Here is a 53,930-nt window from a genome sequence, read left to right as displayed (position 1 = left end):
CCAGCACCACGCCCGGCAGCACCGCGTGGCTCACCGCGTCGCCCATCAACGACCAGCCCTTGAGCACCAGAAAGCACGAGAGCAGCGCGCAGGGCACGGCGATAAGCCCGCCGATCACGAAGGCATCGCGCATGAAGTCGAGCTGGAACGGAAGCAACCAGTCGTTCATAGCGCCGCCCTCGCGCGGGCCCGTGCCGCCAGCCAGCCATGCTTGGGCGCGAAGACGAAGACCAGCAGGAAGATCAACGTCTGCAACGTGATGATCACGCCGCCCGTGGCCCCGTCGAGAAAGAAGGAGGCATAGGCGCCGACGAAGCTGGTGACGCTCCCCAGCGCGACGGCGATGACGATCAGCCGCGGAAAGCGATCGGTGAGCAGGTAGGCCGTGGCACCGGGCGTCACCACCATGGCGATGACGAGGAACGCGCCCACGGTCTGCAGCGCCGCCACGCAGGCGGCCGAGAGCAGCACGAAGAACACGAAGCGCAGCATGCCGGGGCGCAGGCCCACGGAGCGCGCATTCGTCTCGTCGAAGAAGGCGACCATCAGGTCCTTCCATTTCAGGAGCAGCACCACGAGGCAGACCGCGCCGATGATGGCGAGCTGGAGCGTGTCCTCGGGCGTGATGGCGAGGATGTTGCCGAGAATGATGGTCTGCACGTCCACCGGCGTCGGCGAGACCGAGACCATGAACAGCCCCAGCCCGAAGAAGCCGGTGAAGATCAGGCCGATCACCGTGTCTTCCTTGAGGCCGGTGCGCTGGTTCAGGAACAGCATCGCCGCCGCCGCCAGCCCGCCCGAGAGGAACGCGCCCAGCGCGAAGGGCAGGCCCAGCATGTAGGCCCCCGCGACGCCCGGCACGATCGAATGCGAGAGCGCGTCGCCAATCAGCGACCAGCCCTTGAGCATCAGATAGGCCGAGAGAAAGGCGCAGACCGCGCCGACAAGCGCCGAGACCCACATCGCGTTGAGCATGTAGCCATAGGTGAAGGGGAGGGTGAGCGTTTCGATCATCGCTCGCCCCCGTTGCTGCCGCCGGTCTGCTGGCGGTCGTCGTAGAACACCAGCGGGCGTTCATCATCCGAGAGGATGCGCAGCTTGCGGGCATCCTCGTCCTGATGCAGCTCGGCGCCGCCGAGCACGAAATGCCGCAGCACGCCGCCGAAGGCGCGCTCGAGATTGGGCCGGGTGAACACCTCGCGCGTCGGGCCATGTGCCAGAACCGTGCCCTTCACGAGCACGGTGCGGTCGCAGAATTCCGGTACGCTGCCGAGGTTGTGGGTTGAGACCAGCATCACCCGGCCCTCGTCGCGCAGTTCGCGCAGCAGGCGGATGATCGCCTCCTCGGTCTGCACGTCGACGCCGGTGAAGGGCTCGTCGAGCAGGATCACCCGCCCGTCCTGCGCCAGCGCGCGGGCGAGGAAGACCCGCTTGCGCTGGCCGCCCGACAGCTCGCCGATCTGGCGGCGCCGGAAATCGGTCATGCCGACCCGCTCCAGCGCCAAGGCGACGGCCGCGTGGTCGGCCGCGCGTGGCCTGCGCAGGAAGCCCATGCGCCCGTAGCGGCCCATCATCACCACGTCCTCGACCAGCACCGGGAAGGACCAGTCGACCTCTTCGGCCTGCGGCACATAGGCGACGAGGCCGGATTTGAGCGCCTGTTTCACCGGTTGCCCGAGGATCGAGATCGAGCCCCGCGCCAGCGGCAGGAAGCCCATGATCGCCTTGAACAGGGTGGACTTACCCGCGCCGTTGACCCCGACCAGCGCCGAGATCGTGCCGACGGGCAGCGCGAAGCTGGCCTCGCGCAGCGCCGTGACGCCGTTGCGGTAGGAGACGGTGACACCCTCGGCGGAAATGCCGGCGCCCGCGCCCTGCGCGTGCTCGGGATAGGCGCGGGCATCCATCATTCGCCTCCGTTCAGACCGTCGGCGATGGTTTCGGTGGTGACGCGCAGCAGGTCGAGATAGCTCGGCACCGGGCCGTCCGGCTCGGACAGCGAATCGACGTAGAGCTCGCCGCCATAGATCGCGCCTGTTTCACGTGCGACCTGCTTGGCCGGGTCGGTGTTGACGGTGCTTTCGCAGAACACCGCCGGGATCTCGTGTTCGCGCACCCCGTCGATGACCCGGCGCACCTGCTGCGGCGTGCCGGTGGCGTCGGCGTTGATCGGCCACAGATACAGCTCGTTCAGCCCGAGGTCGCGGGCGAGATAGCTGAACGCCCCCTCGCAGGAGACCAGCCAGCGCTTTTCCTCGGGGACCTTCTCGATCTCGGCGCGCAGCGGCTCGATCATCGCGGCGATCTCGGCCTTGTAGGCCTCGGCGTTGGCGGCATAGGTCCCGGCGTTCTCGGGATCGGCCTCGCTCATGGCGTCGCGGATGTTGTCGACATAGATCGCGGCGCTGTCGGGGCTCATCCAGGCATGCGGGTTGGGCTTGCCCTCATATTCGCCGCCCGAGATCGAGATCGGCTCGATGCCCTCGGAGATCACGGCGGCGGGCCGGTCGCCCGCATTGTCGAGAAACTGCTCGAACCACAGTTCGAGGTTCAGCCCGTTCCACAGCACGAGATCGGCATCGCGTACGCCGAGGATGTCGCGCGGCGTGGGCTGGTAGTTGTGGATCTCCGCGCCCGGCTTGGTGATCGACACCACCTCGGCCGCGTCGCCCGCGACGTTGCGGGCCATGTCGGCGATCACGGTGAAGCTGGTCGCCACCTTGAGCTTGTCCTGCGCGGTGGCGGGCAGGGCCAGCACCGAGAGGCCGAGGGCGAGAAGGGGCAGGGGGCGCATGTAGGTCTCCGGATTGACTAGAACTCTGCCACCGAGAAGATGCGAACCATTCGCAAGAAGTCAACTGGATTGCGAATAATTCTCAACTAACCCGACAGGGCCTTGCTGTGAGGTTGCGTTGCATCGGGGCGCGGCTGCCGCTAGGCACGGGCATGCGAGATCTCATCACGCCCTATGATCCGAACTGGTCCGCCGCGTTCGACGCCGAGGCTCGGGCGGTTCAGGCGGTGCTGGCTGAAATGGCCATCGCCCTGCACCATATCGGCAGCACGGCCATACCCGGAATTCCTGCGAAACCGGTGATCGACATGCTGGGCGTGGTGCCGGAACTCGGACAGCTGGATCGGCGAACGGCCGAGCTGCGCGCGCTGGGCTACGTGGCGATGGGTGCCTACGGCATCGAGGGCCGCCGCTACTTTCTCAAGAAGGATGCAGCCGGTCGGCACACCCATCATCTGCACGTCTACCCGGAAGGTTCGGTCCATATCGAGCGGCATCTCGCGTTCCGCGCTTACCTGCGGCAGCACCCGGAGCGGGCCGCCGCCTATGGCGCGCTCAAGCTACGGCTGACGAATGGCGGGGCGCGATCCCGCGAAGCCTATCAGGACGGCAAGGCCCCGTTCATCATGCAGACCGAAAGGAAGGCGCTGGACTGGTGCCGCCGCCTCTCGAAGGCCGCCGGATAGCCGGGGCCGCATGAAGAAAGGGGCCGCGCGGTGGCGGCCCCTTGGCGTCTCTCGATCGAGAAGAACTCAGCGCCGACGGTCGCGGCGCGAGGACATCGGCTGGAAGGCGACGCCGACATGCGCTTCGCAATAGGGTTTGCCCTGCTGGGTCGGCAGGCCGCAGAACCAGAAATTGTCGGTCGCGGGGTCGCCCACCGGCCATTTGCAGGTCTTCTCGGTCAGCTCCATCAGCGTCAGCTTCTTGGCGCCCTTCTCCACCTCGGAGACCTTGGCGAGCGCCTCGGGGCTGATCTCGTTGGCCGAGGGCTGCGGCGGCAGCGGTTGACCCGCGGGGATGATGGCGCGGCGCGCGGCGCTCATCGGGATCGGCGCGTCGTCCTCTTCTTCCTTCGCGGGCTCAGGCGCGGCGGCCTGCGGCGCGGGCTCGGGGCGCGACGGGGCCGCCGGCTGGGCCGGGGCCGCCGGGGCGGCCTGCGGGGCCGTCGGGGTAGGCTGCGGCGCCACGCCGGTGCGGTTCGACAGGCCCAGGCGGTGCACCTTGCCGATCACGGCGTTGCGCGTCACGCCCCCGAGTTCCTTGGCGATCTGGCTCGCCGACTGGCCCTCGTTCCACATTTTCTTGAGCGTCTCGACGCGCTCGTCGGTCCAGGACATGCAATGCCTCCGATCGGTTGGGCGGTGGCCCGCCGTTTCAGTTGCGACGTGCCGATTTACACAGCCACGCGCCGCAGTTCAACCCGGCGCGCGCAGCCCGGCGGCCGGCATCGCCCGCGTTGCGGCCTTGCCACCGCGCATGTGACGGCTACAACCCGGGCCCTAGGAGGTGCGCAAATGAGCATCGATACAGACCAGGGCATCCGCCGCTTCGGCCGGTTCAACAGGCTGGGCACCGCCACGCTCGCGATCCGCGAGATCCGCCGCTTCCTCAATGTCTGGGCGCAGACGGTGATGGCGCCGCTGATCAACGCGGCGCTGTTCCTGCTGATCTTCACCATCGCCATCGGGCCGCGACGCGGCGACGTGATGGGGGTGGAGTTCCTGCACTTCCTCGCGCCGGGCCTGTTGATGATGACGGTGATCCAGCAGGCCTTCGCCAACACCTCGTCCTCCCTCGCCTCGGCCAAGGTGCAGGGCAACATCGTCGACACGCTGATGGCGCCGCTCTCCTCGGCCGAGGTGCTGGCAGGCTATGTTGCGGGGTCGGTGGCGCGCGGCCTGATCGTCGCCACGGTGATCGCCACAGGCGTCTGGCTGTTTCTCGGGGTCGGTCTCGCGCATCCGATCTGGGCCCTCGCCTTCTGGGTGCTGGGGTCGATCTTCATGGGCGCGCTGGGCCTGATCGCCGGGATCTACGCGCAGAAATTCGATCAGCTGGCGGCGATCACCAATTTCCTCGTGACCCCGCTCGCCTTCCTGTCCGGCACCTTCTACTCGATCGACGCATTGCCGGGATTCCTGCAGACGCTGAGCCACGCCAACCCGTTCTTCTACCTGATCGACGGGGCGCGCTACGGCATGATCGGCGTCTCCGACAGCTCGCCGGTTCTCGGCCTCGGCATCGCGGTGGTCTCCTGCATGGTGGTTCTCGGCTTGGCCTGGGCCTGGCTCGAGAAAGGCTACAGGCTCAAGCCGTGAAGCTGCGCGACGCCGTCCCGGCCGATTTCGAGCGCCTCGCCGTCGGTCTGCCGCCGCAGGGGCTGAAGCTGCCGGAGGCCGGGCTGGTCACCGTGACCACCGCGATGCTGATCGCCCGGCGCTGCGAGGATCTGCGGGCGGCGCAGGGCTGGGGCACCTGCCTGATCACCGAAGGCGACCTCATGGTCGGCTTCGTGGTTTCGAAGCTGCCCGACCCGGCGGGCCATGCCGAGTTCGGCTACGCGGTGTCTCCGGCCCAGCGCGGGCGCGGCATCGCCGGCGCGGCGGTCGGCGCCTTCATCGAGCGCGCGTCGGACGAGGGGCTCGCGGCGCTTTTCGCCGAGACCGACCCGGGCAATGCCGGCTCGATCCGGGTGCTGGAGCGCAACCTGTTCACCCCCGTGCCCTCGCCGCGTCCCGAGCGGTTGCGCTGGCGGCGCTACCTGCGGCGGTAGAGCGCCAGCGTCAGCGGCGCCAGCAGCGCGGTCAGGATCGCCGGGCCGAGCAGCGCGAGGCCGATCTCCCCCAGCGTCGCCGTGCCCGCCATCAGCGCCCGCATCGCCGTGGTCATCAGCGAGACCGGGTTCACCGCCACGAAGGCCTGCAACCAGCCCGGCATGGTCACGGGATCGACCATGATGTTCGAGGCGAAGGTCACCGGAAACAGAACCGCGAAGCCCAGCGTCATCACCGTCATCGGCGTGCGCACCACGAGCCCCAGCACGATGAAGATCCAGCCCCAGCCGAAGCCGATCGCCAAGAGCAGCGCGAATGAGGCGAGGATGCCCGTCAGCCCCGCCTCGGGGCGGTAGCCCAATGCCAGGCCGATGCCGAGGATGATCGCGCCCGCGATGGAGTGGCGCAGCATGTCGCCCACCATCAGCCCGGCAAAGGGGGCCAGCGACCAGATCGGCAGGCTCCGGAACCGGTCGAACAGCCCCTTGGAAAGATCCGTGGACAGCCCCATCCCGGAATAGACGGTGTTGAACACGGTGGTCTGCACGAGGATGCCGGGAATGAACCATTGCAGATAGGCGGTGGACGACCCGGCCAGCGCGCCGCCGAAGATGAAGGTGAAAAGCAGCGTGAACATGATCGGCGTCATGACGAGGTCGAACAGCTGCTCGGGCACGTGGCGGAACTTGAGCACCGCGCGCCATGCGAAGGTCAGCGCGCTCGAGGCGGGCGAGGGGGCGGCGGGGCGCGGGCCGCGGGGCAGGGGGATGCTCATGCGGCCTCCTTTCCGGTCAGGGCGAAGAACACCTCGTCGAGGCTCGGCGCGCCGAGCGAGAATTCCGCGAGCCTGATCCCCGCCTCCGCCAGCCGCGCCAGATGCGCCGCCGCCTCGGCGTCGTCGGTGACCGGCACCGAGAGCCGCGCCCCCTCGGGGTCGGCCTGCGCCGCCTCGCCGAGAATGCCCAGCGCGATCGCGCGGTTGCCCGGGTCGAGCGGCGTGACATGCAGCACGCCCGAGCCGGTCTGCGCCTTCAACTCGCGGCTGGTGCCCTCGGCGATCTTGCGGCCATGGTCGATCACCGCGATGCGGCCCGCGAGCTGGTCGGCCTCTTCGAGGTACTGGGTGGTGAGCAGGATCGTCACCCCTTCGGCCGAGAGGCCCCGGATCAGCCGCCAGACCCCGGCGCGGGCCGAAGGGTCGAGCCCGGTGGTCGGCTCGTCGAGAAACAGCACGCCCGGGGTCACGATCAGCGAGGCGGCGATGTCGAGGCGGCGGCGCATCCCGCCCGAGTAGTCCTTGACCTGTTTCCGGGCCGCCTCCGCGAGATCGAACGCGGCCAGAAGCTCGCCGGCCCGCGCCTTGGCCGCGCGCCAGCCGAACCCCCAGAGCCGGGCCAGCATCACCAGATTCTCGCGCCCCGTCAGATCCTCGTCGAGCGAGGCGAACTGGCCTGTCATGGCGATCGCGGCGCGGACCTTCTCGGGATGCTCCGAGAGATCGTGTCCCATCACCTGCGCGGAGCCCGCATCGGGCCGGGTCAGCGTGGCGAGCATCCGCAGCAGCGTGGTCTTGCCGGCACCATTGGGACCGAGAATGGCGAAGATCATGCCGCGCGGCACATCGAGATCGATGCCGTCCACCGCTCTGAGATCGCCGAAGCTGCGCCGCAGCCCGCGCGCGCGGATCGCGAGATCCTCCTGCATGCGATACCTCCCTCGTCTTTCGGGGAAGGCTAGCATGCGCAGGCCCGCGCGGCGCCGTTTTCCTCTTTCCGTCCCGGTATTCCTCGCCTAACGTCGCGCGCATGACGCAGATCGCCGCCTTTGCCGCCGCCCGACGCCGACGCTGAAGCTCACCCGCTTCGCGACGCGGCTCATTTTGCGTCCCGCTTCCCCCACGACAATTGACTTGCCCCTGCCGCTGCGGCACCAACGGGGCCTCTTGAAGGACCATTGCCATGATCCCCTCGATCCTGCCGACCTACAACCGCGCGCCCCTGTCCTTCGTGAAGGGCGAGGGGGTCTGGCTGCAGACCGAGGACGGGCGGCGATATCTCGATCTCGGGGCCGGCATCGCCGTCAACGCGCTGGGCCATGCGAACCCCGATCTCGTGGACGCGCTGACCACCCAGGCGAACGCGCTGTGGCACGTCTCGAACCTCTACCAGATTCCGGCGCAGCAGCGGCTCGCCGACGCGCTCGTCGAGAACAGCTTTGCCGACACCTGCTTCTTCACCAATTCGGGCACCGAGGCGATGGAGCTCGCGGTGAAGATGGCGCGCAAGTACTGGCACGAGAAGGGCGAGCCGCAGCGCACGCGCATCCTCACCTTCGAAGGCGCGTTCCATGGCCGCTCCTCGGCGGCGATCGCCGCCGTCGGCACCGAGAAGATGACCAAGGGCTTCGGGCCGCTGCTGCCCGGTTTCACCCAGCTGCCATGGGGCGATCACGAGGCGCTGCGCGAGGCCGCGGCGCAGGCGGATGTCGGCGCGATCCTGATCGAGCCGGTGCAGGGCGAGGGCGGCATCCGGCCGGTGCCCGACCAGTGCCTGAAGGGGCTGCGCGACCTGTGCGACGACATCGGCGCGTTGCTGATCTTCGACGAGGTGCAGTGCGGCATGGGCCGGACCGGCCGCCTCTTCGCCCATGAATGGGCCGGCGTGACCCCGGACATCATGATGGTCGCTAAGGGCATCGGCGGCGGCTTCCCGCTGGGGGCGGTGCTGGCCACCGAAGCGGCGGCCTCGGCGATGACCGCTGGCACACACGGCTCGACCTATGGCGGCAACCCCTTGGCCTGCGCGGTCGGCGCGAAGGTGATGGAGATCGTTGCCGATCAGGGGTTTCTCGAAGGGGTGCGGGCACGGGCCGGGCGGCTGCGCCAAGGCCTCGAGGGCCTCGTGGCGGCGCACCCGGAGGTGTTCGAAAGCGTGCGCGGCACCGGGCTGATGCTCGGTCTGAAATGCAAGGCGGCCCCCGCCGATCTGGTGCAGGCGGGCTATGCCGAGGGCGTGCTCACAGTGCCCGCCGCCGACAGCGTGGTGCGGCTGCTGCCGCCGCTGAACATCACCGAGGCCGAGGTCGACGAGGCCTTGGCGCGGCTCGACCGGGCGGCGGGGCGGATCGGGTCCGATGCCGGCTGACTACCGCTTCAGGCCGCTGGTCGCCTCGGACCGGCGGCTGTTCGACCGCTGGCTGGCGGAGCCGCATATCGACGGCTGGTGGGGCGACGCCGCCACCGAATGGGCCGAGATCGAGCGCGACTGGGCCGAGGGCAACACCGGCACCGACATGCGCATCGTCGAGCACCGGGCGCATCCCTTTGCCTATGTCCAGGATTACGACGTCCATTTCTACGACATGCCGCATTACGCGCATTTGCAAAGGCGCGCGCGCGGCATGGACGCCTTCCTCGGCGATCCGGCCTATCTCGGGCGCGGCCATGGCGCGGCCTTCCTGCGCGCCCGCGCGCTGCAACTGATCGCGGCAGGCGCGCCCTTGGTCGCGGTCGATCCCGCGCCCGACAACACCCGCGCCATCGCGGCCTATCTGCGCGCCGGTTTCGCCGGCGACACGATCCTGCCCTGCGAGGACGGCACGCCGATCCGGCTGATGCTGCTCGAGCCGGCATGATTTCATCTTTCTTCAAATACGCCGGGGGGAGTCGCGCAAGCGACGGGGGGCAGCGCCCCCCCCTCCGCCATCCGACCCGGGAGACCGACATGACCCATTTCCTCGACATCCTGCCCACCCCCACGGACGATCTGCGCGCGATGATCGACCATGCCCGCGCCATGAAGGATGCGCGCAGTGGCCGCCCCAAGGGCATGTGCGACGACGAGAAGCCGCTCGACGGGCGCATGGTGGCGCTGATCTTCGAAAAGCCCTCGACCCGCACCCGGGTGAGCTTCGATGTCGGCGTGCGCCAGATGGGCGGCCAGACCATGGTGCTGTCCGGCGCCGACATGCAGCTCGGCCACGGCGAAACCATCGCCGACACGGCCCGGGTGCTGTCGCGCTATGTCGACCTGATCATGATCCGGACCTTCGAGGAACAGACCCTGCTGGAGATGGCCGAGAACGCCACCGTGCCGGTGATCAACGGCCTGACCAACCGCACACATCCGTGCCAGATCATGGCAGATATCATGACCTTCGAAGAGCATCGCGGCCCGATCAAGGGGCGCCGGGTGGTCTGGTCGGGCGACGGCAACAACGTCTTCGCGAGCTTCGCCCATGCGAGCGCCCGGTTCGGCTTCGATCTCGTCTTCACCGGCCCGAAGCCGCTCGACCCCGATCCCGAGATCCTCGCGGCGTGCCGGGAGGCGGGCGCCAATATCGAGATCGTTCGCGACCCGATGGCGGCGGTCGAGGGCGCGGATCTCGTGGTCACCGACACCTGGGTGTCGATGCACGATCCGCAATCGGCGAAAGAGCGGCGGCACAACCAGCTGCGCGGCTACCAGGTCAATGCCGAGCTGATGAGCCGGGCCAAGCCCGACGCATTGTTCATGCATTGCCTTCCCGCGCATCGCGACGACGAAGCGACGAGCGAGGTGATGGACGGGCCGCATTCGGTGATCTTCGACGAGGCCGAGAACCGGCTGCACGCGCAGAAGGCGGTGATGCGCTGGTGCCTGGGCGCGTGACGCCCGAATTTCGCCTGGAGCCGCTCAAGGTCGAGGACGCCGAGGCGCTGGCGGCATTCGAGATGGCCAGCAGCGACTGGTTCGAGCGCGAAGTGCCGCCGCGCCCGGCAGGCTATTTCGATCCCGAGACGCTGCGCGGGTTCCTGCGCGAGCTGCTGGAGGGACCGGAGGCCGGGCGGGACCGGTTCTATCTGGTGCGCAGTCTCGGGGGCGAGATCATGGGGCGGGTCAATCTCACCGGACTCACCGAGACGCCCGAGGGGCCATGCGCCGAGGTCGGCTACCGGATCGGCCCCGATCATGCGCGGCGGGGTCTCGCCAAGGCGGCACTGGCGGCGGCGATCGCGCTGGCGCGGGATGCGGGGATCGCGCGCCTAGAAGCGAAGGTGGCCACCCGCAACGCCGCCTCGATCCGGGTGCTCGAGGCCAACGGCTTCACGCTCACCGGACGCGACCTGCCGCCGGCCGAGCTGCGCGGCGTGCCGCTGCAGCTGCTGCACTACGCCCGCGCCATCTGAGTGCCCCGGGAACGCGGCTCGGCGGCTCGCGTTGGCCCCCGACGCCCTGACCGGAGACCGCCCCATGCCCCGCCCCGACGCCATCGCCTTCGACGCGGTGGAAACCCTGTTTTCCCTCGAAAGCCTGCGGCCGCGTATCGAGGCGGCGGGGCTTCCCGGCCATGCCTTGGAGACGTGGTTCGCGCAGATGCTGCGCGATGCCTTCGCACTCTGCGCGCTCGACATCTACAAGCCGTTTCGCGAGCTCGCGGAAGCCACGCTCGACGCGATGATGAAAGCGCAAGGCATCGAGGAGCGCGGCCCCAGGATCGAGGCGATCCTTTCGGGCTTTACCGAACTCGACGCGGAACCCGACGTGCTGCCCGCGATGCAGCGGTTGAAGCGCGACGGGTTGCCGGTCGCCATCCTCACCAATGGCAGCGAAAAGGTCACCCGCGCGCTGGTCGAGCGCAACGGGTTGTCGGATTTCGTGGACCGGGTGATCTCGGTCGACGAGCCTGGCCGCTGGAAGCCCGCCACGCGGGTCTATCACCACGCCGCCGCCCGGATCGGCGTTGCGCCCGAGCGGCTCGCCCTTGTCGCGGCGCATGGCTGGGACGTGCAGGGCGCGCGGAGCGCCGGGCTGATCACCGGCTACGTCACCCGGAACGGCCGGCCGCGCAGCGCCGTGATGGCGCCCGCCGATGCCGAGGGCGAGACGCTGATGCAGGTGGTCGACCGGCTGATCGGCGCGCGCTGAGGCATCACATTTCCCGCAGAATCTCGCGCAGCCCGTCCTCGGTGACCAGCCGCGCCGCCACCTTGGCCGGGACCCAGCGCCGGTCGCGCCGCTTCACCTCGGGATAGTCGTCGAGCACGGTCTTGGCCTTCACCTCGAAGACGCGGGTGACGCAGATCTCCTCGTCGCCATGCTTCGACAGCTTGACCGCGACGAAGGTGCCGACCGGCTTGCGCTTGACCTTGCCCTCGCGCACCCCGGCTTCCTCCCACGCCTCGACGAGGGCGGCGTCGCTGTCGCGCATGCCCTCGATCGGCCAGCCCTTGGGCAGGATCCAGCGCCCCTCGGAGGAGGTGACGAGAAGCACCTCGCGGCCCTTTTTGCCCTTGCGGTGGCACAGGGCAGCGAGCTGCCGGTGGATCGGGGTGGTGTAACTGCCGGACATCTCGCCCGGAAGGTCCTTGGGGGTCATAAGGCTGCCTCGGATAACGCGTACCGTTCTTGTTCTTGTGCCGGGTAACATAACATCATGAACAGGTAATGCAATCTGACCCATTCAGCTTCCTTGGCGACCTGAAGCACATCGGCCGATTGCCGCTACGTCCCGCGTGGCTTGGCGCGCAGGGTCGGCGCCGCCTCGGTCGGGTCCTCGGGCCATGGGTGACGCGGGTAGCGGCCGCGCATGTCCTTGCGCACATCCGCATAGGAGCTGGCCCAGAAACCGGGCAGGTCGTCGGTCACCTGCACCGGCCGACCGGCAGGCGACAGCAGCGTCATCTTCAGCGGCGTGCCACCGATCATGGGGTGCCGTGCGACGCCGAAGACCTCCTGTAGCTTGAGCGAGACCTCGGGCTGCGCGTCACCGTAATCGATCGGCACCTGCCGCCCCAGCGGCGTGGTGTAGGCGGGCGGTGCTTCGCGGTCGAGAAGCTGGGTCTGGTTCCAGTCGAGCATCGCCTGCCATGGGCCCAACAGGTCGAAACCCTTCCAGTCGCCGGCGGTCTTCACGCCGCCCAGATAGGGCAGAAGCCACTCTTCCAGCCGCTCCATCAGCGCCGCGTCCGACAGGTCCGGCAGGTCGGCACCGCCCGCGCTCACCAGCCGCACCCTCGCGCGGAACCGCTCCGCGGCGGGGGAGGGGCGCAGGCCGAGCTGGCGCACCCCGTCGAGCATGGCGCGCGCGACCGCATCCTCGGGCGCATCGCGCCAGATCCGGTCCGAGAGCGCGATCGCGCCGAGCCGTTCCTGCAGCCGGGTCGTGACGCGGTTCTCGCGCCTCGACCACTCGCATATGGCGACCTCCTCGATCCGGTCTGCGAAGACCTCGCGCAGTTCCGCTTCCTCGATCCGGGCGGCGAGGCGGATGCGGGCCTCGGGCACATCGTCCGAGAGATCCGTCGCCACGATCAGCCGCGCCCCCGCGAGGGCGTCCGAGCCCGGCATCACCGCGCCGCGCCCGCCGGACAACAGCCATCGCGGATCGTCGCCGGGCCGCCTCAGCCCGATCCGGTCGGGATAGGCGAGCGCCGCCATCGCGCCCGGCGACATCTCCGGCCCCTGGGCGCGGCCGCGCGACAGCCGCCTTGCCTCGTCACGGATTCGCGACAGCGCGCCCATGTCGGGCGGGGCGGGCAAATCGCGCCGTCCGGCGATAGCGGCGAGGCGCAGGGACAGGTCGGCGCCGGCACCGCGCAGCGGGTCGCGCTCACCCATCAGAGCGGCCAGCGGCGCGGCCTGCGCTCCGGCGGTCTCCAGCATGTGACCGAGCCGCGGATGCAGCGGCAGCGCGGCGAGGCGGCGACCATGCGCGGTGATCGTGCCCATGCCGTCGAGCGCGCCCAGATCGCGCAGCAGCGCCTGCGCCTCGGCGAGGGCCGGGGCAGGCGGCGGCGTCAGGAAGGGCAGGGACCGGGCGCCCCACAGCGCCAGCTCGAGCGCCAGCGGCGCAAGATCGGCGCTGGCGATCTCCGGGTCGGGAAAGGCCGCGAGCGCGCCCTCCTCGCCGCGGGTCCAGAGCCGGTATGCCACGCCGGGCGCGACCCGGCCCGCGCGTCCCGCCCGCTGCGCTGCCTCGGCCCGGGTGACCCTCTCGGTGACCAGCCGCGACATGCCGGAGCCCGGGTCGAACCGGGCCCGGCGGGCGCGGCCCGCATCGACGACGACGCGAATGTCGGGGATCGTCAGCGAGGTCTCGGCGATGGCGGTGGCTAGCACCACCCGGCGGCCCGAACCGGGTTCGAGTGCCGCCGCCTGCTGCGCCGGCGGCAGCGCGCCGTAGAGCGGCAGCACCTCGCAGTCGCGAAGCCGTCCCTCCAGCAGGCCCTGCACACGCCGGATCTCGCCCTCGCCGGGCAGGAAGACGAGGATCGAACCCGTCGCCTCGGCCGCCGCACGCTCCACCAGCGCCGCCAGTTCCGGCTCCAACCGGGCGCGGGGCCCAAGTGGCCGCTCGAGCCAGCGGGTTTCGACCGGAAAGCTGCGCCCTTCGGAGATCACCACCGGCGCGCCCATCAGATCCGCCACGGGCTGAGCGTCGAGGGTCGCCGACATCGCGACGAGCACCAGGTCCTCGTGAAGGGCGCCGCGGATCTCGAGGCATAGGGCGAGACCGAGATCGGCGTTGAGCGAGCGTTCGTGGAACTCGTCGAAGATCACCGCCCCGACGCCCGACAATTCGGGGTCGGACTGGATCATCCGCGTCAGGATGCCTTCGGTTACGACCTCGATCCGCGTCGCCTTGGAGACCTTGGCCTCGCCCCGGATGCGGAAGCCTATCGTTTCACCGACCCGTTCCCCCAGCGTCGCGGCCATTCGCATGGCCGCCGCGCGCGCGGCGAGGCGACGCGGCTCCAGCATGACGATGCGGCCGGGGATGCGACCCAGCATCGCCAAGGGCACCCGCGTCGTCTTGCCGGCTCCGGGCGGGGCCATCAGCACCGCCTGTCCTCTGCTCTCCAGCGCGGCGAGCAGCTCGGGCAGGGCATCGTCGATCGGCAGTCGGGTCATGTCGCGCCTCGGTCTGGCCGGGTAGGGGGCGCTGCCCCCGCCGCCCGCTGGGCGGCTCCCCCGGCGTATTTCAGGAACAAAGTCGAAGGCATGCGAAAAGGCCCGGCACCTCGCGGGAGGGCCGGGCCTTGGTCTTCGCGATCCGAAGGGATCAGGCGGTGGCCGAAGCGGCCTTCGCGAGCTCTTTCTTGACCTTCAGCGCGGCCGCCGACAGGTCCTCTTCCTTCGCCTTGGCGAGGAAGGCGTCGAGGCCGCCGCGGTGATCGACCGAACGCAGCGCGTGCGACGAGACGCGGAACTTGAAGCCGCGGCCCAGCGTATCGGACAGCAGCGTCACATCCTGCAGGTTGGGCAGGAAGCGGCGACGGGTCTTGTTGTTGGCGTGGCTGACATTGTTGCCAGTCATCGGGCCTTTTCCGGTCAGTTCGCAGCGGCGCGACATGGTCTCATCCTTCGTGTCTCGGGGCCTGGCAGAAATCCGAGCCCGAAGGCACGGATACGGCGTCGGCAACGGGGCCGGGCCATGAATTCGGTCAGGGGGCCTTACGGGGATTCCATGGCCGCGTCAAGCGTCCCGCAGCGCCCGAACCAGCGGATCGAGCGCCGCGCGCGCCGCGGCGCCGGGCGCGGTGCGACCGGCCTCGACCTCGGCGCGCAGGCGCTCCAGTCGTGCGGCGAGTTCGCTGTCCGAGGCGAGCAGGGCCTCGAGGCCGGCGCGCAGCTCGTCCTCGAACCACTGGCCCGCCTGCGCGGCGCGCACCCGCGCCGTCACGCCGCTGTCGCGCCGCCAAGCGGCAAGCCGTTCCACCTCGGCCCAGGCCTCGGCGAGCCCCTCGCCGGTGAGTGCCGAAACGGTGCGCGCGGCCGGGATGCCCTCGGGGTCGGTGTCGCGCCGGCGCATCAGCCGCAGCGCGCCCGCGTAATCGGCGCGGGTGCGCTGCGCCTGCGCCGCGAGATCGCCATCGGCCTTGTTGACGAGCACGAGGTCGGCGATCTCCATGATGCCGCGTTTCACCCCCTGCAATTCGTCGCCGCCGGCGGGGGCCAGCAGCAGCAGGAACACGTCGGTCATCCGCGACACCAGCGTCTCGGACTGGCCCACGCCCACCGTCTCGACGATCACCACGTCGAAGCCCGCCGCCTCGCACAGCAGCATCGCCTCGCGGGTCCGCCGCGCCACGCCGCCCAGCTGGGCGGCGGCGGGGGAGGGGCGGATGAAGGCGCGGGCCTCGCGGCTCAACCGCTCCATCCGGGTCTTGTCGCCCAGGATCGAGCCGCCCGAGCGGGCCGAGGAGGGATCGACCGCGAGCACCGCCACGCGGTGGCCATCTTCCACGAGCCGTAGTCCCAACGCCTCGATGAAGCTCGACTTGCCGACGCCGGGCGTGCCCGAGAGCCCGACGCGCAGCGCCGTGCGGTCGGGATCGGCGAGGCGGTCCAGCAATGCCTCGGCCGCGGCGCGGTGATCGGCGCGGGTGCTTTCCACCAGCGTGATCGCCCGCGCCAGCGCCCGCCGCTCACCCGCGACGAGACGCGCTGCCAGATCCTCGATCTCGATGCTCATGGCCCCTTGTCGCGACGAGGGCGCCGCCTGTCCAGTCTCAGCGGCAGATCGCCTCAGCCTGATCGGCAAAAGCCTTGTAACGGCGCCAGAACGCCTCCTGGCCATCCTGCTGCCGGGTGTCCTGCGCCTTTTGCGGGTCCTTGAAGAACTTGGCCGCCCGGCGCTGCTCGCTTCCCGTAAGCGTCGCGTTCGCGGCACCCTGCACGCAGGAGCACAGCGCCGGGTTGGCGCCGGGCCGGTCGCTCGCCTCGCAGGCGCGGCTGATCGCGCCGGTGGGGCGCCCGCCGCCGCAGGCCGTCAGCGCCGTAAGCGCGATGATGGATATGATGATGCGCATGCCCGTATTCCCCGTCTGACCGGCCCGGGTTGACCCGGATCGCGGTGCTGCTCTGCCGGGCGCCAAGATGCCGCACTCCGCAGCCTTGCGCAATTCGACCGCGCAGCGCCGCCGCCGCGGCTCCCTCACGATGGCGTGAGCGCATGCGCGCGCAGCCGCCGCGCCGCCCCATTGACCGAAAGCTCGAACCCCTTCATATGCGGGCCATGACCGAGCTTTCGCACATCCGCAACTTCTCCATCGTGGCTCATATCGACCACGGTAAATCGACGCTTGCCGACCGGCTGATCCAGTCGACCGGGACGGTGCAAGACCGCGAGATGAAGGCCCAGCTGCTCGACAGCATGGACATCGAGCGCGAGCGCGGCATCACCATCAAGGCGCAGACCGTCCGCATCGACTACAAGGCGCTGAACGGCGAGACCTACGTGCTGAACCTGATCGACACGCCCGGCCATGTCGATTTCGCCTACGAGGTCTCCCGCTCGATGCGCGCGGTCGAGGGCTCCCTCTTGGTCGTCGATTCGACCCAAGGGGTCGAGGCGCAGACGCTGGCCAACGTCTACCACGCGCTCGACGCGGATCACGAGATCGTCCCGGTCCTGAACAAGATCGACCTGCCGGCCTCCGAGCCGGACCGGATCAAGGAGCAGATCGAGGACGTGATCGGCATCGACGCCTCCGAGGCGATGCTGGTCTCGGCCAAGACCGGCGAGGGCATCCGCGAGACGCTCGAGGCGATCGTCCACCGCCTGCCCGCGCCGAAGGGCGACCGCGACGCGCCGCTGAAGGCGATGCTGGTCGATTCGTGGTACGACCTCTATCTCGGCGTCGTGGTCCTCGTGCGGATCATGGACGGCGTGCTCAGGAAGAACGACCGCATCAAGTTCATGCAGAACGGCACGGTGCACCAGGTCGACCGGATCGGCGTGTTCAAGCCCGGCATGCTTCCCGTCGACGAGCTGGGGCCGGGCGAGATCGGCTTTCTCACCGCCTCGATCAAGCAGGTGCGCGACACCAAGGTCGGCGACACCATCACCCACGAGAAGAAGGGCGCGGACAAGCCGCTGCCGGGCTTCGCGCCCTCGGTGCCGGTGGTGTTCTGCGGGCTGTTCCCCGTGGATTCGGCCGAGTTCGAGGATTTGCGCAACGCGATCGAGAAGCTGGCGCTGAACGACGCCTCCTTCTCCTACGAGATGGAGACCTCGGCGGCGCTCGGCTTCGGCTTCCGCTGCGGCTTTCTCGGGCTCTTGCACCTCGAGGTGATCCGCGACCGGATCGACCGCGAATACGACATCGACCTGATCACCACCGCGCCCTCGGTGGTCTACCACGTGCACATGCGCGACGGCACGATGCACGAGCTGCACAACCCCGCCGACATGCCCGACCTCACCCATGTCGACCATATCGAGGAGCCGCGGATCAAGGCGACGATCATGGTCCCCGACGACTATCTGGGCGACGTGCTCAAGCTGTGCCAGGACCGGCGCGGCATCCAGATCGAGCTGACCTATGCCGGCTCGCGCCCGCTGGTGGTCTACGACCTGCCGCTTAACGAGGTGGTGTTCGATTTCTACGACCGGCTGAAATCGGTGACCAAGGGCTATGCCAGCTTCGACTACCAGATCACCGGCTATCGGCAGGACAATCTCGTGAAGATGTCGATCCTCGTCAACGACGAGCCGGTCGACGCGCTGTCGATGATGGTGCACCGCGACCGGGCCGAGATGCGCGGCCGGGCGATGGTGGAAAAGCTCAAGGAGCTGATCCCCCGCCACATGTTCAAGATCCCGATTCAGGCCGCGATCGGCGGCAAGGTCATCGCCCGCGAGACCCTGTCGGCGATGCGCAAGGACGTGACTGCCAAATGCTATGGCGGCGACGCGACCCGCAAGCGCAAGCTTCTGGACAAGCAGAAGGCGGGCAAGAAGAAGATGCGCCAGTTCGGCAAGGTGGACATCCCGCAGGAGGCGTTCATCTCTGCGTTGAAGATGGATAGCTAATTGGAGATTGTTGCGTGATCTGTACGAAGAAGACAGATCGCAGAAAGTGACGTGTGCGCTGTATCAATCGACGCGTTGTCCAAGTGGCAGCCCTATTCTTGGCGACAGTCCGACCGCTGCGACCATAGCAAGCTCTGCCAAGAATTAATGGGATAGATAGGCTGACGAATGGCAGGTTGCGTCTTTCGGGCCTTCATTTCTGTTCTTGCGGTTGCCTACCAACCAAACAAGAGACGTCGCTGCTTTTTTTGTCGAAGTGCTGATCCATTTTCAAACCAGAAAACGGATCTCGATTGCCTTTCGAGGGCGAATCAGGTACCGTTTAGGTTGTGTAGCTGTTATCTTTTTTGGAGCGTAGTTATGCCAAAGATCATCCTTAAATCAGGTAATTCAAATTTCGAGCTCGAGATAGGCACTGAAAAAATGGAGCCGGGGGCGCACTTCAGCTTTCATGCGGGTAAGAACGATTACAAAGAAGTTAAGGCGTCATTTGAGGGAAATCCTGGTTGGCAAATAGTGAGTGCAACGCCTATGCAGGAGAGTCAGTGGGGATCTACTGGCTACAGTACCCAGCTCAGCGGTGTTAACGCTCATGTTGAGGAAATCGAAAAAATTACCAAGGAACTTTCGTCATCTGCTGAGAATGTTGATAAAAATAAATCAGAAAAGATCAACTTTCTGATTAAGCAGGTTCTCGATTACTATATGAAATATCAATCTGCTAACTCACGCTTCGAGGTGAAGGCGTGGGGTCAATCACACGAAATAAAGGTGCTCGGTGTCGTTGTCGACACGAAGACGGCGTCTCTTAGGATGCACTTTAATTTCAAGTTGGTGAAGCTCATCGCACCCCACGAATTTAGTGCAATGAAAACATTCATCGAGAATGCTGCAAATTCTCAAGAGCCCCTTGATCTGCAATTTGCTTAGTCGCTGGCTCCGGCTGGGGCGAGTATGACTGGTACTTGCCCCAGAGTTCTTTGTGAATTCGTTGGCTGAAGCAGCCGACGGACTCCCCTACCTCCCGCGTATCACCTCCGACCCACACCGGAGGCTCCCATGCGCTACGTTCCCCATCTCGTCCTGATTGCCCTTGGCGGGCTGTCGCTGTCGACACTGTTGACCTCGCCGGTGCTCTGGTAGCCTCAGCCGTCAAGGAAGCCGCGCACCGCCGCCTCGACCTCGCGCGGCTTCTCGGCGTGCAGCCAGTGGCCGGCGCCGTCGATCACCTCGAAGCGGGCATCGCCGAACAGCGTGTGGATCGCGCCGTGATGCGTCTCCTCGACATAGGCGCTGTTCTCGCCCGACAGGAACAGCGCCGGGCCGTCGAAGCGGCCCTCGACCTGCGGGAAGCCGAGGATCGTCTCCATGTCGCGCTCCAACACGTCGAGGTTCAGCTTCCAGCGCTTTTCCTGAAGATCGAGCGATTGCAGGAAGAACGCCGCCGTCGCGGCCTCCAGATCGCCCATCATCTCGGTCGCGTCGGATCGGCTGGCGATGGCCTCCAGATCGACCTGCTTCATCTTGCGGATGTTGTCGATCTGGTCGTGGCCATAGGCGACCGGCGCGATGTCGGCGACGACGAGGCGGCGCACGAGGTCGGGGCGGGTCAGCGCCAGCACCATCGACGCCTTGCCGCCCATGGAGTGGCCCAGCACGTCGGCGGGGCCGTGTTTCTCCAGCACCTCGGCCAGATCCTCGGCCATGCCGAAATAGTCGTGGCGCTCGGTCCAGTGGCTGTCGCCGTGGTTGCGCATGTCCACGGCGATGACCTGTCGGTCCTCGCCCAGGCGACGCGCGATCACGCCCCAGTTGCGGGCCGAGCCGAACAGGCCGTGGACGATCAGAAGGGGCGGGCGGTCGGAGGGCTCTCCGGTGAGGATGGTGTTCAGCATGGGGCATGTTGTAGCGCCGCAAGCGCCGGACGCCAGTCCCGGCGATGCCGATACGGACCATTGAGTGCCGGGCGCGGGGGCGCTAACACAAGACATGGACCGCACCATGATAACCGTCTGGACGCGCGAGATTTCCCGGCTTCTGTCCGACAGGGCGGGGGTCGAGGGCCGCAACCTTGGCGACCGGCTCGACCGCGCCGCGCCGGCCTTGCCTCCCGAGATCCTGTCGCGCGCCCGCTTCCTCGCCGCCGCCGAGGCGGTGGCCAAGCTGCCCGGCCGCGCCGAGGCGATCGACATGGAGCGGGTGGAGACGGCCTATGTCACCGTGCAGAGCTGGCTGATGGCCGAGGAGCCGGACGAACTGCGACAGGCGCTGCGCCGGGCGGTCTGGATCAAGCGGGCGCGCACCGTCGCCACGATCCTCATCGCCGCGCTGATCGCGGGCGTGTTGTGGCGCGAGGTCCTCTGACCCCGCGCCGACCGTCTCAGAGCTCGGGGTAGAGCGGGAACCGCTTGCACAGCTCCTCGACCTCGCCGCGCACCTTCGCCTCGACCTCGGCATTGCCTTCGGGTCCGTTCGCCGCGAGCCCCTCGGTCACCTCGACGATCCAGTCGGCGATCTGCCGGAACTCGGCCTCGCCGAAGCCGCGCGTCGTGCCGGCGGGCGAGCCGAGGCGGATGCCGGAGGTCACGGCGGGCTTCTCGGGGTCGAAGGGGATGCCGTTCTTGTTGCAGGTGATGTGGGCGCGGCCCAGCGCGTCCTCGGTGGCGTTGCCCTTCACGCCCTTGGGGCGCAGGTCGACGAGCATCAGATGGCTGTCGGTGCCGCCCGTGACGATGTCGAGCCCGCCCTTCATCAGCTGATCCGCGAGCGCCTGGGCGTTCTTCACCACCTGCTGCTGGTAGGTCTTGAACTCTGGGCGCAGCGCCTCGCCGAAGGCCACGGCCTTGCCGGCGATGACATGCATCAGCGGCCCGCCCTGGATGCCCGGGAAGATCGCCGAATTGACCTTCTTGGCGATGGCCTCGTCATTGGTGAGGATCATGCCGCCACGCGGGCCGCGCAGGGTCTTGTGCGTCGTGGTGGTGGCCACATGCGCATGCGGGAAGGGCGAGGGGTAGATGCCCGCAGCCACCAGCCCCGCGAAATGCGCCATGTCGACGAGAAGATAGGCGCCGACGCTGTCGGCGATCTCGCGCATCCGCGGGAAGTCGATGATCCGCGGGATCGCCGAGCCGCCGGCGATGATCATCTTCGGCTGGTGCTCGGTGGCGAGCGCTTGGATCTGGTCGTAGTCGATCTGCTGGTCCTGCTGGCGCACACCGTACTGGACCGCGTTGAACCACTTGCCCGACTGGTTCGGCTTGGCGCCATGGGTCAGGTGGCCGCCCGCGTCGAGGCTCATGCCGAGAATGGTGTCGCCGGGCTGCAGAAGCGCCTGGAACACGCCCTGGTTCGCCTGGGAGCCGGAGTTGGGCTGCACGTTGGCGAATTCGCAGGAGAAGAGCTGGCGAGCACGGTCGATGGCGAGGTTCTCGGCCACGTCGGCGAACTGGCAGCCACCGTAATAGCGGCGCCCCGGGTAGCCTTCGGCGTATTTGTTGGTGAGCACCGAGCCCTGCGCTTCGAGCACGGCGGCCGAGACGATGTTCTCGCTCGCGATCAGCTCGATCTCGTGGCGCTGGCGGCCGAGTTCGTCGGTGATCGCCTTGGCGATCTCGGGGTCGCGGGTGGCGAGCTTCTCGGTGAAGAAGCCGTCGTCGCGGGTGGATGCGTTCATCTCGGACACCTCGTGCGGGGTTGCGTCGCGGCTCTCTTAACCCAGCGACAAGAGGGCCAAAAGCCCCGAAACCGTCGCAGCATGGGCGCTTCGCGGCGAAATCGCCCGCCGCTTGCCTTTCGGGAAGCGCTGGCCGACAAACTAGGCGCAGCATCCGGGGGGAAAGAGATTTGGGCACCGACCGCATCGCCTTTCTGGCCAGCGAGGCCAGCATCGCGCAGGAAACGCGGGCACGGCTCGCGGAACGATACGGCGACAGCCCGCTGGACGAGGCGGATGTCGTGGTGGCGCTGGGCGGCGACGGCTTCATGCTGCAGACGCTGCACGCGACCGAGGGGCTCGACCTGCCGGTTTACGGGATGAATCGCGGTACCGTGGGCTTCCTGATGAACGCCTTCTCCGAGGACGACCTGCCGGACCGGCTCGCCGCCGCCGAGGAGGCGATCATCAACCCGCTGGCCATGACCGCCGAGACATCCTCGGGCGAGATGCATCGGGGCCTTGGGATCAACGAGGTGAGTTTGCTGCGGGCAGGGCCGCAGGCGGCCAAGCTGAAGGTGATCGTCGACGGGCGGGTGCGGCTTGAGGAGCTGGTCTGCGACGGGGCGCTGGTCGCCACGCCCGCGGGCTCGACCGCCTATAACTACTCCGCCTATGGCCCGATCCTGCCGATCGGGGCCGACGTGCTGGCGCTCACCGCTATCGCGCCGTTCCGGCCCCGGCGCTGGCGCGGCGCGCTGCTGCCCACCGCCGCCACCGTGCGCTTCGAGGTGCTGGAGGCCGACAAGCGGCCGGTGATGGCCGATGCCGACAGCCGGTTGGTGCGCGACGTGATCGCGGTCGAGATCCGCTCGGAGCCGCGGGTGCGGCACCGCATCCTGTTCGACCCCGGCCACGGGCTGGAGGAACGGCTGATCCGCGAGCAGTTCGCCTGAGCGGCGCTCAGCTCACTGCCTCTCTCGGCACGCCGTAGCCCAGCGGCGCGATCGCCGCGCGCAACTCGTCGAGGATCGCGGGGTCGTCGATGGTGGCGGGCATCGCGAAATCCTCGCCATCTGCGAGCTTCGCCATGGTCGAGCGCAGGATCTTGCCCGAACGGGTCTTGGGCAGCCGCTCCACCACCACGGCAAGCCGGAACGCCGCGACCGGGCCGATGCGTTCGCGCACCAGATCGACCGCCTCGCGCAGGATCTCCTCGGGTGGCCGGGCGCAGGTGCGGTTGAGGCAGAGGAACCCCATCGGCAGCTGCCCCTTGAGAGGATCGGCGACGCCGATCACCGCGCATTCGGCGACGTCGGGATGATCGGCCAGAACCTCCTCCATGCCGCCCGTCGAGAGGCGGTGCCCGGCCACGTTGATCACGTCGTCGGTCCGGGCGAGGATCGACACATAGCCGTCCTCGTCGATCATCCCGGCATCGCCGGTGGCATAGAAGCCGGGATAGGCGGAGAGGTAGCTGCGCCGGAACCGCTCCTCGTCGCCCCAGATGCCGATCAGCGTACCCGGCGGCAGCGGCAGCCGGATCGCCACCGCGCCCAAGGCGCCGCGCGGCTTCTCCTGTCCCGTCTCGTCGAGGATGCGGATGTCGTAGCCCGGCATCGGCACGGTCGAGGAGCCGTCCTTGACCGGCAGCGGCTCGATCCCCACCGGGTTCCCGGTGATGGTGTAGCCGGTCTCGGTCTGCCACCAGTGATCGTAGACCGGGACATTCGTGATCTCGCGCGCCCAGGCCACCGTGTCCGGATCGGCCCGCTCGCCCGCGAGGTAGATCGCCCGAAGCCCCGAGAGGTCGTGATCCCGTGCCATCCGCCCCTCGGGATCCTCGCGCTTGATCGCGCGCAGCGCCGTGGGGGCGGTAAAGAAGGTGCGGACATTGTTGCGGGCGATCACGCGCCAGAAGGCGCCCGCATCGGGCGTGCCCACCGGCTTGCCCTCGTAGATCAGGGTGGTGTTGCCGTGGATCAGCGGGCCGTAGCAGATATAGCTGTGGCCCACGACCCAGCCGACGTCGGAGGCGGCCCAGAACACCTCGCCGGGGTTGGTGGCGTAGACGTTCTTCATGGTCCAGTGCAGCGCCACCAGATGCCCGCCGGTGGGGCGCACCACGCCCTTGGGCTTTCCCGTCGTGCCGGAGGTGTAGAGGATATAGGCGGGGTGGTTGGCCTCGACCGGCACGCAGTCGGCGGGCTCGGCCTCCTCCTGGAAATCATGCCATTCGATGTCGCGGCCGTGCTCGATCCCGGCCATCGCCTGCGGGCGTTGCAGGATCACGCAGAATTCCGGCTTGTGCTCGGCCTCGATCAGCGCCGCGTCCAGAAGCGGCTTGTAGGCAACGACGCGGTGCGGCTCGATCCCGCAGGAGCCGGCGAGGATCGCCTTCGGCTTGCAGTCGTCGATGCGCACGGCGAGTTCGCGGGCGGCAAAGCCGCCGAAGACGACGCAGTGGATCGCGCCGATCCGGGCGCAGGCCAGCATCGCCTCCAGCGCCTCGGGGATCATCGGCATGTAGATGACGACGCGGTCGCCCTTGGTCACGCCGCGCGCCTTTAGTGCGCCCGCCAGCCGCGCGACCCGGCCCAGAAGCTCGCCATAGGTGATCTCGGTGCGGCTTTCGGTGACCGGGCTGTCATGGATGATCGCCACGTCATGCGTCCGTCCCTCGGCCACGTGCCGGTCGAGCGCGTTGTGGCAGCCATTGACCATGCCATCGGGATACCAGAGCGGGACCGGATCGGCCTCCTCCGACAGGGCCCGGCTCGGGAAACGGTGCCAGTCGATGGCGCGCGCCGCACCCATCCAGAACCCCTCGGGGTCCGAGCGCCAGCTCTCATAGACGTCCGCATATGTCATATCCGTCCTCCCTCCGGACGGAATCCTACGCCCGGGCAAGGCTTTGGGGCAAGCGTCACGCGCGCCCCGACACCGCCCCTTTCGGCAGGGGCGGCGGTGTTCGCCTTTTTGGAGAATGAAGCACGGGGGAGGTCGCGCCTCCCCCGAGGATCTCAGCCGTAATGCGCGACCGGCGTGCCGGCGATGGCCGACATGTTGAGCAGCCCGCGCGCGGTGATCGAGGGCGTCACAATATGGGCCCGGTTGCCCATGCCCATCAGCAGCGGGCCGACCTCGAGGCCCGCGCCCTTCATCTTGAGGATGTTGCGCACGCCCGAGGCCGCGTCGGTGTTGGCGAAGACGAGGCAGTTCGCGGCTCCGGAAAGGCGCGCACCGGGGAAGGTCCTCTCGCGCAGCTCGGGATCGAGCGCGGCATCGACATGCATCTCGCCCTCATAGGCGAAATCGCGCGGCTCGGCGTCGAGGATCTCCAGCGCGGCGCGCATCCGGCGGCCCGAAGAGATGTCGAGATTGCCGAATTGCGAATGCGAGCACAGCGCGATCTTCGGCGCGATGCCGAAGCGGCGGATGTGCCGCGCGCAGCCCTCCACCGTCTCGGCGATCTGCGCGGGGCTGGGCTCGGCGTGGACCTGGGTGTCGGCCACGAAGAGCGGCCCGTCCTCGAGGATCATCAGGGACAGGGCGCCGACCGGGCGCAACTCCTTGGTGCCAAGCACCTGCTCGATGTAGTTGAGGTGCCACAGATACTGCCCGAAGGTGCCGCAGATCAGGCTGTCGGCCTCCTCGCGATGCACCATCACCGCGCCGATCGCGGTGGTGTTGGTGCGCATGATCGCCTTGGCGAGATCGGGGGTCACGCCCTTGCGCGCCATGATCTCGTGATAGGTGCCCCAGTAGTCGCGGTAGCGCGGGTCGTTCTCGGGGTTCACGATCTCGAAGTCGATGCCGGGGCGGATCGTCAGCCCGGCGCGCTCGCAGCGGGTTTCGATCACGTCGGGACGACCGATCAGGATCGGCGTGTCCGTGGTCTCCTCGATGATCGCATGCGCGGCGCGCAGCACCCGCTCGTCCTCGCCCTCGGCGAAGACGATCTTGCGGGTGGCCGAGCGTGCGGCGTCGAAGACCGGCCGCATCAGCAGCGCCGACTTGAACACCGAGCTGTCGAGCCGCTGCTTGTAGGCGTCCATGTCGTCGATCGGCCGCGCCGCGACGCCGGTTTCCATCGCGGCCTTGGCGACGGCGGAGGCGACCACGCCCATCAGCCGCGGATCGAAGGGCTTGGGGATCAGGTAGTCGGGCCCGAAGCTGAGCTGTTCGCCGCTATAGGCGGCGGCGGCCTCGGCCGAGGTGGTGGCGCGGGCCAGCGCCGCGATGCCTTCGATGCAGGCGATCTTCATCTCGTCGTTGATCGTCGTCGCGCCCACGTCGAGCGCGCCGCGGAAGATGAAGGGGAAGCACAGAACGTTGTTGACCTGGTTCGGCCGGTCCGAGCGCCCGGTGGCGATGATCGCGTCCGGTTTCACCTCGCGCGCCAGCTCCGGCATGATCTCGGGCGTCGGATTGGCGAGCGCGAAGATGATCGGCCGGTCGGACATGCGCGCCACCATCTCGGGCGCCAGCAGGTTCGGACCCGAAAGGCCGAGGAACAGGTCGGCGCCATCGATCACGTCACCGAGCCCGCGCGGCCCGCCGGGCTGCGCGAAGGTCGCCTTCTGCGGCGTCATCGCCTCGTCCTCGCGTCCCTCATGGACGAGGCCGTTGATGTCGCAAAGCCAGATGTTCTCGCGCTTCACCCCGAGCTTGACCAGCATGTCGAGGCAGGCGATGCCCGCCGCGCCGCCGCCGGTCGAGACGACCTTGATCTCGCCGAAGCTCTTCTTCGCCACGCGCAACGCGTTGGTGGCCGCGGCCCCCACCACGATGGCCGTGCCATGCTGGTCGTCGTGGAAGACCGGGATGTTCATCCGTTCGCGGCAGATCTTCTCGACGATGAAGCAATCCGGCGCCTTGATGTCCTCCAGATTGATTGCGCCAAAGGTCGGCTCCAGCGCGCAGACGATCTCGGCCAGCTTCTCGGGATCGCTCTGCTCCAGCTCGATGTCGAAGCAGTCGATATTGGCGAATTTCTTGAAGAGCACCGCCTTGCCCTCCATCACCGGCTTCGAGGCCAGCGCGCCGATATTGCCAAGCCCCAGCACCGCGGTGCCGTTGGTGACGACGGCGACGAGATTGCCGCGCGAGGTGTAGTCGCGCGCCGTGTCGGGGTCGGACTTGATCTCGAGGCAGGCCTCTGCGACGCCGGGGGAATAGGCGCGGGACAGGTCCCGGCCGTTGGCCAGCGGTTTCGTGGCGCGGATCTCCAGCTTGCCGGGCTTGGGCAGCCGATGGTAGTCGAGCGCCGCCTGCCGCAGGCTGTCGGAGCCCGCGCGGGCGTTGTCGTCTGTGCTATCGGCCATCGCGTCGTTTCTCCCCCTGATCGGAATGGTTCAGCATTAAACCTTTCCCAAGGGGGCGCGAAAGTCCTATCGCTCCGCGATCTGCTCCTGAAGCACGCTTATCCGCTCATCGGCCTGCCGCTCGGTCAGGGAGGCGTCGTATTCCTCGCCGGTCCTGTCGCACAATTCGCGCAGCAGCACCGCCTGCCTGTCGTTCATCGGCGCGTCGGGGTCCTCCGCCGTGCGGGCTTCGGTCTCGGGCAGAACGGCCTTGGTCGGTTCGATCATCTCGGTCCCTCCTGTCATCGGAGGAAACCCGGAGCCGGGGAGAGGGGTTCCGCGAGGACGGACTTGCATCACGGCAGGGGGAGGGACAGTGTTTTCGGCAAACCCGTGAGGAGGCCCACCCATGACGCTGGTCGATGACGCGCGCCGCGTGCGCGAGAACGCCTATGCCCCCTATTCCAACTTCAAGGTCGGCGCCGCGATCCGCGCCACCTCGGGCGCCGTCCATCTCGGCGTCAATGTCGAGAATGTCGCCTATCCGGAGGGCACCTGCGCCGAGGCCGGGGCGATCGCCGCGATGATCGCCGCCGGCGACAGCGAGATCGCCGAGGTGGCGGTGATCGCCGATAGCCCGGTGCCGGTCTCGCCCTGCGGCGGCTGCCGCCAGAAGCTCGCCGAGTTCGGTCGCGGCGACGTGAAGGTCACGCTGGCCACGACCGACGGCACCACCAGCGAGACGACGCTCGGGGCGCTGCTGCCCGGCGCTTTCGACCAGCAACAGATGGAACGCGCCTGATGGAGGCCAGCCGCCTGATCGCCACGCTGCGCCGGGGCGAGACGCTGCCGCCCGAAGCCATTGCCGGTTTCACCCGCGGCCTCGCCGACGGCACCGTCTCCGACGCGCAGGCCGGGGCCTTCGCCATGGCCGTCTGCCTGCGGGGTCTGGGCGAGGCTGGCCGCGTCGCGCTGACCACCGGGATGCGCGACAGCGGCGACCGGCTGCGCTGGGACCTGCCGGGCCCGGTGCTCGACAAGCATTCCACCGGCGGTGTCGGCGACCCGGTCTCGCTGCTGCTGGCCCCCGCGCTCGCGGCCTGCGGCGTCTACGTGCCGATGATCTCGGGGCGCGGTCTGGGCCACACCGGCGGCACGCTCGACAAGCTTGAGGCGGTGCCGGGGCTGTCGACCCAGGTCGACGAGGCACGGCTGCGCACGATCACCCGCGACGTCGGCTGTGCCATCGTCGGCGCCACGGGCCGCATCGCCCCCGCCGACAAGCGGCTCTACGCGATCCGTGACGTGACCGGCACGGTGGACAGCATCGATCTGATCACCGCCTCGATCCTGTCGAAGAAGCTCGCGGCCGGGCTCGAAGGCCTCGTGCTCGACGTCAAGGTCGGCTCCGGCGCCTTCATGAAGTCCGAGGCCGAGGCCCGTGCGCTGGCCGAGGCGCTGGTGACGACGGCGAACGGCGCGGGCTGCCCGACGGCGGCCTTCCTGACCGACATGGACGAGCCGCTCGCCCCCGCCTTGGGCAACGCCACCGAGATGGCTGTGATCATGGAGGTGCTGTCGGGCGACCGGCTCGCGGCGCCGCGGCTGCACGATCTCACCGTGGCGCTGGGCGGACGGCTCATGGCGCTTGCCGGCGGCGCCGAGGGCGAGGGCGAGGAGAAGATCGCCCATGCCATTGCCTCGGGCCGGGCGCTGGAACGGTTCGCCGCGATGATCCACGCGCTGGGCGGGCCGCCCGACATGGCCGAAGACTGGCGCACGCATCTGCCGAAAGCCCCCGTGATCCGCGACGTGACCGCCCCCGAGGCCGGGCATCTCGCCGCCATCGACGGCGAGGCGCTGGGCCACGCCGTCGTGGGCTTGGGCGGCGGGCGGAAGGTCGAATCCGACCGGATCGACCCGGCGGTGGGGTTGTCCGACATGGCCCGGCTGGGCACGAAGCTCGGCCCCGGCGATCTTCTGGCACGGGTTCATGCGGCGAGCGACGAGGCCGCCGACCGCGCCGAGGCGGCGCTGCGCGCGGCCATCGCGATCGGCGATGCGCCGCAGATCAACGACCTCGTCCGAGGGAGGGTGGACCCATGACGCGCGTATTTCTTCTGGTGATGGACAGCGCCGGGATCGGCGGCGCGCCGGATGCCGACGCCTTCTTCAACGGCGACACCCCCGACACCGGCTCCAACACCATCGGCCACATCGCCGAGGCCTGCGCCGCCGGTCGCGCCGAGGAGGGCCGGTCCGGCCCGCTAAAGCTGCCGACGCTCGACGCGATGGGGCTGGGCCGCGCCATCGCGCTGGCCTCGGGCCTCGATGCGCCCGGCCTCGGGGCGCAGCTCTCGGGAGCCTGGGGCGCGGCGACCGAGGTCTCGAACGGCAAGGACACGCCCTCGGGGCACTGGGAACTGGCGGGCGTGCCGGTGCCGTGGGACTGGCACTACTTCCCCAAGGAGGTCCCGGCCTTTCCGACCGAGGTGACGCGGGCGCTGATGCAGGCGGCGGGCACCGACGGAATCCTCGGCAACCGCCATGCCTCAGGCACCGCGGTGATCGAGGAGGAGGGACCCGAGCACATGCGAACCGGCTGGCCGATCTGCTACACCTCGGTCGACAGCGTGCTGCAGATCGCCGCCCATGAGGAGCGCTTCGGCCTCGAACGGCTGTTGAACATGTGCCGCGACGTGGCGCCGCTGCTGCATGACATGAAGGTCGGCCGGGTGATCGCGCGGCCCTTCTTGGGCGACGAGGCGACGGGCTTCACCCGTACCCCGAACCGCCGGGATTTCGCCATCGCCGCGCCGGGGCGGACGCTGCTCGACAGCGCCCATGCGGCGGGCCGCGACGTGCATGCGGTGGGCAAGATCGGCGACATCTTCTCGATGCGCGGCGTCACCGACCTGCGCAAGGGCCCGGACGAGAAGCTGATGCACCATCTGTCCGATCTCGTGGACGAGGCGGCCGAAGGCGCGCTAGTCTTCGCCAATTTCGTGGAGTTCGACACCAATTTCGGCCATCGCCGAGACGTGGCGGGCTATGCGCGCCATCTCGAATGGTTCGACGCCGAGCTAGGAAAGATCCTGCCGCGGCTGCGCGACGGCGATCTCGTGATCGTCACCGCCGATCACGGCAACGATCCCACCTTCACCGGCACCGACCACACGCGTGAGCGGGTACCGGTGCTGTGCCACGGTCTCGGCGCGCGCGAACTCGGCCTGATGGGTTTCACCGATGTCGGCGCGCTCGCCGCCCGGCATCTCGATATTCCCGCACCCGACCCGGAGGCCGCGCCATGAGCTACCGCTCCTTGCCGAAGGCCGAGTTGCACCTGCATCTCGAGGGCGCGGCCCCGCCCGCTTTCATCAAGGGGCTGGCGCGCGAAAAGCATATCGACATCGACCGCATCTTCGACGGGAACGGCGGTTACGTCCGTGGCGATTTCGACTGGTTCCTCAAGGCCTATGACGCCGCCTGCACGGTGCTGCAGCGCCCCGAGGACTTCCGCCGGCTGATGCTGGCGGTGCTGGAGCAGAGCGCCGAGCAGGGGGTGGTCTATACCGAGTTCTTCCTCTCGCCCGATTTCTGTGGCGGCGGCGATCTCGCGGCGTGGCGCGACTATCTCGACGCGATGGTGGATGCCGCCGACGAGGCCGAGCGCCGCATGGGCATCACCTCGCGCGGGATCGTCACCTGCCTGCGCCATCTGGGCCCCGAGGCGGCGAAGCCGATCGCGCGCTGCGCCGCCGAGACCAAGGGGCGCTTCGTCACCGGCTTCGGCATGGCCGGGGCCGAGATGATGCACCGGCCCGGCGATTTCGCATGGGCCTTCGACGCCGCACGCGAGGCCGGGCTCGGTCTCACCGCCCATGCCGGCGAATGGGGCGGGCCGGACATGGTGCGCGAGACCGTCGACCTGCTGGGCTGCGAACGCATCGGCCATGGCATCAACGCCGTGACCGACCATGCGCTCTGCGACCACCTAATCGAGCGGGGCGTCACGCTCGAGGTCTGCCCGGTCTCGAACCTTGTTCTCGGCGCGGTGCCGGACTGGAAGTCCCACCCGATCGAGGATCTGCGCGACCGCGGGCTTCGGGTCACCGTCTCGACCGATGATCCGCCCTGGTTCGGGACCACCATGACCCATGAATACGAGATGCTGGAGCGGCATTTCGGCTGGGAGGAGGAGCGGCTGCGCGTCGCCAACAGGGTAGCCGCCGAGGCGGCCTTCTGCGATGAGACGACGCGAGCGGAGATCCTGAAGAAACTGGAGGCGGCATGAGCCACACCGACCAACATTTGACCGTCGTCACGCATCCGCTGGTGCAGCACAAGCTGACCTTGATGCGCAAATCCGACACCTCGACCGCGAGCTTCCGGCAGCTTTTGCGCGAGATCAGCCTGCTTTTGGCCTATGAGGTCACGCGCGACCTGCCGATGACCTCGACCCGGATCGACACGCCGATGCAGCCGATGGACGCGCCGGTGATCGAGGGCAAGAAGCTGGCGCTGATCTCGATCCTGCGGGCCGGCAACGGGCTGCTCGACGGCATCCTCGAACTGATCCCCTCGGCCCGCGTCGGCTTCGTCGGTCTCTACCGCGATCCCGAGACGCTGCAGCCGGTCGAGTATTATTTCAAGGTGCCGAGCCATCTTGGCGAGCGGCTGACCATCGCGGTGGACCCGATGCTCGCCACCGGCAACTCCTCGGTTGCGGCGATCGACATGCTCAAGAAGGCCGGGGCGAAGGACATCATCTTCCTGTGCCTGCTGGCGGCGCCCGAGGGCGTGGCGCGGATGAAGGAGGCCCATCCCGACGTGCCGATCGTGACCGCGTCGCTCGACGAGAAGCTGAACGATCACGGCTACATCGTGCCCGGACTGGGGGATGCGGGTGACAGGATGTTCGGAACGAAGTAGCGCAATCTTTACAGGTTGACGGGGCTGCGCCATGGTTTCGGAAAACACTCCGGGGGCAGGGGCAACATGATCAGGACATTTCTCGCCGCATCGGTGGCGGCCTTGGCCGTGGCCGGACCAGCCATGGCGCAAGAGGGAATTCCGGCCGAGTTCCCGCCCGAAAGCTACGCCGCCAACCAGTATGTCGACAGCGAGGGCTGTGCCTTCATCCGTGCCGGGATCGGCGGCATGACCAACTGGATCCCGCGCATGAGCCGCAGCCGCGAGCCGCTTTGCGGGTTCGAGCCGAGCCTTGCCGCGGCCGCGCCAGCCGTGGCCGAATCCCGGCCCGCCGCCACAGCCGCACCGGCGCGGTCGGCCGAGGCCAGCCCGTCATCGCGCCGCGCCAGCGCCGCGCCCGTTTCGCCCCGCGTGGTGACGCCGCAGCCGACGGTGGCGCGCGACACGCCGCCGGTGCTGACCCGGGCCGCCTTCTGCGCCGGGCGTAGCGGGCCGCAGCCGGGATATGTCAGCAGCCGCACCGGCGAGACCATCATCTGTGGCGAGGACCGCGATGCCCGTCCGGGCGCGCCGCTGCGCGGCACCGTGACGCTCGCCGCCGTCTGCGCCGACATGGCCGCGACGGGCCGCCGCTATGTGCTAAAGCACAGCGGCGAGCCGGTGAGCTGCAGCCCGCATGACGCGACCGCTCCGGCGCCGGGCAGCCGGCTGGCTGCGGCGATGCCGGCGCTTCCGGCTGGTCCAACCGGGACGCAGGCCTGCGATTCCCGCTCCGAATCGGGGCGCGCCGTCACCGGTGCCTCGACGCTGCCGCGCCGCTGCGGTCCGCAGGCGCAGTCGCCCTCGGGCCTCGGCAATGCTGCCCGCCTGGCCCCGCGCGGCACCGGCGTCATGGCGTTCCTCGATCCGGCAGGCGACCTGCGCCGCGCCGCCGCGGCGGTGCCGATGCCCGACCCGGTGTCGCCGCCGCGCGGCTATCGCAGTGCCTGGGATGATGGCCGGCTGAACCCGAACCGCGGCGTGCGCATCGTCGAGCAGGCCGGGGCGGGACAGGTCCGGGCCCCCGTGACCGCCGCGCCCGTGGCGTTGCCGACCGCTCCGGTGAGCCGTGTCTCGACCCGCTCGGCCCCGGTGGCCCCGGCTGTCGCCGCGCAGGGTCGTTTCGTGCAGATCGGGGCCTTTGCCCAGAGCGCCAATGCCGATCGCGCCGCGGCGCGCCTTCGGGCGATGGGGCTGCCGGTGGCGCATGGGCGGGTCACCAAGGGCGGCACCGAGATGCGCATCGTCGCGACGGGTCCCTTCGCCGACGCGGCCACGCTGGGCCGCGTGCTGGGCACGGTGCGAAAGGCGGGCTACGCCGACGCCTTCGCACGCAGATAGGCAGAGGGGCGGGCCGGGGCTCAGTTCCGGCAGATGCCCTGCAGGCTGACCCAGTCGCCATCCGACAGGACCGGACCGGCCGTGGCAGCGGGTTCGGCGGCAACCAGCACGGCCGAGACGGCGCCGTCGGGGTCGCTGGCCCGGGCCCAGGGGCCGATCGGCACGCCGGCGGCCGCGAACTGGTCGAGCAGCACCGCGTCATCCGCGCGCGGCGCCGGGGAGTTCACGAGGTGGCGTGCCTGCTGCTGCAGCTTCTCGGTCGGGATGTCGCCGGTGGTCAGCAGCCGCAGCACCGTGCCGAAACCCGCTTCGCGCAGCAGGTCGTCGAGCGGGTCGGATTCCTTGCGACTCGCGGCCGTGGCCAGCACGTGACCGGCCACCACCGCCGGGTCCTCGGTCGCCTCGAGGATCTCCTGCGGCAGCACGATGATGCCACCGGGCAGGTAGAGCGGCCCGGCAAGCCCCTCTGGCACCACCACGATCTGGCCGCCACCGCGCCCGAGCAGCCGGTCGCGCATCCGGCCCAGCGCCTCGCTGCCCAAGGGGTCCCGACAGGTCGGGCCGGTGATCTCCTGCACCATCCCCAGAAGCGTCGCGCCGAACTCGGAGCGCTTGCCCGGCGGCACGACGCTCAAAGTCTGCTGCATCAGCGCGCCGGGTAGCCAGAACACGGCAAGACCGAGCGCCAGCGCCGTGCCGCCCCAGATCGCGCCCTGCCGGAGCCGCCCCGGCCGCGGCTGCCGCGCGGCCACGGCGCGGCGCACCTTCTCCAGCGCGCCGATCATCGTGTCGTCGTCGATCTCCAGCGTTTCGCTGGCCTCCTCGTCGGGGGCATAGATCGCGGGGCGCTGGTTGGGATTGAGCCGGTGCAGCGCCGGCAGCGACCAATGCGTCACCGGCAGGCCGCTGTCGTCGCACAGCACGAGGGTCGCCTCGCCGAAGGATATGGTCACGGAACGCGGTTCGGCGCCCGGCTCGGGATGCCAGGTGCCGATCGTCTCGAGCCGAGCGAATTCCTTCAGTGCGGTCATCGTTCCTTTCGCGGCCCAAACGTCCCGGCCTGCCGTTTCGGCCAACATAGCCCTGCGATGTAGGGAGGAACAGGGGCGACGCATCGAAGCCTGCGCCGGATCGGCGGCATCCGCATCGCATTCGCCGTCCGATGCGGGACGGGGATCCGCGGCGCCCGGGGGCGGGCGCCGCGGATCGTCGTCGTCAGGCGGCGTCGGCGGCCTGACCGTCGCCGTAGCGGTCGTAGAACGCGGCACCCGAGCCTGCCATTTCCCGCAGGAGCTTGGGGCAGGCGAAGCGCTGACCATGCTTTTCGGTCAGCGCGTCGCAGCGCTCGGTGGCGAAGCCCGCGCCGATCATGTCGAGCCAGGAGAACGGCCCGCCCGACCACGGCGCGAAGCCCCAGCCGAGGATCGCCGCCACGTCGCCTTCGCGGATGTCGGTCAGCACACCGTCCTCGAAGGCGCGCACCGCCTCGAGCACCTGCGCGAAGAGCAGCCGCTGCTGCACCTCCACGAGGTCGGGCTGCTCGTCCGAAACCGCATAGCGCTCCGACAGACCGTCCCAGAGGCCGGTGCGCTGGCCCTTCTCGTCATAGGCGTAGAAGCCCGACTTCGACTTGCGTCCCATCCGGCCCTGATCGGCCATCCAGAACAGCACTTCGTCCACCGCCTCGTCCGGATAGGCGTCGCCCATCGCGGCCTTGGTGGCCTTGGCGATCTTCACGCCGAGATCGATCGAGGTCTCGTCGACGAGCTGCAGCGGCCCCAGCGGCATGCCGACGAGACGCGCCGCGTTCTCGATCAGCGCCGGCTCCACCCCCTCGGCAACCATGCGGATGCCTTCGTTGATGTAGGGGATGATGCAGCGGTTGGCGTAGAAGAAGCGCGCGTCGTTGACGACGATCGGCGTCTTGCGGATCTGCCGCGCGAAGTCGAGCGCCTTGGCCACGGCGACGTCGCCGGTCTCGCGGCCCTTGATGATCTCCACGAGCATCATCTTGTCGACGGGCGAGAAGAAATGGATGCCGATGAACTGATCGGGACGCCCGGACGCCTTGGCCAGTTCGGTGATCGGCAGCGTCGAGGTGTTGGTGGCGAAGATGCAGTCCTCGCCGATCACGGCCTCGACCTTCTTGGTCATCTCGGCCTTCACGCCGACATCCTCGAACACCGCCTCGACGATCAGGTCGCAGTCCGACAGCGCCTCGATCTCGGTGGTGGCGTTGATCCGGCCCAGCACCTCCTCCTTCTTCTCGGGCGTGACCTTCTTGCGGCTGATGCCCTTGTCGAGCAGCCCTTCGGAATAGGACTTGCCTTTGTCGGCGGCGGCTTGCTCGCGGTCGATCAGCACCACCTCGATCCCGGCATTGGCCGAGACATAGGCGATGCCCGCGCCCATCATGCCGGCGCCGAGAATGCCGACCTTCTTCACGCTCTGATCGGGGGCCTCGGGCCGGTTCGCGCCCTTTTCCAGCGCTTCCTTGTTGAGGAAGAGCGAGCGGATCATCGCGGTGGAGGAGGGATCCATCAGCACCTTGGTGAACCAGCGCGCCTCGATCTTGAGCGCGGTGTCGAAGGGCACCAGCGCACCCTCATAGACCGCCGAGAGAAGCGCCTTGGCGGCCGGGTACACGCCCTGGGTCTTGCCATGCACCATCGCGGAGGCGCCGACGAAGGTCATGAAGCCCGCCGGGTGGTAGGGCGCGCCGCCGGGCATCTTGTAGCCCTTGGCGTCCCACGGCTTCACCAGGTCCGCGTCCTTGGCCTGCAGCACCCAGGCCTTGGCCGCGGCGAGCGGGTCCTCGACCACCTCGTCGATCACGCCCAGCGCCTTGGCCTTCCTGGGGTCGTTCATCTTGCCTTCGAGCAGCAGCGGGCTCGCCCCCATAGCGCCGAGCTTGCGCACGAGGCGGGTGGTGCCGCCGGCACCGGGGAAGATGCCGACCATGATCTCGGGCAGGCCGATCTTGGCCTTGGGGTTGTCGGCCACGAAGATCCGGTGACAGGCCAGCGGAATCTCCAGCCCGATACCCAGCGCGGTGCCGGGCAGGGCGGCGGCGATCGGTTTGCCACCCTTGTTGGTCTTGGGGTCGAGGCCCGCGCGCTCGATCTTGCGCAGCACGCCATGCATGCGCATCACGCCATCGAACACGGCCCGGGCGGGGTCGTCTCCGCCGGCCTTCTTCATCCCGGCGATGACGCCGAGATCCATGCCGCCGGCGAAGTCCTTCTTGGCGGAGGTGATGACGATGCCCTTCACGGCCTCATCGGCCAGCGCCTCGTCGACCAGCGCATCGAGTTCCTCGAAGCCCTGCATCGACATGACGTTCATGGAGCGGCCGGGCACGTCCCAAGTAATGACGGCAACGCCATCGGCGTCGCGCATGAGTGTGAAATCGGTCATGACGACCTCCTGTTCGCAAACTGTATGGGGAAGGGACGGCGCGGATGCGGCGTCAGGGGGCGTCGCTCGGCGGCGCACCGAATTCGATCATCTCGATCACCGGACGCGGCGTGTCCAACCGACAATAGTAGATCACGTCGAGATCGACCCGCTCGCCGCTTTCGTTCCGGAAGCTGCGCTCGATCCAGACCCGGAACTTTCTGGCCCGCGGCAGCTCCAGCGTATGGATGCGGACATATTCCTCCTGCATGGCGCGGGTGCCGAGGTCGCGTTGCCAGCCCTGCAGCCATTCCCGGTAGATATCGCGGTTGGCCAGCACCGTGAGACCTTCCGGCCCCTGTACACCCAGCGGGTAGTCGCAGTCGTCGAGCATCTCCTCGATCCGCCCTTCGCGGAACAGCCGGATATGGTTCTCGATGAATTGCGACATGACGCGGGACATGCCAATCGACCTCGCAGATTGCAGGATGGATTTCCCACTGGAAACTAAGGCGCGAGGAGCCCTTGTCCACGTGTGGAAGGCGTCCCGGCGGGGCGCCTGAGGAGCGGGCGAGCATGGCTCAGACCCGCTCGATGATGGTGGCGGCGCCCATGCCGGAGGCGACGCAGAGCGTGGCGAGGCCGGTGCCCTTGCCGGTCCGCTCCAGCTCGTCGAGCAGGATGCCAAGGATGATCGCCCCGGTGGCACCCAGCGGGTGACCCATGGCAATGGCGCCGCCATTGGGGTTGAGCGTCGCGGGGTCGATGTCGAAGGCCTGCATGAAGCGCAGCGGGATCGCCGAGAAGGCCTCGTTCACCTCGAACAGGTCGATGTCCGAGATCGCCATGCCGTTATCGGCGAGGATCTTCTCGGTCACCGGCACCGGGCCGGTGAGCATGATCGTCGGATCGGTGCCGATCTTCGCGGTGGCGCGGATCCGGGCGCGCGGCTTGAGACCATGCGCGCGGCCGAACTCGGCATCGCCGATCAGCAGGCCGGCGGCGCCGTCGACGATGCCCGACGAGTTGCCCGCGTGGTGCACGTGGTTGATCCGCTCCAGATGCGGGTACTTCATCAGCGCGACCTTGTCGAAGCCGGGCATCACCTCGCCCATCGCCTTGAACGACGGCTCCAGCGCGCCGAGCGCCTGCATGTCGGTCTGCGGCCGCATGTATTCGTCGCGGTCGAGGATGGTCAGGCCGTTGATGTCCTTGACCGGCACGATGGAGCGGTCGAAGCGGCGGTCGTCCCAGGCCGCCTTGGCGCGGCGTTGGCTCTCGACGGCGAAGGCGTCGACCTCGTCGCGCGAGAAGCCGTATTCGGTGGCGATGATGTCGGCCGAGATGCCCTGCGGCACGAAATAGGTCTTCATCGCGACCGAGGGATCGACCGCGATGGCGGCGCCGTCCGAGCCCATCGGCACGCGGCTCATCGCCTCGACGCCGCCGGCGATATAGGCGCGGCCGGCACCGGCGCGGACCTGGTTGGCGGCGAGGTTCACGGCCTCCATGCCGCTGGCGCAGAAGCGGTTGATCGACAGGCCCGGGATGCGCTCGTCGAGCGAGGAGGCGAGCACGGCGGAGCGGGCGAGGCAGCCGCCCTGTTCGCCGACCTGCGTGGCATTGCCCCAGATCACGTCCTCGACGGCGTGGCCCTCGAGGCCGTTGCGCTGGGCCAGCGCGTCGAGCACGCCGGCCGAGAGCCTGAGGCTCGAAACCTCGTGCAGCGAGCCGTCCTTTCGGCCCTTGCCGCGCGGGGTGCGGATCGCGTCGTAGATGAAGGCTTCGGTCATGTCGTCGCTCCTTCCCGGTCGGCGGGCGATCCGGGCATCAGTTCGTAGGGGTGTTTCCAGCCCGGCAGCGCCGCGATGCGGTCGAGCCAGCGGTCGATATGGGGATGCGCGGCGCGGTCGAAGCCGAAAGGCTCGGTGTAGAAAAGATAGCCGCAGCAGGAGAAGTCGGCATTGGTCGGGCCGTCGCCCACCAGCCAGTCGCGGGCCTCGAGCGCCCGGTCGAGAGTCGCATAGGTCGGGGCGAGGCGGCCCTGCAGCCACTTGATCACCTGCTCTGGCCGCTTTTCGGGCGGCAGGAAGTTCATCAGGAACCGCAGGCTGCCCGCCTGACCCGAAAGCTTGTGGTTGTCCCACAGCACCCAGCGCAGCACTTCGCGGCGTTCCTCGGGCGTGTGGCCGCCGAACTTGCCGGTGCGTTCGCTGACCCAGTCCTGGATCGCGCCGGACTGGCTCAGCCGCAGTCCGTCATCGGTTTCGAGCACCGGCACCTCGCCCATCTCGTTGAGCGCGCGGAACGCGTCGGAGCGGGCGGCGCCGGCGAAGAAGTCGACCTTCACCGGTTCCCAGTCGAGCCCGGCAAGCGTCATCGGCAACGCCGCCTTGTAGGCGTTGCCGCTCTCGCCGAAGCAATGAAGTCGGATCATTTCTCCTCCTCGGGTCGTGTCACCCGGCCGCGGCCGGGCCTTTGCGTACTTGAAGAAAGATGAAGCAGGCGCGGCATTTAACGCATCATCAACGCTTTGCCGTCAGCTTCGCATCTGCGGTACAGGCTGGCGAGCCGATGACCGTGGAAGATGAAGCCCGCGGGGTCGAGCGTCCGAACGCGACGCGCCGCGCCGCGGGTGGATCGCCGGCCCCTTCATCTTTCTAAAAATACGCAGCTCCTCCATCTGCGATCCTGCGCAGGCGCTACCTCTTGCGCGCCTCCAGCTCCGCGTTGAACAGCCTGAGCCGGTGCCCGAAGGTATCGGCGTCGATCACGCTGTCGAAATTCTCGAACAGGAAGGACAGCGCCTCGCCTTCGTCGAGCCCGGCCTCCCGGGCGAAGCGCCTGAGGCGGCGATAGCCGTCCTCGCTCATCGCCACGGGAAATCGACGGGTCAGTTTCAGGCGCTTGGGCATCTCGTCCTCCGGGTCGCTGTCCGGGACGAGCCTCGCCCCGGACGGCGCCCTCGTCCATCAGAAAGCGTCCGCCTCCAGCGCCATCACCGGCGCGGCGCCGCTCTCGATCCGGGCGAGATGCATCTTCGTCGCCGGCAGCTGGCGCGCCATGTAGTAGCGCCCCGTCGCGAGCTTGGTCTCGTAAAAGCCCCGGTCGCCGGTGCCGGCATCGAGGCCGGCCCGCGCTGCCTTGGCCATTCTGGCCCAGGTCCAGCCCAGGCAGACATGGCCCATCAGGTGCATGAAGTCGCTGCTGCCGGCCAGCGCCGCGTTGGGGTCCTTCATGCCGTTCTGCATGAAGAACATCGCCGCCTGCTGCATGTCCTTGGAGGCGGATTTCAGCGGCTCGATGAAGTCGCGCGCGAATTCGGCATCCTCGGCGTTCTCCTTGCAGAAGACCTTGATCTCCTCGATCAGCGTCATCATCGGCTTGCCGCCCTGCGCGGCGAGCTTGCGGCCCACGAGATCGAGCGCCTGCACGCCGTTGGCGCCCTCGTAGATCATCGCGATCCGGGCATCGCGCACGAATTGCGACATGCCCCATTCCTCGATGTAGCCATGCCCGCCAAAGACCTGCTGGGCCTGCACGCACATCTCGAAGCCCTTGTCGGTGAGGAAGCCCTTGATGATCGGCGTGAGCAGCGAGATCATCGCTTCGGCCTCCGCGTCGCCCGCCTTGTGGCCGCGGTCGATCAGCATCGCGCCCCAATAGGTGAAGGCCCGCGCCGCCTCGTTGAAGCTCTTCTGATCCATCAGCGAGCGGCGGATGTCGGGATGCACGATCAGCGGATCGGCCGGGCCGTCCGGGTTCTTGGCGCCGGTCACGGCGCGGCCCTGCAGCCGGTCCTTGGCGTAGGCGAGCGCGTTCTGGTAGGCGACCTCGGATTGCGCCCAGCCCTGCAGGCCGACGCCGAGACGGGCCTCGTTCATCATGGTGAACATGGCGCGCATGCCCTTATGCGCCTCGCCCAGCAGATAACCCTCGGCGTCGTCGTAGTTCATGACGCAGGTGGCGTTGCCGTGGATGCCCATCTTCTCTTCGAGATTGCCGCAAGCGACGCCGTTGCGCGCGCCCAGCGAACCGTCCTCGTTCACGAGGTATTTCGGCACGATGAACAGCGACACGCCCTTGATGCCTTCGGGGCCGCCGGGGATCTTGGCCAGCACGAGGTGGACGATGTTCTCGGCCATGTCGTGCTCGCCGGCCGAGATGAAGATCTTCTGGCCCGAGATCCTGTAGGTCCCATCCTCCTGCGGCACCGCCTTGGTGCGCATCAGCCCGAGATCCGTGCCGCAATGCGGCTCGGTCAGGTTCATCGTGCCGGTCCATTCGCACGAGCCGAGCTTTGGCAGCCAGCGTGCCTTCTGCTCGTCGGTGCCGTGGATGTGGATCGCGCTGTAGGCGCCATGCGTCAGGCCCTGATACATGTTCAGCGCCATGTTGGCCGAAACCATCGGCTCGTTCGCGGCGGTGTGCATCAGATAGGGCAGGCCCTGGCCGCCATATTGCTCGGCGACGTCGATCGCGGTCCAGCCGCCGTCGCGGATCTGGTCGAAGGCCGCCTTGAAACCTTCCGGCGTGCGCACCACCCCGTTTTCGAGACGGCAGCCCTGATGATCGCCGGTCAGGTTCAGCGGGGCCAGAACCCCCGAGGAGAGCTTGCCAGCCTCCTCGAGGATCGCTGCCGTGAAATCGGCGTCAAGATCCGCATAGCCCGGAATTTCCTGGCGCGAGACGTCGAGCATCTCGTGCAGGACGAACTGCATGTCGCGGATCGGCGCGGTGTAGCTTGGCATTCCCTGTATCTCCTCCGGCGGGCCCGAAGGCCCGGTCTGGTCCTCGTCACGCGGCCCGGGCTCCCCCGCCCGGACCGCGCAATGTCATATCGACCAGAAGAGGAGAGGGCGGTCAGGCCGCCGTCGCTCGTGCGCGCAGCTGGTTCAGCCGCTCCGCGCCCCATTGCATCTGTGCCTCGAGCTCCCGGATCGCCTCGTCGAGCGCGGCACGTTGCTCCTGCATCTCCCGCAGATGCCGTTCGGCCACCTCGTAGGTGCGCGCGAGCTGCACCTCCTGCTGGTCGTCGGTCTCGTAGAGATCGAGCAGCTGGCGGATCTCCTCAAGGCTGAAGCCGAAGCGCTTGCCGCGCAGGATCAGCTTGAGCCGGGCCCGGTCGCGCCGGGTGAAGAGCCGCTTCGTGCCTTCACGAATGGGAAACAGGAGCTCCTTTGCCTCGTAGAAGCGCAATGTGCGGGGCGTCACATCGAAGCTGTCGCACATCTGGCGGATGGTCATGGTCTGGTCGGTCATTCTTTTTAACCCTCGGTGTCCGGTCAGACGATCCACCTGCGGGTTCCGAAGAGACCATACAAGCAAAGGTGACGCGAACGTAAACATGACGCCACGTCAGAGGTCGAATGACGAAAGGTCAAGAAAAATGTGACCCTTGGGAAGCAATTTTGTTCTCTTGGTCAAATTTTCCGATTCGCCCTCAGGTTGATGACTTTTGTCCCGTTCCCTTGAGGGATGCAGAAGATTCGTCCCGCAGGCGACGTAGATCGGCGATGGTCTGTTCCAGCTCGCGCCGCTGCCCCTCGAGCACCTCGAGCTGCCGATCGGCCATGCCGACCCAGACCTCCATCTGCGCCCGGGTGCCCTCGGTCTCGTAGATCATGAGGAACTGGCGGATCTCCTCGAGCGAAAAGCCGAAGCGCCGGCCCCGCAGGATCAGCGTCATCCGCGCGATCTCGCGCGGGCCGTAAAAGCGCGAGCGGCCCTCCTTCTCGGGGGAGAGCAGCTCGATGTATTCGTAGTAGCGCAAGGTCCGGGGGGTCACCTCGAAGCGATCGCACATTTCTTTGAAAGTCAGGGGGGTATCGGACATGTCGGCGCTCCTTCGGGCGAACTCTAGGCCCGGGATGCCGTGACGACAACACGGCTTCAAGCCTTCTCGCGACGAGATAACGCTTGCGGGAGCCATTCGGATCGCCAAGCTGACGCCATGACATCCGATCCCGACAAAGAACTCGCCCGAGCCCAGCAATTCATCGACGCTTTGCCGCATGCGCAGGCCCTCGGAATGCGCATCAACGCGCTGGGTGACGGCCATGCCGCGATCTCGATGCCCTATGACGCGCGGCTGGTCGGCGATCCGGAAACCGGGGTGATCCATGGCGGCGCGGTCTCGGCGCTGATGGACACCTGCGCCGGGGCGGCGGTGATGTCGCACCCCTCGGCCCCGGTGAGCACCGCAACGCTGGACCTGCGGATCGATTACATGCGCCCCGCGACGCCGGGGCAGTCGATCACCGCGCGGGCCGAGTGCTGGCACGTGACCCGCTCGGTCGCCTTCGTACGGGCGGTGGCGACGGATGAGGACGAAGGCCGCCCCGTCGCCACCGCGACCGGTGCCTTCACCCTCGAAAATAGGAAGACGCAGCCATGAGCCGACCGCGCCCCGAACCCGTCCAGGTCATCAAGACCCGCCGCGACGGCGCGCTGGAGCGGCTGGTGGGCGGCGTGCCCTACATCGCCTTCCTGGGCATCCGCTTCGAACGCCATGGCGACGAGCTGACCGCCGTGCTGCCCTATGCCGACCGGTTGATCGGCAACCCGATGCTGCCGGCGCTGCATGGCGGCGCCACGGCGGCGTTCCTCGAGACCACCGCTATCGTCGAGTTGGCCTGGACCCGGATGTGGGGGCTGATCGAGGCCGGCACGCCGGAGGCGCAGGCCGAGGCCGAGGCCCGGCCGAACTGGCCGCGCACCATCGATTTCACCGTCGACTACCTGCGCTCCGGCCTGCCGCGCGACGCCTATGCGCGGGCCCGGATCAACCGTTCTGGCCGGCGCTATGCCAGCGTCCATGTCGAGGCCTGGCAGGACAACCGCTCGCGGCTCTTCGCGCAGGCGACGGGGCATTTCCTGATGCCGGGGCTGGATGGCTGAGACCGCCGCGACCGCGCCGCGCGCGCCGCTGACCCATCGGCGCGTCCTGAAGATCGCGCTGCCGATCGTGCTGTCGAACGCCACGGTGCCGATCCTCGGCGCGGTCGACACCGGCGTGGTGGGGCAGATGGGCGCCGCCGCGCCGATCGGCGCGGTGGGGATCGGCGCGGTCATCATCTCGGGCATCTACTGGATCTTCGGCTTTCTGCGGATGGGCACCACCGGCCTTGCCGCGCAGGCGCTGGGTCGCGACGACCGGGCCGAGGTCTCGGCGCTGCTGAGCCGCGCCCTGATGATCGCCTTTGCCGCAGGTGCCGCGATCATCGCGCTGCAATGGCCGATCTTCGCCGGCGCCTTTACCGTTGCGCCGGCCAGCACCGAGGTCGAGGCCCTGGCGCGCGATTACCTCGCGATCCGGGTCTGGTCGGCCCCGGCGGCGATCGCGATCTACGGGCTGACCGGCTGGCTCATCGCCCAAGAGCGCACCGCCGCCGTGCTGGTGTTGCAGCTGTGGATGAACGGCGTCAACATCGCGCTCGACCTTTGGTTCGTGCTCGGCCTGGGCTGGGGCGTGCCCGGCGTCGCCACGGCCACCTTCCTTGCCGAATGGTCGGGTCTCGCTCTGGGGATCTGGCTGTGCCGCGACGCCTTCGCCACGCCCGCCTGGCGCGACCGGGCGCGGATCTTCGACCCGGTGCGGCTCAGGCACATGGCGGCGGTGAATACCGACATCCTGATCCGTTCGGTGCTCTTGCAGGCCATCGTGATCAGTTTCCTGTTCTGGGGCGCGGGCTTCGGCGACGTGCCGCTTGCCGCGAACCAGGTGCTCCTGCAGTTCCTCAACATCACCGCCTTCGCGCTCGACGGTTTCGCGTTTGCGGCCGAAGCGCTGGTGGGGCAGGCGATGGGCGCGCGGGCGGCGCTCAGGCTCAGGCGCGCCGCGATCCTCGCCTCGGTCCAAGGCGGCGTGGTCAGCCTCGGGCTGGCGCTGGGCTTCTGGATCTTCGGGCCCGCGATCATCGACACCATGACCACCGCGCCGGAGGTGCGGGCGGCGGCGCGCGACTACCTGCCGTGGATGGTGGCGACGCCGCTCTTCGGGCTGATCCCCTGGATGCTCGACGGCATCTTCATCGGCGCCACCCGTTCGCGCGACATGCGCAACATGATGGCGCTTTCGGCGGCGATCTACTTCGCCGCCGCGATGCTGCTCACGACGCTGTTCGGCAATCACGGCCTCTGGGCCGCGATGCTGGTGAGCTACGTGGCGCGCGGCGCGACACTGGCCGCGCGCTACCCGGCGCTGGAGCGCGCCGCGGGTTAGAGCCAGTCGGCGCGGCCCGTGCCCACGGCCTCCGATACGTTGGCGTAGCCGTCGCGCTCGAGCAGCCGGTCGAGCCCGCGCCCGATCTCGCCCGCCAGGCCGACGCCGCCATAGACCAGCGCGGTATAGAGTTGCACCGCCGAGGCCCCGGCGCGGATCTTCTGATAGGCCTGCTCGGCGGAGCCGACGCCGCCGACGCCGATCAGCGGCAGATCGGTGAGCGAGGACAGCCGCGCCAGCACCCGCGTCGATCTCTCGAACAGCGGCTGACCCGACAGGCCACCCATGTTGTCCCGCTGCGGATCGGTAAGCCCGTCGCGCGACAGCGTGGTGTTGGTCGCGACGATCGCAGCCACGCGCGCCTCCTCGGCCACGAGCGCCACGTCCTCGATCTCGGCCTCCGACAGGTCTGGGGCGATCTTGAGAAAGACGGGCAGGGGCCGCATCAGACCCGCATTGGCCGCCATCACGCCCGACAGGAGCGCCGAGAGCGCGGCCCTGCCCTGCAGGTCGCGCAGCTTCTCGGTGTTGGGCGAGGACACGTTGACCGTGGCGAAGTCGAGATGCGGGCCGCAGCGCTTCAGGACGGTCGCGAAATCGGCCGCGCGATCATGGCTGTCCTTGTTGGCGCCGAGATTGAGGCCGATGATCCCGGCGGGCCGCCGTTCCAGCCGCCCTGCGATCGCCTCCATCCCCTCGTTGTTGAAGCCGAAGCGGTTGATCGCGGCGCGGTCGGCCTTGAGCCGCCACAGGCGCGGGCGCGGGTTGCCCTCCTGCGCCCGCGGCGTCGCGGCGCCGACCTCGACGAAGCCGAAGCCGGTCTTTGCCAGCGCATCGAGCGCCACCGCGTTCTTGTCGAACCCGGCCGCCAGCCCGACCGGGTTGGGCAGGTCGAGCCCGGCCAGACGGGTCCTGAGCCGGGCGCTCGTTACCGGTCCGCCCTTGGGTCCAAGCCCTGCCTTCAGCGCCTTGAGCGCCAGCCCGTGCCCGGTTTCGGGATCGATCCGATGCAGCGCCGCGAGGCCCAGCTTTTCCAGCGCGCTCATGTCATCTCCCCGGGAAACTCGTGGTGCCCGCCTGCCAGCGGCAGTTTTCTGGACCAGACCACTTCGGACCGCTTCAGCGGCCGGTAGAGATGCGGGAACAGTTGGCCGCCGCGCGACGGCTCCCAGCGCAGATCGTCGCCCAGCGCCCCGGCGTCGATGGCCGCCAGCACCAGCCCGTCCTCGCCGGAAAAATGCTTCGCGGCGGTCTCGGGCGCCTGCGTGGCGGTGGAGAAATGGATGTAGCCATCGGCGAGATCGACGGGGGCGCCGCGGGTTTCCCCCGCGAGGTCCAGATCTGCCCATTCGGAGGCGCGGAATATCTTGTAGATCAGCATGAGCGTTCCATGGCCGCGCCCCGCCGCGACGTCAAGCGCCGCCATCATTCCCCTGTCATCCGCCTGACATGCCGCTAGGGCAGGACGCAGACGGCTTTGACAGATGCGCCGGGCATGGCGCAGGCTCGCAACCATAACGAAACCGACAGGGACGTCATCGATGAAACTCGGACTCTTCGGCGGTACCGCCGCTCTCGCGCTCGCCGCCGGTGCCGCGCAGGCGGAATACTCGCTCACGATCCTGCACACCAACGATTTCCACGACCGTTACGAACCGATCTCGGCCTTCGATTCGACCTGCGCGCCAGAGGACAACGAGGCCGGCGAATGCTTCGGCGGCGTGGCCCGGCTCGTCACCGCGCTGCAGGAAGCGCGCGACCGGGCCGGCGATGGCAACCTGCTTCTCGTCGATGGCGGCGACCAGTTCCAGGGCACGCTGTTCTACACCTACTACAAGGGCGAGATGACGGCCGAGTTCATGAACCAACTCGGCTATGACGCGATGACCGTCGGCAATCACGAGTTCGACGACGGCCCCGAGGTGCTGCGCGCCTTCATCGACGAGGTCGAGTTCCCGGTGCTGATGTCGAACGCCGATGTCTCGGGTGAGGAGCAGCTCGCCGACGCGATCCAGAAATCCACCGTGATCGAGCGCGGGGGCGAGCGGATCGGCCTGATCGGCCTGACGCCCGAGGACACGCACGAACTCGCCAGCCCGGGCGAGAACGTCACGTTCTCCGACCCGGTCGCGGCGGTGCAGGCGGAAGTCGACCGGCTGACCGAGGAAGGCGTGAACAAGATCGTCGTGCTGAGCCATTCGGGCTTCGAGACCGACAAGCGCGTGGCCGAGGAGACCACCGGTGTCGACGTGATCGTCGGCGGCCATTCCAACACGCTGCTGTCGAACACCCAGGAGGATGCGGTCGACGTCTATCCAGTGATGGTCGGCGACACCGCCATCGTGCAGGCCTATGCCTATGGCAAGTTCCTCGGCGAGTTGAACGTGACCTTCGACGACGAGGGCGTCATCACCGAGGCGGCGGGCGAACCGATCCTGATCGACGGCAAGGTGGCCGAGGATCAGGCGGCGGTCGACCGCGTCTCCGAGCTGGCCAAGCCGCTCGACGAGATCCGCAACCGCGTCGTTGCCAGCACCACCGCGCCGATCGAGGGCAACCGCGACGTCTGCCGCGCCATGGAGTGCGAGATGGGCAACCTCGTGGCCGACGCCATGCTCGACCGCGTGGCCGATCAGGGCATCCAGATCGCCATCGCGAACTCGGGCGGCCTGCGCGCTTCGATCGACGAAGGCGAGGTGACGATGGGCGAAGTGCTGACCGTGCTGCCGTTCCAGAACACGCTTTCGACCTTCCAGGTGTCGGGCGCGACCCTGCTCGAAGCGCTCGAGAACGGCGTGAGCCAGATCGAGGAGGGCGCGGGCCGCTTCCCGCAGGTTGCTGGCATGAGCTTCGCGGTCGATCCCGCCGCCGAAGCCGGTAGCCGGGTCTCGGACGCGATGGTGGATGGCGAGCCGCTCGACCCCGAGGCGACCTACGGCGTGGTGTCGAACAACTACGTGCGCAATGGCGGCGACGGCTACGCGATGTTCGTCGATGCCGAGAACGCCTATGACTACGGCCCCGACCTCGCCGACGTGACCGCCGAGTACATGGCGGCGCAAGGCGACTACAAGCCCTACACGGATGGGCGGATCACCATGAAGTAACGCATCCGCAAGGATGAAACGAGGGCGCGCGCCGGGGCACCGGCGCGCGCTTTTTCGTCGATACGGGCGATGGCGATGCTGGCTGTTTCGCGCACCCGCCATGCCGCGCGGCAGGGGCGGTCCCCGCGCCTAGGCGTCGGAGGGAACTTCGTATGCTGCGAGCCCTCGGCCCTCGCGCGCGAAATCGCTTCGCTGCCGTCGGTCAGGGATCGAGGCCAGGCGCGGACGCGCTCCAAGGGGCGGCCGAAGCAGACCAGCTACCGCTCGAAGCGGTGCGCCGGGCTGTCCGGGAACGGTCCGCTGCCCGTTTACCGGTCCGAAAGGTAGTCCTCGGATACGTAGCCCGTGATGCCCGGCGCATCGGCGAGCGAAACGCGGCACCACAGCTGCCCAACCTCGGTCACGCAGTCGCGCCTGAGAAGCCGGGTGCCGTCGGGCAGGCCGAGGATCACGTTGTAGTCGAGCCCCGGTCCCCCGCGCAGCTTCAAGAGCTCGTCGGGGCCGGCGCCTTCGACCACCGTCCGGCTTCCGGACGCGGCGCAGCCCGAAACGAGCATCAGCGTGAGTGTTGCGGCGATGGCAGGGCGCATGAGCTGACCTCGGTTGTTTTCCTCTGGCCGCCCTTTTGGCAGCCCGACCGTTGCGAGTGAAGCCCGAACTCTCGCGGTCGCGGCAGGTCGGACGCTTGGCGCCGATACGGGATTTCATGCCGATGACTACCTCATCGCGCTTCATCGATGCTATGTCGGAGCGGAGCGACAGGAGCCCCCATATGTGCGGACGCATGGCCATCACACTGCCCCATGACGCCATGGCGCAGATCTTCGGCGCCACCCCGGCCAATGACCTGCCGGATGTGCCGAACTACAATGTCTGCCCGACCGTACAGGTGCATTCCGTCACCTCCGATGGGGACAGCCGTCGCCTGCGCCCGATGCGCTGGGGCTTCATCCCGCATTGGTACAAGACGCCGACCGACGGGCCGCTGCTGATCAATGCCCGCGCAGAGACGGTGGCCGAGAAGCCCGCGTTCCGCGCGGCGGTACGCGAACGGCGCTGCCTGATCCCGGCCTCGGGCTTCTACGAATGGACCGTCGACGAAGACGGCAACAAGCTGCCCTGGTTCATCCATCGCGAGGATGGCGATCCGTTGGCCTTCGCCGGGCTCTGGCAGAGCTGGGAGCGGGAAGGGGACAGCTTCGTCACCTGCGCCGTCGTCACCACCGGCGCGACCGGGCGGATGCGCGACATCCACAGCCGCATGCCGGTGGTGCTGGAGCCCGGGGACTGGCCGCTCTGGCTAGGCGAGGCGGGGCATGGCGCCGCCGTGCTGATGAAGCCGAACCCCGAGGCGCTGGCCTTTCACCGGGTCGATCCGAAGGTCAATTCGAACCGGGCCAGCGGCCCGGAACTGATCGAACCGATTGACGTCTAGGCCGTCTTGAAGCCTCCCGCGCGAGCCGCTATCAAGGCCCCGAAGCGGGCGTGATGTAGTGGTAGCCTGTCAGCCTTCCAAGCTGAACGTGCGGGTTCGATTCCCGCCGCCCGCTCCAATCTCCCACGAGACGACGGCAGGGCCTCGCGGGGCAGGGGCGGACACGCCGCCCCTTGAAGCTGTCACGCGGGAACCGAGCTCGCCCGGTCGGAGGAACGCGGACCGCTTTCCTGCCATTCGCCCTCGAAGTCGCGCGGCACCAGCAGGTTGTGCGGGCCCAGATCGGCAATGTCGCGCTCGCCGCACAGCGCCATGGTCAGGTCGAGCTCCTTGCGGATCACCTCCAGCGCCGTGGTCACGCCCTTTTCGCCCATCGCGCCGAGACCGTAGAGCCAGGCCCGGCCGATCATCGTTGCGTCCGCGCCCAGTGCCAGCGCCTTGAGCACGTCCTGTCCCGAGCGGATGCCGCTGTCGAGCCAGATCTCGGTCTCGCCTTTCACCTCGCGCACGATCGAGGGAAGGATGCGGATCGAACTGAGCGCCCCGTCCAACTGCCGCCCGCCATGGTTCGACACGACGATGGCGTCGGCGCCGCATTCCACGGCGCGGCGCGCGTCATCGGCGTCGAGGATGCCCTTCAGGATCAGCTTGCCGTCCCATTTCTTCGCGATCTTGCGGACCTTTTCCCAGTCGAGCTTCAGGTCGAACTGCTCGGCGGTCCACTTCATCAAGGAGCGCGTGTCGCCCACGTCCTGGGCGTGGCCGACGATGTTGCCGAAGACGCGGCGCTTGGTGCGTAGCATCTCGAGGCCCCAGGTCCACTTTGTCGAGAGGTCCAGAAGCGTCGCGGGGGTCAGCTTGGGCGGGGCCGAAAGGCCGTTCTTGAGATCCTTGTGGCGCTGGCCCAGAAGCTGCAGGTCGAGCGTCAGCACCAGCGCCGAGCAACCGGCGCGCTTGGCTCGCTCGATGATCCGGTCGACGAAGTCCTCGTCGCGCATGACGTAGAGCTGGAACCAGAACGGGGCCGAGGTGTGCTCGGCCACGTCCTCGATCGAGCAGATCGACATGGTGGAGAGGGTGAAGGGCACGCCGAACTTCTCGGCCGCACGCGCCGCCTTGATCTCGCCATCGGCGTTCTGCATGCCGGTCATCCCCACGGGGGCGAGGGCGACGGGCATCGCGACCTTCTCATCCAGCATTCGACCCACGGTCGAGCGGTCGGACATGTCGACCGCCACCTTCTGGCGCAGGCGTATCTTCTCGAAATCGGTGGTGTTCTCGCGGAAGGTCTGCTCGGTCCAGCTGCCGGATTCGGCATAGTCGAAGAACATCTTCGGCGCGCGGCGTTTGTGCAGACGTTTCAAATCGTCGATGCAGGTGATGACTGGCATGGTTCCCTCCCCCGATTGGTAAGGATGATTTACCAGTGGTCAGCCGGGCTCGCAATGACGGACGGCGCCACTAGTGGCGCCGTCGGGTTTGCGTATTTGAAGAACAAAGTCGATCAGGCGGAATGCGCGCCATCGGCCAGCGCCTTCACGAAGTCGAGGATCTCGGGGACCGGCTTGCCTTCGGCGATCTGGTTGACGATGGCCGAGCCGACCACGGTGCCGTCGGCGATGCCGGCGATGTTCTTCGCGGTCTCGGGCGTCTTGACGCCGAAGCCCACGATGATCGGCAGGTCGGTCTTCGACTTGATCCGCGCCACTTCGGGGGCCACCGCCTCGGCCTGCGCCTCGGCTGCGCCGGTGATGCCGGTGATCGAGACGTAGTAGACGAAGCCGGAGGTGTTCTGCAGCACCTTGGGCAGCCGCGCGTCATCGGTGGTCGGCGTGGCGAGGCGGATGAAGTTCAGGCCGGCCTGCTGCGCGGGCAGGCACAGCTCGGCGTCTTCCTCGGGCGGCAGGTCGACCACGATCAGCCCGTCGATCCCGGCGTCCTTGGCCTGTTCGAGGAATTTCGGCACGCCGCGCGAATGGATCGGGTTGTAGTAGCCCATCATCACGATCGGCGTCTTGTCATCGGTCTTGCGCAGGTCGCGCGCGATTTCGAGCGTCCGGTCGAGCGTCATGCCTTGCGCCAGCGCCCGCTGGCCGGCGAGCTGGATCGTCGCGCCATCGGCCATGGGGTCGGTGAAGGGCAGGCCCAGCTCGATGATGTCGACGCCGGCGCCGGGCAGGCCGCGCACGATCTCCTTGGAGGTCTCGAAATCCGGGTCGCCGGCCATGACATAGGCTACGAAGGCCTTGCGCCCCTCGGATTTCAGCCGCGCGAAAGTGTCGTCGATGCGTGTCATGCCCGTCCCCTCTGGCCCGATCCACTCGCGGTTTGGGCCAAAGGGGGGCGGAAATCAATGGGGGCTCAGGCTTGGGGCTGGTCCGGCATGGGGGCCTCGACGCCGATCATCCAGCGGGTGCCGTAGCGGTCGGTCAGCGTGCCGAAGCCCTCGGACCAGAAGGTCTTGGCGAACTCCATGTGGATCTGGCCATGCTCGGCCAGCGCGTCGAACACGGCACGGGCGCGGGCGACGTCGGGCAGGTCGACGGTGATCGAGCAGCCCGCCATCTCCGGGCTGCCGCCCATGATGTCGTCGCTGGCATAGATCCAGCCATCGCCGATCTTCAGCGCCGCATGCATCACCGCCTGCGGGCTGGCCTCGGGGAGGGAGTCGCGCATCTCCTGCGGCGCCTCGGAGAAGGTCATCACGTTGGCGGGCGGCGCGTCGAAGATCCTGGCATAGGCGGCCAGCGCCTCGGCGCAGTTGCCGTGAAAGGTGACATAGGGAATCGGGATCATCGCGGGCTCCTCGGTGAATGAGCGCCGAGCATGACATGGGGGCACGCCCCTGACCAAGCCTTGGCTTGCGCGAAGCCGCCCGTGCGGATAGGACCGCCGCGATGTGCTGATAGGAGGCGTGACATGGGCTTTCGCATGGGGATCGTGGGGCTGCCGAATGTCGGCAAGTCCACCCTGTTCAACGCGCTGACGCGCACCGCCGCGGCCCAGGCCGCCAACTTTCCCTTCTGCACGATCGAGCCGAATGTCGGTGATGTCGCGGTGCCCGATCCGCGGCTCGACAAGCTGGCGGCGATCGCCAAGTCCAAGCAGGTGATCCCGACCCGGATGACCTTCGTGGACATCGCGGGGCTGGTGAAGGGCGCCTCGAAGGGCGAGGGCCTCGGCAACCAGTTCCTCGCCAACATCCGCGAGACCGATGCCATCGCCCACGTGCTGCGCTGCTTCGAGGATGGCGACGTGGTGCATGTCGACGGCCGGGTCGACCCGGTGGCCGATGCGCAGGTGATCGAGACCGAGCTGATGCTCGCCGATCTGGAATCGGTCGAGAAGCGGCTGCAGGGCCTGCAGCGCAAGGTGCGCGGCGGCGACAAGGAGGCCGCCGACCAGGAGCGCCTGCTGAAGGCCGCGCAGGCGGCGCTGTCCGAGGGCAAGCCTGCCCGCAGCGTCGAAGTCGCCGATGACGACCGCAAGGCGTGGAAGATGCTGCAGCTCCTGACCGCCAAGCCGGTGCTCTATGTCTGCAACGTCGAGGAAGGCTCGGCCGCGACCGGCAACAGCCAGTCCGCCAAGGTGGCCGAGATGGCCGCCGCCGAGGGCAACGCCCATGTCGTGATCTCCGCCCGGATCGAGGAGGAGATCAGCCAGCTCGACGCCGAGGAGCAGGCCATGTTCCTCGAGGAGATGGGCCTCGAGGAAGCCGGTCTCGACCGGCTGATCCGCGCGGGCTACGACCTCCTGCATCTCGAGACCTACTTCACCGTCGGGCCCAAGGAGGCGCGGGCCTGGACCATCCGGCAGGGCACGCTGGCGCCGCAGGCGGCGGGCGTGATCCATGGCGATTTCGAGCGTGGCTTCATCCGCGCCGAGACCATCGCCTACGAGGATTTCGTCAGCCTCGGCGGCGAGGCTGCTGCCAAGGAGGCGGGCAAGATGCGCGCCGAGGGCAAGGGCTATACCGTCAAGGATGGCGACGTCATGCACTTCCTGTTCAACACCTGAACCGGACCGGGGGGGCGCCCCCGGGAGGACCCCCCCCCCCGATCAGCCATGCCACAACAAAGCCGGGCGCGCAAAGAGCGCAAAACCGGGGCCCCCCCAGATGGGGTTA

General features: G+C 68.3%; 57 protein-coding genes and 1 tRNA gene (1 of these 58 only partly in view). 26 read left to right on the top strand and 32 right to left on the bottom strand.

What is annotated here, in order from left to right; all coding sequences use genetic code 11:
• The 4 genes in view from O4G76_RS04090 to O4G76_RS04075 are tightly spaced (each overlapping or abutting the next) and all read right to left on the bottom strand, a layout consistent with a single transcriptional unit that may run on beyond the window.
• Positions 1-169: the start of a metal ABC transporter permease gene (locus O4G76_RS04090; RefSeq protein WP_269396113.1), read on the bottom strand. Its footprint begins 677 nt before the window's first position; the window shows 169 of its 846 coding nt (coding positions 1-169); its start codon is at positions 167-169; its stop codon lies beyond the left edge, outside the window.
• Positions 166-1,014 (bottom strand): metal ABC transporter permease, encoded by an 849-nt coding sequence (locus tag O4G76_RS04085; RefSeq protein ID WP_269396112.1) that lies wholly within the window; start codon positions 1,012-1,014, stop codon positions 166-168. The genes O4G76_RS04090 and O4G76_RS04085 overlap by 4 nt, the downstream gene beginning before the upstream one ends.
• Positions 1,011-1,907 carry a manganese/iron ABC transporter ATP-binding protein gene (locus O4G76_RS04080; RefSeq protein ID WP_269396166.1) on the bottom strand — a complete coding sequence of 299 codons (897 nt, stop codon included), beginning with the start codon at positions 1,905-1,907 and terminating at the stop codon, positions 1,011-1,013. Before O4G76_RS04080 ends, O4G76_RS04085 begins: the two co-directional genes overlap by 4 nt.
• Positions 1,907-2,794, bottom strand: coding sequence for a metal ABC transporter substrate-binding protein (locus tag O4G76_RS04075; RefSeq protein ID WP_269396111.1), 888 nt, complete (start codon positions 2,792-2,794; stop codon positions 1,907-1,909). Before O4G76_RS04075 ends, O4G76_RS04080 begins: the two co-directional genes overlap by 1 nt.
• Before the next feature lie 152 nt (positions 2,795-2,946).
• Between O4G76_RS04075 and O4G76_RS04070 the strand changes: the two genes are divergently transcribed.
• Positions 2,947-3,480, top strand: coding sequence for a GrpB family protein (locus O4G76_RS04070; RefSeq protein WP_269396110.1), 534 nt, complete (start codon positions 2,947-2,949; stop codon positions 3,478-3,480).
• Between the two features lie 66 nt (positions 3,481-3,546).
• On the opposite strand, the gene O4G76_RS04065 is transcribed toward O4G76_RS04070, so the two are convergent.
• Complete coding sequence (locus O4G76_RS04065) at positions 3,547-4,134, bottom strand: GcrA family cell cycle regulator (RefSeq protein WP_269396109.1); 588 nt, start codon at positions 4,132-4,134, stop codon at positions 3,547-3,549.
• A gap of 177 nt (positions 4,135-4,311) precedes the next feature.
• On the opposite strand from O4G76_RS04065, the gene O4G76_RS04060 reads away from it, so the two are divergent.
• Entirely contained in the window at positions 4,312-5,115 is an 804-nt protein-coding gene (locus O4G76_RS04060; RefSeq protein ID WP_269396108.1) for an ABC transporter permease, read from the top strand.
• Positions 5,112-5,570 carry a GNAT family N-acetyltransferase gene (locus O4G76_RS04055; protein WP_269396107.1) on the top strand — a complete coding sequence of 153 codons (459 nt, stop codon included), beginning with the start codon at positions 5,112-5,114 and terminating at the stop codon, positions 5,568-5,570. Before O4G76_RS04060 ends, O4G76_RS04055 begins: the two co-directional genes overlap by 4 nt.
• On the opposite strand, the gene O4G76_RS04050 is transcribed toward O4G76_RS04055, so the two are convergent.
• Positions 5,555-6,346 (bottom strand): ABC transporter permease, encoded by a 792-nt coding sequence (locus O4G76_RS04050; RefSeq protein ID WP_269396106.1) that lies wholly within the window; start codon positions 6,344-6,346, stop codon positions 5,555-5,557. The genes O4G76_RS04055 and O4G76_RS04050 overlap by 16 nt on opposite strands.
• Positions 6,343-7,275, bottom strand: a complete 933-nt coding sequence (locus O4G76_RS04045) for an ATP-binding cassette domain-containing protein (protein ID WP_269396105.1) — start codon at positions 7,273-7,275, stop codon at positions 6,343-6,345. The genes O4G76_RS04050 and O4G76_RS04045 overlap by 4 nt, the downstream gene beginning before the upstream one ends.
• Before the next feature lie 254 nt (positions 7,276-7,529).
• On the opposite strand from O4G76_RS04045, the gene O4G76_RS04040 reads away from it, so the two are divergent.
• From O4G76_RS04040 to O4G76_RS04020, 5 genes are all read left to right on the top strand, one after another.
• Entirely contained in the window at positions 7,530-8,714 is a 1,185-nt protein-coding gene (locus tag O4G76_RS04040) for an aspartate aminotransferase family protein (RefSeq protein WP_269396104.1), read from the top strand.
• Entirely contained in the window at positions 8,704-9,204 is a 501-nt protein-coding gene (locus O4G76_RS04035) for a GNAT family N-acetyltransferase (protein WP_269396103.1), read from the top strand. Before O4G76_RS04040 ends, O4G76_RS04035 begins: the two co-directional genes overlap by 11 nt.
• 89 nt (positions 9,205-9,293) lie before the next feature.
• Complete coding sequence (gene argF / locus O4G76_RS04030) at positions 9,294-10,220, top strand: ornithine carbamoyltransferase (protein WP_269396102.1); 927 nt, start codon at positions 9,294-9,296, stop codon at positions 10,218-10,220.
• Positions 10,217-10,738 (top strand): GNAT family N-acetyltransferase, encoded by a 522-nt coding sequence (locus O4G76_RS04025; RefSeq protein ID WP_269396101.1) that lies wholly within the window; start codon positions 10,217-10,219, stop codon positions 10,736-10,738. The genes argF and O4G76_RS04025 overlap by 4 nt, the downstream gene beginning before the upstream one ends.
• Positions 10,739-10,802: 64 nt before the next feature.
• Complete coding sequence (locus O4G76_RS04020) at positions 10,803-11,477, top strand: haloacid dehalogenase type II (RefSeq protein WP_269396100.1); 675 nt, start codon at positions 10,803-10,805, stop codon at positions 11,475-11,477.
• Positions 11,478-11,481: 4 nt separating this feature from the next.
• Here the strand turns inward: O4G76_RS04020 and O4G76_RS04015 are convergent, their stop codons facing one another.
• The 5 genes from O4G76_RS04015 to O4G76_RS03995 all read right to left on the bottom strand — a co-directional run bounded on the left by O4G76_RS04015 (position 11,482) and on the right by O4G76_RS03995 (position 16,363).
• Entirely contained in the window at positions 11,482-11,928 is a 447-nt protein-coding gene (locus O4G76_RS04015; protein WP_242665516.1) for an NUDIX hydrolase, read from the bottom strand.
• Between the two features lie 125 nt (positions 11,929-12,053).
• Positions 12,054-14,462: an ATP-dependent helicase HrpB gene (gene hrpB, locus O4G76_RS04010; RefSeq protein WP_269396099.1), complete on the bottom strand. Its 2,409-nt coding sequence runs from the start codon at positions 14,460-14,462 to the stop codon at positions 12,054-12,056.
• Positions 14,463-14,613: 151 nt separating this feature from the next.
• A complete protein-coding gene (gene rpmB / locus O4G76_RS04005) occupies positions 14,614-14,904 on the bottom strand; it encodes a 50S ribosomal protein L28 (protein ID WP_085895602.1) in 291 nt (96 codons plus the stop codon).
• Between the two features lie 123 nt (positions 14,905-15,027).
• Complete coding sequence (gene meaB / locus O4G76_RS04000; protein ID WP_306467178.1) at positions 15,028-16,026, bottom strand: methylmalonyl Co-A mutase-associated GTPase MeaB; 999 nt, start codon at positions 16,024-16,026, stop codon at positions 15,028-15,030.
• Positions 16,027-16,063: 37 nt separating this feature from the next.
• On the bottom strand, positions 16,064-16,363 hold the full coding sequence (locus tag O4G76_RS03995) for an arginine transporter (RefSeq protein ID WP_269396098.1): 300 nt from the start codon (positions 16,361-16,363) through the stop codon (positions 16,064-16,066).
• Between the two features lie 206 nt (positions 16,364-16,569).
• Here O4G76_RS03995 and lepA point away from each other — a divergent pair, with 206 nt between their 5' ends.
• On the top strand, positions 16,570-18,369 hold the full coding sequence (gene lepA / locus O4G76_RS03990; RefSeq protein ID WP_269396097.1) for a translation elongation factor 4: 1,800 nt from the start codon (positions 16,570-16,572) through the stop codon (positions 18,367-18,369).
• 360 nt (positions 18,370-18,729) lie between these two features.
• The gene (locus O4G76_RS03985) at positions 18,730-19,299 is read left to right on the top strand and encodes a hypothetical protein (RefSeq protein WP_269396096.1); all 570 of its coding nucleotides are present in this window, start codon (positions 18,730-18,732) and stop codon (positions 19,297-19,299) included.
• Between the two features lie 215 nt (positions 19,300-19,514).
• On the opposite strand, the gene O4G76_RS03980 is transcribed toward O4G76_RS03985, so the two are convergent.
• Complete coding sequence (locus tag O4G76_RS03980; protein ID WP_269396095.1) at positions 19,515-20,264, bottom strand: alpha/beta fold hydrolase; 750 nt, start codon at positions 20,262-20,264, stop codon at positions 19,515-19,517.
• A gap of 106 nt (positions 20,265-20,370) precedes the next feature.
• Here O4G76_RS03980 and O4G76_RS03975 point away from each other — a divergent pair, with 106 nt between their 5' ends.
• A complete protein-coding gene (locus O4G76_RS03975; RefSeq protein WP_133056293.1) occupies positions 20,371-20,733 on the top strand; it encodes a hypothetical protein in 363 nt (120 codons plus the stop codon).
• 16 nt (positions 20,734-20,749) lie between these two features.
• On the opposite strand, the gene glyA is transcribed toward O4G76_RS03975, so the two are convergent.
• Positions 20,750-22,045, bottom strand: a complete 1,296-nt coding sequence (gene glyA / locus O4G76_RS03970) for a serine hydroxymethyltransferase (protein WP_269396094.1) — start codon at positions 22,043-22,045, stop codon at positions 20,750-20,752.
• A gap of 170 nt (positions 22,046-22,215) precedes the next feature.
• On the opposite strand from glyA, the gene O4G76_RS03965 reads away from it, so the two are divergent.
• Entirely contained in the window at positions 22,216-22,980 is a 765-nt protein-coding gene (locus tag O4G76_RS03965; protein ID WP_085895609.1) for an NAD kinase, read from the top strand.
• Between the two features lie 7 nt (positions 22,981-22,987).
• Here the strand turns inward: O4G76_RS03965 and O4G76_RS03960 are convergent, their stop codons facing one another.
• From O4G76_RS03960 to O4G76_RS03950, 3 genes are all read right to left on the bottom strand, one after another.
• Positions 22,988-24,895: an AMP-binding protein gene (locus tag O4G76_RS03960; RefSeq protein WP_269396093.1), complete on the bottom strand. Its 1,908-nt coding sequence runs from the start codon at positions 24,893-24,895 to the stop codon at positions 22,988-22,990.
• 152 nt (positions 24,896-25,047) lie between these two features.
• Complete coding sequence (locus tag O4G76_RS03955; RefSeq protein ID WP_269396092.1) at positions 25,048-27,351, bottom strand: NADP-dependent malic enzyme; 2,304 nt, start codon at positions 27,349-27,351, stop codon at positions 25,048-25,050.
• Between the two features lie 66 nt (positions 27,352-27,417).
• The gene (locus O4G76_RS03950) at positions 27,418-27,618 is read right to left on the bottom strand and encodes a DUF3072 domain-containing protein (RefSeq protein WP_269396091.1); all 201 of its coding nucleotides are present in this window, start codon (positions 27,616-27,618) and stop codon (positions 27,418-27,420) included.
• A 121-nt stretch (positions 27,619-27,739) separates the two neighbouring features.
• On the opposite strand from O4G76_RS03950, the gene O4G76_RS03945 reads away from it, so the two are divergent.
• The 6 genes from O4G76_RS03945 (at position 27,740) to O4G76_RS03920 (ending at position 33,642) form a co-directional block, all read left to right on the top strand.
• A complete protein-coding gene (locus O4G76_RS03945; RefSeq protein ID WP_269396090.1) occupies positions 27,740-28,132 on the top strand; it encodes a cytidine deaminase in 393 nt (130 codons plus the stop codon).
• Positions 28,132-29,436, top strand: coding sequence for a thymidine phosphorylase (locus tag O4G76_RS03940; protein WP_269396089.1), 1,305 nt, complete (start codon positions 28,132-28,134; stop codon positions 29,434-29,436). The genes O4G76_RS03945 and O4G76_RS03940 overlap by 1 nt, the downstream gene beginning before the upstream one ends.
• Complete coding sequence (locus O4G76_RS03935) at positions 29,433-30,641, top strand: phosphopentomutase (protein ID WP_269396088.1); 1,209 nt, start codon at positions 29,433-29,435, stop codon at positions 30,639-30,641. Before O4G76_RS03940 ends, O4G76_RS03935 begins: the two co-directional genes overlap by 4 nt.
• Entirely contained in the window at positions 30,638-31,624 is a 987-nt protein-coding gene (locus tag O4G76_RS03930; protein WP_269396087.1) for an adenosine deaminase, read from the top strand. Before O4G76_RS03935 ends, O4G76_RS03930 begins: the two co-directional genes overlap by 4 nt.
• A complete protein-coding gene (gene upp, locus O4G76_RS03925) occupies positions 31,621-32,262 on the top strand; it encodes a uracil phosphoribosyltransferase (protein WP_269396086.1) in 642 nt (213 codons plus the stop codon). Before O4G76_RS03930 ends, upp begins: the two co-directional genes overlap by 4 nt.
• Before the next feature lie 66 nt (positions 32,263-32,328).
• Positions 32,329-33,642: an SPOR domain-containing protein gene (locus O4G76_RS03920; RefSeq protein ID WP_269396085.1), complete on the top strand. Its 1,314-nt coding sequence runs from the start codon at positions 32,329-32,331 to the stop codon at positions 33,640-33,642.
• Between the two features lie 20 nt (positions 33,643-33,662).
• Here the strand turns inward: O4G76_RS03920 and O4G76_RS03915 are convergent, their stop codons facing one another.
• From O4G76_RS03915 to O4G76_RS03895, 5 genes are all read right to left on the bottom strand, one after another.
• Positions 33,663-34,673, bottom strand: a complete 1,011-nt coding sequence (locus tag O4G76_RS03915; protein WP_269396084.1) for a hypothetical protein — start codon at positions 34,671-34,673, stop codon at positions 33,663-33,665.
• 184 nt (positions 34,674-34,857) lie between these two features.
• Positions 34,858-37,059 (bottom strand): 3-hydroxyacyl-CoA dehydrogenase NAD-binding domain-containing protein, encoded by a 2,202-nt coding sequence (locus O4G76_RS03910; RefSeq protein WP_269396083.1) that lies wholly within the window; start codon positions 37,057-37,059, stop codon positions 34,858-34,860.
• Positions 37,060-37,111: 52 nt separating this feature from the next.
• Complete coding sequence (locus tag O4G76_RS03905) at positions 37,112-37,489, bottom strand: hypothetical protein (protein ID WP_269396082.1); 378 nt, start codon at positions 37,487-37,489, stop codon at positions 37,112-37,114.
• A gap of 130 nt (positions 37,490-37,619) precedes the next feature.
• Positions 37,620-38,831: an acetyl-CoA C-acetyltransferase gene (locus tag O4G76_RS03900; protein WP_269396081.1), complete on the bottom strand. Its 1,212-nt coding sequence runs from the start codon at positions 38,829-38,831 to the stop codon at positions 37,620-37,622.
• Positions 38,828-39,475, bottom strand: a complete 648-nt coding sequence (locus O4G76_RS03895) for a glutathione S-transferase family protein (RefSeq protein ID WP_269396080.1) — start codon at positions 39,473-39,475, stop codon at positions 38,828-38,830. Before O4G76_RS03895 ends, O4G76_RS03900 begins: the two co-directional genes overlap by 4 nt.
• 59 nt (positions 39,476-39,534) lie before the next feature.
• Here O4G76_RS03895 and O4G76_RS03890 point away from each other — a divergent pair, with 59 nt between their 5' ends.
• Positions 39,535-39,702 (top strand): hypothetical protein, encoded by a 168-nt coding sequence (locus O4G76_RS03890; RefSeq protein ID WP_269396079.1) that lies wholly within the window; start codon positions 39,535-39,537, stop codon positions 39,700-39,702.
• 38 nt (positions 39,703-39,740) lie between these two features.
• Here the strand turns inward: O4G76_RS03890 and O4G76_RS03885 are convergent, their stop codons facing one another.
• From O4G76_RS03885 to O4G76_RS03870, 4 genes are all read right to left on the bottom strand, one after another.
• The gene (locus O4G76_RS03885) at positions 39,741-39,953 is read right to left on the bottom strand and encodes a hypothetical protein (protein WP_269396078.1); all 213 of its coding nucleotides are present in this window, start codon (positions 39,951-39,953) and stop codon (positions 39,741-39,743) included.
• A gap of 57 nt (positions 39,954-40,010) precedes the next feature.
• Positions 40,011-41,789 (bottom strand): acyl-CoA dehydrogenase C-terminal domain-containing protein, encoded by a 1,779-nt coding sequence (locus tag O4G76_RS03880; protein WP_269396077.1) that lies wholly within the window; start codon positions 41,787-41,789, stop codon positions 40,011-40,013.
• A gap of 112 nt (positions 41,790-41,901) precedes the next feature.
• On the bottom strand, positions 41,902-42,300 hold the full coding sequence (locus O4G76_RS03875) for a MerR family DNA-binding transcriptional regulator (RefSeq protein WP_085895626.1): 399 nt from the start codon (positions 42,298-42,300) through the stop codon (positions 41,902-41,904).
• Positions 42,301-42,481: 181 nt separating this feature from the next.
• Positions 42,482-42,874 carry a MerR family DNA-binding transcriptional regulator gene (locus O4G76_RS03870; protein ID WP_269396076.1) on the bottom strand — a complete coding sequence of 131 codons (393 nt, stop codon included), beginning with the start codon at positions 42,872-42,874 and terminating at the stop codon, positions 42,482-42,484.
• 117 nt (positions 42,875-42,991) lie between these two features.
• On the opposite strand from O4G76_RS03870, the gene O4G76_RS03865 reads away from it, so the two are divergent.
• The 3 genes from O4G76_RS03865 to O4G76_RS03855 are packed head-to-tail and all read left to right on the top strand — an operon-like array spanning position 42,992 to position 45,262.
• A complete protein-coding gene (locus tag O4G76_RS03865) occupies positions 42,992-43,435 on the top strand; it encodes a PaaI family thioesterase (protein ID WP_269396075.1) in 444 nt (147 codons plus the stop codon).
• Positions 43,432-43,938 (top strand): PaaI family thioesterase, encoded by a 507-nt coding sequence (locus O4G76_RS03860; protein WP_269396074.1) that lies wholly within the window; start codon positions 43,432-43,434, stop codon positions 43,936-43,938. The genes O4G76_RS03865 and O4G76_RS03860 overlap by 4 nt, the downstream gene beginning before the upstream one ends.
• Entirely contained in the window at positions 43,931-45,262 is a 1,332-nt protein-coding gene (locus tag O4G76_RS03855) for an MATE family efflux transporter (RefSeq protein ID WP_269396073.1), read from the top strand. The genes O4G76_RS03860 and O4G76_RS03855 overlap by 8 nt, the downstream gene beginning before the upstream one ends.
• On the opposite strand, the gene O4G76_RS03850 is transcribed toward O4G76_RS03855, so the two are convergent.
• Together O4G76_RS03850 and O4G76_RS03845 are read right to left on the bottom strand one after the other, a co-directional pair.
• Positions 45,259-46,308: a quinone-dependent dihydroorotate dehydrogenase gene (locus O4G76_RS03850; protein ID WP_269396072.1), complete on the bottom strand. Its 1,050-nt coding sequence runs from the start codon at positions 46,306-46,308 to the stop codon at positions 45,259-45,261. The two genes, O4G76_RS03855 and O4G76_RS03850, sit on opposite strands and share 4 nt — an antisense overlap.
• Complete coding sequence (locus tag O4G76_RS03845; protein WP_269396164.1) at positions 46,305-46,643, bottom strand: DUF952 domain-containing protein; 339 nt, start codon at positions 46,641-46,643, stop codon at positions 46,305-46,307. Before O4G76_RS03845 ends, O4G76_RS03850 begins: the two co-directional genes overlap by 4 nt.
• Positions 46,644-46,803: 160 nt before the next feature.
• Between O4G76_RS03845 and O4G76_RS03840 the strand changes: the two genes are divergently transcribed.
• The gene (locus O4G76_RS03840) at positions 46,804-48,369 is read left to right on the top strand and encodes a bifunctional UDP-sugar hydrolase/5'-nucleotidase (RefSeq protein WP_269396071.1); all 1,566 of its coding nucleotides are present in this window, start codon (positions 46,804-46,806) and stop codon (positions 48,367-48,369) included.
• 308 nt (positions 48,370-48,677) lie between these two features.
• Here O4G76_RS03840 and O4G76_RS03835 read toward each other — a convergent pair whose 3' ends face one another.
• Positions 48,678-48,959: an SH3 domain-containing protein gene (locus tag O4G76_RS03835; RefSeq protein ID WP_269396070.1), complete on the bottom strand. Its 282-nt coding sequence runs from the start codon at positions 48,957-48,959 to the stop codon at positions 48,678-48,680.
• 182 nt (positions 48,960-49,141) lie between these two features.
• On the opposite strand from O4G76_RS03835, the gene O4G76_RS03830 reads away from it, so the two are divergent.
• Both O4G76_RS03830 and O4G76_RS03825 read left to right on the top strand, forming a co-directional pair.
• Positions 49,142-49,804, top strand: a complete 663-nt coding sequence (locus O4G76_RS03830) for an SOS response-associated peptidase (protein WP_269396069.1) — start codon at positions 49,142-49,144, stop codon at positions 49,802-49,804.
• Positions 49,805-49,848: 44 nt separating this feature from the next.
• Positions 49,849-49,922, top strand: a tRNA-Gly gene (locus tag O4G76_RS03825).
• Between the two features lie 64 nt (positions 49,923-49,986).
• Here the strand turns inward: O4G76_RS03825 and O4G76_RS03820 are convergent.
• From O4G76_RS03820 to O4G76_RS03810, 3 genes are all read right to left on the bottom strand, one after another.
• Positions 49,987-51,195: an alpha-hydroxy acid oxidase gene (locus O4G76_RS03820; RefSeq protein ID WP_269396068.1), complete on the bottom strand. Its 1,209-nt coding sequence runs from the start codon at positions 51,193-51,195 to the stop codon at positions 49,987-49,989.
• Between the two features lie 113 nt (positions 51,196-51,308).
• Positions 51,309-52,100 carry a tryptophan synthase subunit alpha gene (gene trpA / locus O4G76_RS03815; RefSeq protein ID WP_269396067.1) on the bottom strand — a complete coding sequence of 264 codons (792 nt, stop codon included), beginning with the start codon at positions 52,098-52,100 and terminating at the stop codon, positions 51,309-51,311.
• 65 nt (positions 52,101-52,165) lie between these two features.
• Complete coding sequence (locus O4G76_RS03810) at positions 52,166-52,600, bottom strand: VOC family protein (protein WP_269396066.1); 435 nt, start codon at positions 52,598-52,600, stop codon at positions 52,166-52,168.
• 123 nt (positions 52,601-52,723) lie between these two features.
• Between O4G76_RS03810 and ychF the strand changes: the two genes are divergently transcribed.
• Positions 52,724-53,821: a redox-regulated ATPase YchF gene (gene ychF, locus O4G76_RS03805; protein WP_269396065.1), complete on the top strand. Its 1,098-nt coding sequence runs from the start codon at positions 52,724-52,726 to the stop codon at positions 53,819-53,821.
• Positions 53,822-53,930 lie beyond the last annotated feature (109 nt).

Source organism: Limimaricola sp. G21655-S1 (assembly GCF_027213785.1).
Lineage (GTDB): Bacteria > Pseudomonadota > Alphaproteobacteria > Rhodobacterales > Rhodobacteraceae > Limimaricola.
This window is presented reverse-complemented; position numbering and strand designations above follow the sequence as displayed.

Excerpts from the sequence above, each read along its gene's own strand:
- O4G76_RS03920 (WP_269396085.1), top strand. The coding sequence starts at position 32,329 with ATGATCAGGACATTTCTCGCCGCATCGGTGGCGGCCTTGGCCGTGGCC.
- O4G76_RS03845 (WP_269396164.1), bottom strand. The coding sequence starts at position 46,643 with ATGCTGATCTACAAGATATTCCGCGCCTCCGAATGGGCAGATCTGGAC.
- glyA (WP_269396094.1), bottom strand. The coding sequence starts at position 22,045 with ATGAACGCATCCACCCGCGACGACGGCTTCTTCACCGAGAAGCTCGCC.
- O4G76_RS03910 (WP_269396083.1), bottom strand. The coding sequence starts at position 37,059 with ATGACCGATTTCACACTCATGCGCGACGCCGATGGCGTTGCCGTCATT.
- O4G76_RS03995 (WP_269396098.1), bottom strand. The coding sequence starts at position 16,363 with ATGCGCATCATCATATCCATCATCGCGCTTACGGCGCTGACGGCCTGC.
- O4G76_RS03980 (WP_269396095.1), bottom strand. The coding sequence starts at position 20,264 with ATGCTGAACACCATCCTCACCGGAGAGCCCTCCGACCGCCCGCCCCTT.
- O4G76_RS03865 (WP_269396075.1), top strand. The coding sequence starts at position 42,992 with ATGACATCCGATCCCGACAAAGAACTCGCCCGAGCCCAGCAATTCATC.
- O4G76_RS03930 (WP_269396087.1), top strand. The coding sequence starts at position 30,638 with ATGAGCTACCGCTCCTTGCCGAAGGCCGAGTTGCACCTGCATCTCGAG.
- O4G76_RS03820 (WP_269396068.1), bottom strand. The coding sequence starts at position 51,195 with ATGCCAGTCATCACCTGCATCGACGATTTGAAACGTCTGCACAAACGC.
- O4G76_RS03960 (WP_269396093.1), bottom strand. The coding sequence starts at position 24,895 with ATGACATATGCGGACGTCTATGAGAGCTGGCGCTCGGACCCCGAGGGG.
- O4G76_RS03830 (WP_269396069.1), top strand. The coding sequence starts at position 49,142 with ATGTGCGGACGCATGGCCATCACACTGCCCCATGACGCCATGGCGCAG.
- O4G76_RS03875 (WP_085895626.1), bottom strand. The coding sequence starts at position 42,300 with ATGACCGACCAGACCATGACCATCCGCCAGATGTGCGACAGCTTCGAT.
- O4G76_RS04045 (WP_269396105.1), bottom strand. The coding sequence starts at position 7,275 with ATGCAGGAGGATCTCGCGATCCGCGCGCGCGGGCTGCGGCGCAGCTTC.
- O4G76_RS04075 (WP_269396111.1), bottom strand. The coding sequence starts at position 2,794 with ATGCGCCCCCTGCCCCTTCTCGCCCTCGGCCTCTCGGTGCTGGCCCTG.
- O4G76_RS03835 (WP_269396070.1), bottom strand. The coding sequence starts at position 48,959 with ATGCGCCCTGCCATCGCCGCAACACTCACGCTGATGCTCGTTTCGGGC.
- O4G76_RS03880 (WP_269396077.1), bottom strand. The coding sequence starts at position 41,789 with ATGCCAAGCTACACCGCGCCGATCCGCGACATGCAGTTCGTCCTGCAC.
- O4G76_RS03890 (WP_269396079.1), top strand. The coding sequence starts at position 39,535 with ATGAAGCAGGCGCGGCATTTAACGCATCATCAACGCTTTGCCGTCAGC.
- O4G76_RS03860 (WP_269396074.1), top strand. The coding sequence starts at position 43,432 with ATGAGCCGACCGCGCCCCGAACCCGTCCAGGTCATCAAGACCCGCCGC.
- O4G76_RS03915 (WP_269396084.1), bottom strand. The coding sequence starts at position 34,673 with ATGACCGCACTGAAGGAATTCGCTCGGCTCGAGACGATCGGCACCTGG.
- O4G76_RS04060 (WP_269396108.1), top strand. The coding sequence starts at position 4,312 with ATGAGCATCGATACAGACCAGGGCATCCGCCGCTTCGGCCGGTTCAAC.
- O4G76_RS03900 (WP_269396081.1), bottom strand. The coding sequence starts at position 38,831 with ATGACCGAAGCCTTCATCTACGACGCGATCCGCACCCCGCGCGGCAAG.
- O4G76_RS03905 (WP_269396082.1), bottom strand. The coding sequence starts at position 37,489 with ATGTCGCAATTCATCGAGAACCATATCCGGCTGTTCCGCGAAGGGCGG.
- upp (WP_269396086.1), top strand. The coding sequence starts at position 31,621 with ATGAGCCACACCGACCAACATTTGACCGTCGTCACGCATCCGCTGGTG.
- O4G76_RS03855 (WP_269396073.1), top strand. The coding sequence starts at position 43,931 with ATGGCTGAGACCGCCGCGACCGCGCCGCGCGCGCCGCTGACCCATCGG.
- O4G76_RS03895 (WP_269396080.1), bottom strand. The coding sequence starts at position 39,475 with ATGATCCGACTTCATTGCTTCGGCGAGAGCGGCAACGCCTACAAGGCG.
- O4G76_RS04050 (WP_269396106.1), bottom strand. The coding sequence starts at position 6,346 with ATGAGCATCCCCCTGCCCCGCGGCCCGCGCCCCGCCGCCCCCTCGCCC.
- O4G76_RS03940 (WP_269396089.1), top strand. The coding sequence starts at position 28,132 with ATGGAGGCCAGCCGCCTGATCGCCACGCTGCGCCGGGGCGAGACGCTG.
- O4G76_RS03945 (WP_269396090.1), top strand. The coding sequence starts at position 27,740 with ATGACGCTGGTCGATGACGCGCGCCGCGTGCGCGAGAACGCCTATGCC.
- O4G76_RS04065 (WP_269396109.1), bottom strand. The coding sequence starts at position 4,134 with ATGTCCTGGACCGACGAGCGCGTCGAGACGCTCAAGAAAATGTGGAAC.
- O4G76_RS03850 (WP_269396072.1), bottom strand. The coding sequence starts at position 46,308 with ATGAGCGCGCTGGAAAAGCTGGGCCTCGCGGCGCTGCATCGGATCGAT.
- ychF (WP_269396065.1), top strand. The coding sequence starts at position 52,724 with ATGGGCTTTCGCATGGGGATCGTGGGGCTGCCGAATGTCGGCAAGTCC.
- rpmB (WP_085895602.1), bottom strand. The coding sequence starts at position 14,904 with ATGTCGCGCCGCTGCGAACTGACCGGAAAAGGCCCGATGACTGGCAAC.
- O4G76_RS03810 (WP_269396066.1), bottom strand. The coding sequence starts at position 52,600 with ATGATCCCGATTCCCTATGTCACCTTTCACGGCAACTGCGCCGAGGCG.
- trpA (WP_269396067.1), bottom strand. The coding sequence starts at position 52,100 with ATGACACGCATCGACGACACTTTCGCGCGGCTGAAATCCGAGGGGCGC.
- meaB (WP_306467178.1), bottom strand. The coding sequence starts at position 16,026 with ATGAGCATCGAGATCGAGGATCTGGCAGCGCGTCTCGTCGCGGGTGAG.
- O4G76_RS03885 (WP_269396078.1), bottom strand. The coding sequence starts at position 39,953 with ATGCCCAAGCGCCTGAAACTGACCCGTCGATTTCCCGTGGCGATGAGC.
- O4G76_RS04070 (WP_269396110.1), top strand. The coding sequence starts at position 2,947 with ATGCGAGATCTCATCACGCCCTATGATCCGAACTGGTCCGCCGCGTTC.
- O4G76_RS04085 (WP_269396112.1), bottom strand. The coding sequence starts at position 1,014 with ATGATCGAAACGCTCACCCTCCCCTTCACCTATGGCTACATGCTCAAC.
- O4G76_RS03935 (WP_269396088.1), top strand. The coding sequence starts at position 29,433 with ATGACGCGCGTATTTCTTCTGGTGATGGACAGCGCCGGGATCGGCGGC.
- hrpB (WP_269396099.1), bottom strand. The coding sequence starts at position 14,462 with ATGACCCGACTGCCGATCGACGATGCCCTGCCCGAGCTGCTCGCCGCG.
- O4G76_RS04035 (WP_269396103.1), top strand. The coding sequence starts at position 8,704 with ATGCCGGCTGACTACCGCTTCAGGCCGCTGGTCGCCTCGGACCGGCGG.
- O4G76_RS03950 (WP_269396091.1), bottom strand. The coding sequence starts at position 27,618 with ATGATCGAACCGACCAAGGCCGTTCTGCCCGAGACCGAAGCCCGCACG.
- O4G76_RS03985 (WP_269396096.1), top strand. The coding sequence starts at position 18,730 with ATGCCAAAGATCATCCTTAAATCAGGTAATTCAAATTTCGAGCTCGAG.
- O4G76_RS03955 (WP_269396092.1), bottom strand. The coding sequence starts at position 27,351 with ATGGCCGATAGCACAGACGACAACGCCCGCGCGGGCTCCGACAGCCTG.
- O4G76_RS03975 (WP_133056293.1), top strand. The coding sequence starts at position 20,371 with ATGATAACCGTCTGGACGCGCGAGATTTCCCGGCTTCTGTCCGACAGG.
- O4G76_RS03840 (WP_269396071.1), top strand. The coding sequence starts at position 46,804 with ATGAAACTCGGACTCTTCGGCGGTACCGCCGCTCTCGCGCTCGCCGCC.
- O4G76_RS04080 (WP_269396166.1), bottom strand. The coding sequence starts at position 1,907 with ATGGATGCCCGCGCCTATCCCGAGCACGCGCAGGGCGCGGGCGCCGGC.
- O4G76_RS04040 (WP_269396104.1), top strand. The coding sequence starts at position 7,530 with ATGATCCCCTCGATCCTGCCGACCTACAACCGCGCGCCCCTGTCCTTC.
- O4G76_RS04020 (WP_269396100.1), top strand. The coding sequence starts at position 10,803 with ATGCCCCGCCCCGACGCCATCGCCTTCGACGCGGTGGAAACCCTGTTT.
- argF (WP_269396102.1), top strand. The coding sequence starts at position 9,294 with ATGACCCATTTCCTCGACATCCTGCCCACCCCCACGGACGATCTGCGC.
- O4G76_RS04015 (WP_242665516.1), bottom strand. The coding sequence starts at position 11,928 with ATGACCCCCAAGGACCTTCCGGGCGAGATGTCCGGCAGTTACACCACC.
- O4G76_RS03870 (WP_269396076.1), bottom strand. The coding sequence starts at position 42,874 with ATGTCCGATACCCCCCTGACTTTCAAAGAAATGTGCGATCGCTTCGAG.
- lepA (WP_269396097.1), top strand. The coding sequence starts at position 16,570 with ATGACCGAGCTTTCGCACATCCGCAACTTCTCCATCGTGGCTCATATC.